Genomic DNA, 55,947 nt, shown 5'->3' with positions numbered 1-55,947 from the left:
GGATGATCGGCGGGATAGCCCAGCACGTCGTACATCATCACGGCGTTGGCCATGGCCGGGAAGATCGCGCCCAGACCGTCCTCGCCGTTCAGGCGCTCGTCGACGAACGCCACCGCGGCGTCGATCGCGCGCTGGCGCAGGTAGGTCGGAAAGAGCGGATCGGTCACGCGCAGCACGCCGTCCACGGCGCGGAAGAAACCGAACCAGCCCTTGCTCTGATGCGGGGAGCGGGCGTTCAGGCCCACGCTCACCGGCGCGCCGCGGAACAGCTCGTCGATGCGCACGCCACGCGGGTTGCGCGCCACCGGGCGCTTCGCGCCCAGCACGAGCAGCGGCACGATCACCGTGCGCGCCCAGTACGACACCTTCGACAGATGGAACGGGAACCACTGCGGCAGCAACGTGATCTCGACGGGCATCATCGGGACTGCGTACCACGTCACCACGCCAAACAGCGCGAGCAGGATGCGCGTGAACACGTTGACCTGCTCCGCGCCGCCCGCCGCGAGAATCGCCTCGCGCGCCCGCACCATGTGTTCGGCGTCTTCGGCGTCGCCGATCATCTTGAGTGCGAAGTAAGCCTTCACGCTTGCGCTCACGTCCATCGCGCCGTCGGTGAAGAGCGGCCAGCCGCCGTCCGGCAGCTGGATGCGGCGCAAGTAGCGCGCGATCTTCTGTTCGAGTTCGAGGTTCGCGGTTTCGCCCAGGTAATGCACGAGCAGCACGTATTCGGCCGGGATCGTGGCGTCCGCTTCGAGTTCGTAGACCCAATGGCCATCGGCGCGCTGGTCGGCGAGGATCGCATCGGTCGCGCGCACGACGGCGGCGTCGAGCATGGCGAGCGGTGCGGCCGTCTCTTCGGCAAACGTGGGGGTGGGCATCGCCACGCCCGGCGTGGCGACGCCGAGCGTGTCCTGGGATAAATCGTTCATCTACGTTCCAAATTTTCGGTCAGGAGCAGCTCGGCGGCCTTGCGGCCCGAGCGGATCGCTCCTTCGATCGTCGCGGGCAGACCGGTAGCCGTCCAGTCGCCTGCAAGCATCAGATTGTTCCAGCGCGTGCGCGTCGCGGGCCGGCGCCATTCCTCGTCGGGCACCGCGGCGAAGGTCGCGCGCGCGTCGGCGCACACGCGCCAGGCAGGCATCGGCTCGAGCGGCAGCGAGGCCGCCTCGGCCACGTCGGTCCACACGCGGCGCGCGATCTCCTCGGGGTCGAGGTCGAGCACGCCGTGCGCGTCGTGGATCGTCGCCGACAGGCGCCCCTCGGCCGTGCACAGCCAGTGGGCCGTGCCGTTGACGAGCGCCATCGGCGTCACGAGGCCCGGCGGCGCCGGCACCGCGTAGTGCACGGTGACGATCGCATTGTGGCGCTGCGGCGCCTGCAGCGCCGGCACGAGCGCCGCGGCGGCCGCGCCGGGCACGGCCAGCACCACCGCCTCGTCGGCTGCGAGCGTGATGCGCCCGTCTGGAAAATCGAGTGCGGAGACGCGGCCCGCCGCGTCGTCGTACTCAATCTCCCTGAGCGGCGAGTCGAGGCGGATCGCCGCGCCGCCGTGCTGAAGCATGCGCAAGGCCGGATCGACGAATGCGCTGGAAAGGCCCCCGCGCGCCGCCAGTGGCCGGAACGACTCGCCACCCGCCGCGAGCGACTCGCGCAGCATCGCGCCCGCCAGCTCCGCGCTGCCCACGCGCGGCTCGACATTGAGCGCCGTGAGAAAGAACGGGTGCAGCAGCCGGTCCCACAGCACGCCTTCGCAGCGCATGGTCTGCGCCATCGTGCGGCCCGGCTTGGCGAACAGAAGCGGCAGCAGCCCCAGATAGTCCGCGGCGCGCGTACCCGGTACTCGCGAGCGCGAGTCGCCGATCCAGAACGGCATGCGCGAACGCGAGAAGCGCACCGTCCAGCGCGAGCCCGCGGCGATATCCATGAACGCGAAGCCCGGCTCGGTGGGACCGGAGAGCGCGTCGCCGGCGCCGATCGTGCGCACGTACTCCAGCGTGCGCGCATGTCCCGCCAGCACCAGATGATTGCCCGTGTCGAGCGTCGCCGAAAGCGTGCGGTCGTAGTACGAGCGGCAGCGTCCACCTGCCTGGCTGGCGGCCTCGTAGAGCGCCACCTGCACGCCGCGCCGCTGAAGCCGCACGGCCGTCGCGAGGCCCGCAAGCCCAGCGCCGATGACGTGGACTAGCCGAGGCATCAGAACAGCGCGTAACGCGCGACGATCCACATGAGCCGTGCGCGCGGCTTGCTGACTTTCGTGCGCGGCAGGTCGAAGCCGCGATCCACGGTGCGCTCGAGCAGCACGCGGTAGACGCCCGACATGATGCGCGGCGCTTTCACCTGCGCGCGCGGCGCGGCGTCCATGATCGCGTCGGCCTGCGCGAAGTGCGCGCGGGCGCGCTGCACGAGCGTCTCGCACACACGCGGCAGCGACGGGTCGGCGGCGATCGTGTGCGGATTGCCCGCCGCGATCCCTTCGCGCGCGAGCAGTTCGCGCGGCAGATAGCAGCGGTTGATGTCCGCGTCTTCGTCGATGTCGCGCAGAATGTTGGTGAGCTGCAGCGCGCGCCCCAGATGGTGCGACAGCAAGCGGCCCGGCTCCTCCTGCATCCCGAAAATTCTCACCGACAGCCGGCCTGCGGCGCTCGCCACGCGGTCGCAATACAGGTCGAGCGTGTCCTCGTCGGGGGCGCAGATGTCCTCGGCGGCGTCCATGGCCATGCCGTCGATCATCGCGTGAAAATCTGCGCGCTGCAGCCCGAACGTATGGATATGGCGCGTGAGCGCCGCGAGCGAGGCGCGCGGCGTGCCCGCATAGCACGCGTCGATGTCGGCGCGCCATTGGTCGAGCCCCGCAGCGCGCTCGGCGCGCGGCAGGTCGCTGTCCGCGATGTCGTCGACAGCGCGGCAGAAGGCGTAGACCTGATACATGGCGTCGCGCTGCGCGGGGGGCAGGATCCGCATCGCCAGATAAAACGAGCTGCCCGACGAAGCGGCGGCAGCGTCGGTTTGTTGTGTATCGTCCACGACGAGATTGGAAACAGCCAAGACGATCTCCGCTGGGGGCGCCCTCACCGGGCGTTCGACTCTATTCGGGCCCGCATTGCCGCGGGTCGCCCGCGCGCGCGGACACGCGCGAGGCACCCGACCCTTAAATTGCTTGCCGGGAGGCGTGCAAGGCCGGAAACGGGCAAAAGTATATCAACCTTTGGGCGACCCGCGCAGGGCCGTCAGCGCCTGGGGACCGCAGTGGAGGCATGGCCGCGCAGCCCCGGAGCATGGGGTGATGAGCCGGATTGAGGCGGGAGCCGTTTGCGCCCGACTCGGATCAGGCGAGCGCGACCGAGCGGTTGCGCCCCTGGCGCTTCGCCGTGTAGAGGGCGGCGTCCGCCTCGTTGATCATGCCTTCGTAGTCGGGCGCACCCGTGCGCGCCGTCGCGGCGCCGACGCTGGCCGTCACGGGCACGATCACGCCTTGCACCTCGATCGGCTCGTCGGCGATCGTGCGGCGGATCTTCTCCGCGACGTAGAGCGCGTCGTCGAGCGGCGTGCACGGCAGGAGCAGCGCGAATTCCTCGCCGCCGAAGCGGCCGAACACATCCTGCTTGCGCACCACGCCCGACACGCGCTGCGCCATCGAGCGCAGCACCGTGTCGCCGGCCACATGGCCGAATTCGTCGTTGATGCGCTTGAAGTGGTCGAGGTCGAACAGCAGCATCGACAGCTCGCCGCCGTAACGCTGCCAGCGCAGGAATTCGTCGGCGAGGCGCGTTTCGAAAAAACGCCGGTTCGCGATGCCGGTGAGACCGTCGCGGTCGGCGTATTCGCGCAGCTTCGCCACGGCGTCCTCGCGCTCGCGCTGCATGACGCTCACGTGGGTGACATCGGAGATGGTCACGCACACGGCTACTACGTCGCGCCCGCGCATGAGCGGCATGAAGGTGCAGTCTTGCTGCATGTAGTCCACACCGCCCGTGATCGGCCGGTCATGGTCGAACTGGAACAGATACGGGCGCTGCTCCCACGAGCTGAACGCAAAGCTCCCCAGCTGGAACACGCTTTCCACCTTGCGCGTGAGCCACGCGCGCGGCAGGTCCGGGAAGCGTTCGAAGATGGAGCGGCCGATCACGTCCTCGGCGGTCACGCCGCTGTGATCCTGCATGAAGCGGTTCCAGCTCAGCACGTTCATGTCGCGATCGACCACGAATATGCCGAAGCCCACCCGTTCGACAACGAGGTCCGCTAGTGTTGGCAACCCGGCTGGCTCGTTCATAGGCTATGTAACAACGCGTCGATGGCCCGGCTCACGACATGGATCGACTCCTCGGCCATCAGCATGACGAGGTGGGCGCGAAAGCGCTGGTCTTCCAGCGCGAAATTGACTTCGACGAGCAGCGCGACGTCCCAGGCGAGCAGGCCCGGCTGGAACACCTCGTCGAGCATGATCGCCTCGCCGAGCAGGCCCGGCTGCGAAAACACCGGCATGCGCCCGAGCTGGTCGAGCATCGACGACACGCACGCGCCCGTGAGCGCGTTGGCGACGTCGAACATCAGCTCTTCCTCGGTGAGGGCATCGTCGCCGATCGTCGCGTAAGGTCCGCCGACCAGGCTGCCAAGTTCGGCGATCTCGCCGCTTCGGCAGATCACCAGCGCCTCGCCCTTGATTTCCGAGCGAAAGCCCTGGCGCACGGCCGCAACCGGGCCGTCGATACCGGTCATCTCGCGCAGCGCCGCCGCGGCCTCGGAGACGGCGACCACGCGCACGCGCGGCACCGACAACTCGATGAAGGCGTTGAGCAGCGCCGACAGACGCGTCGCGGCCTGCCCCATGCCGAGATTGGCGATCTCCTGCAGCGCGTCGCGCTGGAGTTCCGTGAACACTCGATCAGGCATACAACCCGTACTCCTTCAGGATGGGCAGCAGCGCCTCCTGGGTTACCGGCTTTGCGACGAACGCCGCCGCACCGAGTGCCTGCACGCGCTCGCGGGCACGAGGCTGGACGTCCGCGGAAACGACGATCACGAACGTGTTCAGGTCTTCGTGCTGCAACGCTTCGAGGACCTGGAAGCCCGTCAGGTCGGGCATCGTGAGGTCGAGGAACATCACAGCCGCACGACCGGCGCGGTAATGGGCAAGCGCTTCGTGTCCGTTCGACGCGTACGAAATCGCCACGTCCCAGTCCTCGGGCAGCGCCTTCGTGAGCACCTTGCGGGCTAACAGCGAGTCATCGGCGATCACGATGGGCAAGGACATGGATATGCTGAATGAGTGTGCGTTGGACGGAGTGCGTTTCGACGGATTAACGGCGGCGCGGGCAATTACTTTAGGGAGACTTCGAAGAAAAATGCAAACCGGGCCGAATAATTCGTAACGCATAAACGGACCCGCGCGCTGGCGCGACGACGCAACGCGCATGGCTGCGCCGTTGCCCAATGGCTACCGGCAACCCGCGCGCCGGTCGTGAAGGCCCTCGTCTGCATGCCTGCAGCCACCCCGTAGCATGGCCATGCGCCGTAATGGCGAACATGGCGTTCATGCGAATGCGTTATTTATCGTGTCCGGGATTCTCGAATCAAATTGAATCAAATGCAACTCGCCGTTAATCATTCGACGAACAAAATCGACTCATTCTGGCTAATTTATGGAAATAAATTATCCATCCCTTAAATAAAGAACGTTGATTATCCCTTTGTGGTACGTTTGCGCTTCGCCGATTTTCGCGAATTCGGCATTCAGCGAGAGAAAACCCCTGGCGGCCTGCGTGACCGACGATGCTTGCGGCGCACCGGGTATGCGCTGGCCGTCGGGGCGTCATCGCGGTCGTTTATCATGTCGACTGCCCCGCCGCCTTTTCCCTGCTTTTCCGTACGATGATTGCTGACCGGCCCGAGCGGCCAGACGAACGCATACCCCAGCCACCCCCTGCCGACGACGCGCCGTTTCCGGCCGCGCCGGGCCACGACTTCACGGTACGCCGGCGCACGCTGCTCGCGCTGCTCGTCGCGGCGATCGTGCTGCCGTGCCTCTACGTCGCCGCCATGGCGTACAACGACTTGCGCGCGCGCGAAGCCGACGCCACCGACACCACGCTGCGCACCGTGCGCGTGGCCGAAGAGCACGCGCTCAAGGTGTTCGACATGAACGAGGCGCTCGATGCTCGCGTAGTCGACCTCGTGCGCGATCTGAACGACGACGGCATCCGCGCCAGCGAGCCGCAGATCCACGAGAAACTCGATGCCATCGGCGGCGGTTATCCGCAAGTGGCCGCGGTGTCGATTTTCGGCACTAACGGCGACCTGCTCGCGAGCAGCCGCTATTCGCCGCCGCCGACCATCTCGATCGCCTCGCGCGACGACTTCGCCGGCATCCGCGACGGCCGCGTGCTCGACCACGTCTCGCGCGTGATGCAGGGCCAGGTGAGCGGCGAGACCGTGTTCAACATGGGCGTGGCGCGCCTCGACGAAGCCGGCGGATTCGCGGGTCTCGTCTCGGTCGCCTTGCGCCCCGGCTATTTCAGCTCGTTCTACCGCGACCTGCTCGGCTCCGGCTCGCCGATGTCGCTCGGCCTCGTGCGCAGCGACGGCACGATCCTCGCCTTCGATCCGCCGCCGCGCGTGGACGGGCCCACGATCACGCCGCACTCGCCGCTGGGCGCCGCGCTCCAGCGCGGCACGGAGTCCGGTGTCGTGCGCATGCATTCCGCGCTGCTCGGCAGCAACGTGATCCTCGCGTTCCGGCGCGTGGGCGCGTACCCCGTCTATGTGACCTGCGCGTATCGCACGCCCGCGATCTGGGCGGCGTGGTACCGGCACCTGAGCGTGCTCATCATCTCGATGTTCGTCCCGTCGATTGCCCTCTGGTGCGTGATCTGGCTGTCGCTGCGGCGCCTCGCCGCCGAAGAGGAGGCGTGGGAGCGCTGGCAGGCCGAAGCCTCGATGCGCCGCTCGATCGAATCCGCCTACCGGCAGTCGCGCAAGATGGAAGCGCTCGGCAACCTCGTGGGCAGCGTCGCGCACGACTTCAACAACCTGCTGATGATCGTCTCGGCCAACGTGCAGATCGCGCGGCGGCGCGGCGCGGCGGGTTTGGAGCGCGAACTCTCGGCGGTCGAGCGCGCGCTCAAGAGCGGCCAGTCGCTCACGCGCCAACTGCTCGGCGTGGCGCGCAAGCAGCCGCTGCGCAACGAGACGATCCACGTCGGGCGCTGGCTGCCGGCGGCCCGCGAACTGCTGCGCGCGTCGCTGGGCGCGAAAGTGTCGCTCATCGTCGAAGTCGACGACGACGTGTGGCCCGTGCTCGTCGATGTGGCCGAATTCGAGCTCGCGCTCATCAATCTCGCGGTGAACGCGCGCGACGCGATGCCCAACGGCGGCCGCTTCACGGTGCGCGCGCGCAACATCAGCTTCCGGCCCGACGAAGGCTTCCCGCTCGACGGCGACTTCGTGCACGTCACCCTCGAAGACACCGGCACCGGCATGCCGCCGGACGTGCTCGCGCGCGCGTTCGAGCCGCTCTACACGACCAAGTCGAAGGGCACGGGCACCGGCCTCGGGCTGCCGCAGGTGTTCGCGTTCTGCGAGCGCACCGGCGGACTCGCCGCGATCGACAGTGCGATCGGCGCGGGCACGACGGTGCATCTGTATCTGCCGCGCTCGCTCGCCGAGCCGCCCGCGCCGCGTCCGAGCGAGCCGCGCGAGGAGAGCGCCGAGGTGCAGCATGGGCTGAACGTGCTGCTCGTGGAGGACAACGACGAAGTCGCGGCCGGCACCGAGGCGCTCCTGCAGATGATGGGCCATCGCGTGACCTGCGCGAGCGACGCGGCGAGCGCGCTGGAACGGGTCGAAGCGCCGCCTGCCGAGGGCGAGCCCACGCCGCGCTTCGACCTCGTGCTTTCCGACATCCACATGCCGGGGACGATGAACGGCATCGATCTGGCCGAGGCGCTGCAGGGGCTCGAGCCGGACCTGCCCGTGATCCTCGTGACAGGCTATGCGGAGGAGCTCGAGCGCACGCGCAATGCCGATGTGCGTGTGCTATCGAAGCCCTTCGACATCGCGCTGCTGGAGAAGATGCTCGAGGCGATTCGCGAGGACCGCCAGGCGCGCGCGAAGCGCGAACACGATGCGACGCTCCCGAGCCCGCGAGCATGACTAGTCGCAGGAACACGCTTCGCGGCACGAGGCTTGCGACAGCCAGCACGACCCGCAGAATCAGGCGGTTAGACGTCGCGCGCAGCATGCGCCAACCGATGCACGAGCAAAGCACAATGGGCGCATGATGTAAGCAGGCGTCGCCATCTGGCGAAGGAGGCTGCCATGAAACAGACCGTGACCGGCGTTTTCCAAACCTACGAGGAAGCACGCCACGCGCAGGACGCGCTGCTGCAGCGCGGCTTCGCGGCGGGCGACATCGACCTGCCGGCGCGCACCGAGGGTGTGCTGGCCGGCATCGAGCGGCTCGTGGGAAGTTTTTTCTCGTCGACGGGCGATGCGCGTCGCACCACCGAGGCCCAGACGGGCATGACGCCGCCGCCGGGCGAAGCGGTGCGCATCGGCGTGCATGTGAGCGACGAGGCACACGCCAACCTCGCGTACGAGACGCTGCGCGAAGAGCATGCGACGGAAGTCGCGCTACGCGGCACGCCGTGGGCATGGCCCGCGACGGACCGTCCGGTCGCGCGCGAGCACTCGGCGCTCGACGAACTGGGTCTCTCCGAATTCGCCGATGCCATGCGCCGCCGTGCCGCGCAGACCGATGCCGCGCGCGAACAATCCTCCGTTGACCCGACCGTCGAACCCACTGTCGAACCGATGCGGCCGACGAGCGAGGCCGAAGCGACCGTGCTCACATCGGCCAGTGCACCGGGCGCTGGTGCGGTGATGGGCGCGCATCATGTGGACGTTCCTGGCGCACCCGAAGCGACGCGACCCGCAGCAGGCGTCGCGCCGCAAATTCCGGACGAATTCCTCGAATACGAGGAAGATACGCCCGAGCACCACAAGGACATGCCGGGGCAGCGCCGAACGTTGCACTGAAGCCCCTCGCGCAAATGCCGCGTGGGTTGCGTTTCAGGCGTCAGCGGCCGAGCTGGCGCTTGACCCAGGCCACGTACGTATCGACGAAGCCCTGCAGGAACTTGCGGGTGTCCTCGTTGACGATCTCGCCTTTCTCGTTAACGCGGCTCGGGTCGTGCTTGATGAACATCTCGGGCTGACCGAGCAGCGGGACGTCGAGATAGGCGAGCACGTTACGCAGATGTTGCTGCGAGAGCGCTGTGCCCGTTGCCCCCACCGACGTGCCGAGCACCGCGCCCGGCTTGCCGCGCCACGAATTCGTGCCCCACGGCCGCGAACCCCAGTCGAGTGCGTTTTTCAACCCGCCCGGAATCGAGCGGTTGTATTCGGGCGTGACGAACAGCAGGGCGTCGACCGCTTCGATCTGTTGCTTGAAGCGGCGCGCCACCTCGGGATAGTCGGCGTCGTAATCCTGGCTGTAGAGCGGCAGCACGCCGATGTCGAGATACTCGAAAGTAAAATCGGCGGGTGCGAGCGAAGTCACCGCGTGTGCGAGTTGCCGGTTGAATGAATCCTTGCGCAGACTGCCGACTACCACTGCGATCTTGTAGGCCATTTCGGTTTCCTCGGAAGCGCGCGCGAAGCGCAATGGAAGGAAACGTCATCATAGACGTATGCGCCTTCCGGCGATGCGCAGACGCTCGCTCGGGTCAGCCCGATATCGGGATCGGCGAGGCGTTGTGGATAACCGTGGGTAACGCGAATTTATCCACAGATTTTGGGCATAAGCTTGTGGACAACTTGCGCGAAGAGCCGATGAACACGGGCCTCGCGTCGGATTCGTCTGCAGGTTAGCAAAGATGCAATTTCCATGCGTGCATGGTAAGGATTGCACCTCGTCCATGCACGCGGGCGCCCGCGCTCGCGATTCGCTCGCTTTTGGCGCGTAAGTAACCCAACGCATGCATCCCGGCGATGTCAGCCAAACAGTGCGGCAATGTTTTCAGTCGGGCGCCCGATCACGGCGCGGCCATCGCGCACGACGATGGGTCGCTGCAGCAGAATCGGATGCCGCACAATTGCTTCGTAGAGCTGATCATCTGTAAAGCCAGGCGCATCGAGGCCGAGCTCTGTGTACTCGGTTTCGCCGGTGCGAATCATGTCGAGCAGCGGGCAGCCCAGCATCGCGTGCAGCGCTTTGAGTTGGTCGACGGTGAGCGGTTGTGTCAGGTATTCAATCACCTCGAGTGACTCGTTTGCCGTTGCAGTGGATACCTGTTCGTAAGCCGCACGGGACTTGGAGCAGCGGGGGTTGTGGTAGATCGTGATCATGACGTCGCAATTGCAAGAGAGGAGTGGTGGTGGGTGAGCCTCGGTGAGACTGGGGCCTCTCGCTGCGATTTTACCGGGGGGCGCGCTGGCACGCGTAGGCCGCTTCTGCGGACCATTCCTGACTCTTGGTGCCGAGGTTTGCTGCCATGGGGGCGCATGTGTATTCGCGGTGAGTTTTCCCGTCGCGCTTTGTGTGCGACGGGGAAGCGATGGAGTGAGGCGCGGACTTTATGCGCATAAAGCCGTGAGGTGCGCCGATGTCATCGTCCGGTGTGCCCGTTAGCAGATCGACGCCATGCATCGAAGGCATTGCCGAGGCAGATTTCAGTGCCGCGCGCGAACGCTAGCGACGTTCCCACGCCCCTGTCCGAGCTTTATGCGCATAAACCTTGTCCGAATGGCTAATTCGACTGCAAATTACGCCAAAAATCATTGAACTGAAAAACATTCCAGGTAAAATCCCAAGCTAATAGCAAAAAGGAGAATACCAATTGGCAGCAGAGATAATCGCAGTCACGCAGCAAAAGGGCGGGGTCGGCAAAAGCACGATCGCGATGCATCTCGGCGCGGCCTTTCACGAAAAGGGGAAGCGGGTTCTCGTCGTGGATGCCGACGGCCAAAACACGCTGGTCCATTGGGCCAGTGCGTCAGCCGATGGTGACACCGGCATCCCGTTCCCGGTCGTCAATCTTTCCGAAGCCGGTGGCCAGATCCATCGGGAGATCAAGAAGTTCGTCAACGACTACGACGTGATCGTGGTGGACTGCCCGCCGTCGATCACGGAAAAGGTCTCGGGTGTGGTGTTGCTCGCTGCGACCGTCGCCGTCATTCCGACTTCGTCTTCTCCGGCTGACTACTGGTCGAGTGTTGGTCTCGTGAAGCTCATCCAGCAGGCTCAGGTCATGAACGAAGATCTGCGCGCGGTATTCCTGCTGAACAAGACCGAGGAGAAGCGCATGCTCACCCGCGAGCTGAAGCGCGCCCTCGAAGAGCTTGGTTTCCCTCTGCTCAGAACGCAGATTCCCACACGTGAGGCGTACAAGCAGGCGATGGCCTTGGGCCAGACCGTTCTGCAAATGAACGATCGCGGCGCTCGCCTCGCCGCGGTGGAAGTGCGCGCATGCGCCGACGAGATCGCGGCCATGCTTCCCTGACTTTATGCGCATAAAGGACCCTGAATGAAACCCTCCCAATTCGCCAAAGGCTTTCAGGCTCGTCCGGATACGACGAGCAGCGAGAAGCGCACTGCGCTCGACCGTCTCAACGCCATCGACGGCCTCGTCCAGGACAAGCCAAAAACGCGCGAAGTTGCTGGGCGCTCGAGTCAGCCTGCGCTTGTGACCGGCCTTGAACCTGCCGTCGAGCCGATCCTCGACGATGCGCCTGGCCTCGAAAATGAATCGGTCGAATACCGCACCTGGCGCATCGCGCAAGGCTACCGTCCGGGGCAGATCATCGAGTTGCCGCTCAAGGACATCAAGCCGAGCCCCTTCAATCCGCGTCACTTCTATCTGAAGGCATCGATCGCTGAACTCGCTGTCAATCTTGCGAAGCAAGGGCAACAGCAGGCGATCCATGTCATTCCCGACTATGCGGCGCCGGGCAGCTACTACGTGAGCGATGGCGGCCGTCGCGTGCGGGCACTGAAAGAAGCGAACAAGGAAGTCGTCAAGGCAATCGTCGTCGACCTGCCGATCGGCATTCAGAGCTACAAACTCGGTTACGACCTGAACGTCCAGCGCGATTCGCAGACCGTTTTCGATAACGCGGTGGTGTGGAAGCGATTCATCGACGAAAAGCATTTTCTGAGTCAACGTGAACTTGCCGACCACCTCGGCCTCGACGAATCGACGGTGGCGGTTGCGCTATCGATCGGCAAGTTGCCGGAATCGGTCATGCAGGAAATGGTGGCACGCCCGGACCGCTTCGGCTCGAACATGGCCTATCAGGTCGGGCGCTATCACGGCGCGCGCGGCACCGATGCCACGCTGCGTCTCATCAACCGCATCGTGGCCGACGATCTCAGCACGCGTCAGGTAGCGGATATCGTGAAAGGCCGGGCGAGCGCGCAGGAAAGCCCGAAACCGGCTGGGCGGCAACGCTACGCACAACGGCTGGAGATCAAGCTGGACGGTGTCGCCGTGGGCGACTTGAAGTCTTATGGCGACGACCGGCTCGAGTTGCGCCTGAAGGGACTCACCAAAGATCGACGGGACGCGATTCTTCAGCAGATCGAACAGATCCTGAAAACGAAATAACCTTGGAAAATGTGTCGACGGCTGCCACGCACTGGCGGACCGTCGACGATTGAGGCACGATCGTTTCATGCCTCACAATCGCCCGAACGGTCACACCCTCACCGCCCCGCATTGCACGGGCCGGCCATAACTGATGCTCAGGCAGCGCGCGTTTGGCTCAGCGTGAACGCGAGCAGATCGCCGTCGGTCGGTTCGCCCCAGGTCTTGCGCGCGAGCCAGTCGAAGAACGCCGTATCGGCCAGTTTCGATTCCAGCCCGCGACGACGCCAGTCGTCGCGCAAATGCGATCCCAGTCCCGGCAGTTCATCCGTCTCAAACGACTGACGCGCCAGTTCACGCTCCATGTCGCCCTGCTCCTCATAGAGCGAGCGCGCTTCCTTGCGCCGATACGCCGCGTACTCATCGAGCAGCCGCGCCTTCGGATCGTCGGCTGAGACCGCTGCCGCCGCACCGCGGCCAACGGCCGGTGTGGCGCCTGCCGCGGTCTCGACCGGCGGCGCATAGCCCTTCTTCAACGCGTCCTTGAACAGCGCCGCGGCGCTGCGCACCGGCGGCAAGCTCGTACTGCGCATGCGCTGTTCGGTCAGCTGCAACGCTGCGCGAATGCGGTTTTCCTCGCTGTCGGCGTAAAGCGACTGCGCTTCCTTGAGCGGAATCCCGATCTTGACCATGCGGTCGACGAGCGTGCTGTCGAACACATTCGGATGCTCGTCGAGCGCGAGCATCGGCTGTTTGCGCTCGGTCACGCGAAACTGGATCTCGGCGACACGGCGCCCTTCGCGATGCTCGATCAACTCGACGAAGATGTTCGTCACCGCGTTGACTTCGGCAATTGCGGGCCGCAGATAATCGCGCTTGAAATACTTGTACTCGCGTTTGGCTTCGTCCCCCGCTTCGGTGTCCGGGGTACCGGAAAGGATTGGGCGCCACCACTCCCAGGTCTCGCGCATCGTCAGATGGCTGGGGTTGGTCAGATAGCGCACGCAGATCTCATAGAGCGCCAGCCCCGCGCTGCTGCGCAACTGACTCTGGAACTGCAGGCTCAGGCGGGCGTACTGGACCGGATCCAGCAGCTTCTTTTTGATCTTCGGCGCGAACGAGAACTCCACCCAGACGCGACGGGTTTGCGGATCCTCGAGAATTTCCGCGTCCGCAATCAGCGTGGAGATGCCCCACTTGCGGCCGGGCTTCTGGCTCGACGTGCCCTGGCTCCATTCGACCTGCACCGACACCATGCGGCGCAGGTGCTCCTTTACGAGCGCCGTATCGTTCGAATCGAACGCCGAGTTGGCGACGATGTCGGACAGTAGCGCACGGTAGGTATCACCTGACTCGTCGGCCTGCTGGGCGACGGCCAACAGGACATTGAACAGCTTGCGGGTCAGCAGGGTGATCTTGCCGCTCTTCGGCTGGATCGCGATCGCCTCGACGGCCTTGCGCAATTCCGCCGAGCTGGGGCTTACCACATCGGTCTTTTTCACGCGCTTCGTGGCCATGCGTCGGGTCGAGAAGAGAATTTCGCGAAAGGATACCGTCTGTGGTGATAGGCGTCTATAGGGCCTCCCTCACCATTGCCGGTGATGCGCATCTCGCGCGCGCCGCTCACCGCGGCACCCTCCCGTATCGCCTCACCTTTGGTCAGATGCCCATCCAGTGGGGCGCTTTGCGTCATGCACGCTCCGGCCGGATCCCGCATTTCTGCCTGAGTACCAAAGGTTGCCATCGGCTCCCGTATTCGCTCACCTTAAATATTTTCGTGCTGACGGTGAAAAAAGTCCGTCGATGGTCGCGAAATCCTGGCAACCAACCGGTTGCCAGCTAAAAAATCCACAACGGTGCGATCGCACTGCAACAAAGCATGGCCCGCCGCACGGACAAAACGATCGGAAAGTCCCACTTGTGGCGGCAAAAGCTGTCCGACACGGCAATCGAAGCGCCAAATCATCAGCGCGTTACGAGGGAGTGCCCCAGATATCCCGAAAATCCTCACCTGTCGTCGTGCAGGTCAAAGTTATTGGCGCGCTCCCGAAAGCCGACGCTGCGGCTGTTACGCCGGAATTGCTCCCGAAAAACCTCACCTTTTGCATCCGGTCCGGTTGCGCTGCACCGTCGTGGCGCCTCCCGGAAATCCTCACCGCTCATTGCGCCGCAAAGAAAAAATCAATGGATTCCGTAACTTATCCACATGTGTGGCAGGCGGGGGAAGGCGATATCGGTTCCCGCATTCCCTCACCTCAGATCGAGACACGAGATTCAGGCATATGCGAGTTTGCCGAGAAAAACCTCCTGAATATTCTCACCCATGCCGGATGACAACCGGGAGTAACACCCTCCGCGAGCCCGTATTCTCGGCGTCTGCAGCGCAGTGAACGCCAACTTTCTCCCGAAACTGCTCACCTTCGGCAGGAAATATGCCAAAAAATGCTCCCGAAAAACCTCACCTTAGCTAAAGAGCGTCGGCGGATCCTGAGACTTTCGCGGCACTGCGGCAATCTCCCGAAAATCCTCACCCTATGTCGCGTAAAGTCTTCGGGAACGTCCTTCGCGCAGCCGGAAGATCCGTGCGGCTCGATGGCAAGCCCCCGAAAAAGCTCACCTCTGGGCCCCGAAAGCGCCCATTTCGCCCGATTTCGGGCGTTGGCTCCCGAAAAACTTCACCTTCGAACTGCATTTTTTCCCGATCCTTCTCACCGCACGCATTTCAGCCTCTCGATTTAGCCAAAAAATGGCGCCAATCGCCGCTCCCGAATCCCCTCACCGTTGCATTTCCCGTAACATCGGAGCCGGGCCCGGCCGTGCGTGATATGCCCGGCCGTGGCCTCCCGTATCGCCTCACCCTTGCCGGAAAGTCAAGAATCCCCCCGCTCCTGAACCCGCTCACGTCCTCTCCTGCAGTGGCTCACCGGCGTTCCCGAAGCCCGCCACCGAACTGTCCCGCAGGCGCTCACCCAAGGTCCCGTAAAGCTTCACCTGATCGGCCGGAAACCCCCGCCAGGCAAGGATTTGCCGTGGCGTTAACGTTTTTAACCGGTATCAAGGGTGTTTACTTTTATATCTCTCAAGCAAGAATCCTCCCGCGAGCTACTCGAGATATCCACATTCCTAACCCACCACCGCGCCACCTCCCCGAGGCGGCTCGCGTGAAACAACGGATCGCAGTAGAATCAGGCGAGAAATTCACGTGTTTACAAGGGCTTATGAAACAAAGTTCGATTTGTTTCACGGAAAACCCGCGCTGATCTCTTCTCGTGACGAGATAGATGACCCCTTGACGGCCATCATCCTATCGCTGGCAAGCTCAGGACTCAAAAACGTAGCAAATAGAACGTAATTTGTTATTATTCGTCCACTCCACTGCCGAGAAGACGAATATGCGAGACCAGGACCGCCAGGCAATCCGCGAAGAAATCGAGGATTTGCGAAAAAACGGAGCACGCAGGCAGGAACTGTCCTTACACGCCTGCAAACGCTTGTTCTTCGATTTCGAGATCAAGCCCTCGATGGCTGCCGTCCGCGAGCTGACCCAAACCGGAAGCGCCAGCGACATCCCCAAGGATATAGAGCTTTTCTGGCAGCGCATTCGCGCGACCTCCAAAGTGCGTGTCGGCGCCGGGGCAATTCCGCCCGCACTGGAAGAGCGCGCCGGCGAGCTGCTGGGCGCGCTTTTCGAGGAAGCGCTCGCGCTCGCGGGCGAAGCCCTGCAGGCGGAACGTACGGAATTCGAAGCCGGCCGCCTCGATGCCGAGCAGGCGACCCGGGAGGCCGAGGCCCGTCGTTCAGCCGCCGATGAGATGCTGCAGCGCAGCGAAGCGCGCGTGGAAGCGGCCTATGAGCGGGTGCGCGAACTCGAAAGCCAGCTCGCCGCGGCGTCCGCGCAGGGCGTCGCAGCGCATGGCAATCGGGAAGTGCTGGTACAGCGTCTGGAGATGGAAAACGACGCCCTGCGCAAGCGGATCGAGGCGGAGCAGACCACCAACGCGGGGCTGCGCGACCGCATCGACGGCTTGCACGAGGAAATGCGCAAGAGCACCGAGCACTACGCGCAGCAGATCAAGGACGCGCTCGCCGAGGCCGAACGGCGCGTGAAGCCCATGCTGGTCGAACTCGATTCGCTGCGCACCATGTCGTCGACGTGGCAGGCGGCCCAGCGCGATGCCAGCAAGAAGGAATTCGATTTCATCCAGCAGTTGGCGACGGCGAAGGCCCGCGCCGACCGGCTCGACGCCGTGCTGCGCGAACGGTCCGACGAAGTGGACGTGCTTACCCGGCAGGTCACCGCATTACGCGGGCAGCAGGGACTCGATACCTCGGTCGCGTCGTTGCTGTGTGCACTCGCTGCCGCGGGCCGGCTGGGCGCAGCCGAACTGGCGAGTCTCGGCACCGTGGTCGACGGTCAAGTCGCCTTGCCGGCGCGTTGTCCTAACTGTCACGAAGGGGAACCGGAGTTGTCCGAAGTGGACGATGGTTTCGAATTCACTTGCCCGGAGTGCGAGCACACCTCGGGCACGGGCGCGACGAAGCTTGCGGCGTACGCGCGCTTCATGGCCGGCAAGCATTCACACGAACAGGCTTGACGTGAGCTTTTACGGGAGGCGCGCACACGCCTCTCAAACGTTCAATCGCCGGCCGACGCGACGTTTCATGCCTCGTCGTTTTGCGCCGATACGTGCTGCGGCGCCTCGCGTTCCGCCCACGTCTTCCATGCACGATGGAGCCTCCCCGCAGAGATCGGCTGCAGAAAGCCGAGCCACTGCCCTACCTGATCGATATCCACGCCGCGCTCGAACAGGTCTGCCGCGAACGTGTTACGCAAGGTCTGCGGACTCGCGCGTTCGGCGCGCGTTTTCGCCACGCCCGCCGCTTCCATCAATGCGTCGATGGCGCGCAGCACTGTGGCCTTGTGCATGGGGCGCCCTGAGGGCGAACCCGGAAACACCAACTGCCCGGGCAGTCCGGCCAGGCGGCGCGCTTCGAGCCAGGCGCCGAGCACGTCGACGGCAAATGGCGTCAGTCGCGTGACGCGCGTAAACGCCGGATTGGCGGCTTCAATCGTGACCCACTCCGAGCCGATCGCCACACAATCGAGCGTGAGCGCGATGGCGTCTCCCGTTTTCAATCCGCCGCCCAGGAAGATGGCAACGAGCGCACGGTCGCGGCGCTCGCGCCATCGTTTCGCAGCCGATGGCTCGACGAGCGGCGAGAACAATTGGCCGATGATCGCGGCGCGCTCGGCGGGCGTCAGGAAGCCGGTTGGCTCGTTTTCGCGCGCGTTGCGCCATGCGGCTTCGCCGTCCTGGGCGATGAAGCGCGCCGGATTCGTGGAGGCGAGTTCGATTTCGCGCACGTGATCGAGCACGCGCTCGATGAGCCGCAGGTAGCGAAGCCGCTGCGGTTTTTTTATATCGAGGCTAGCGACGAATTCGGCGATCGTGCCCGTATCGACGGTCATGATCGTCTTGCGCTTGAGCGCGAGCCATTCGAGGAAGCGCCCCCATTGCACGCGATAGACCTCGGCGGACGAACTGCGCAAGTCCTGCGAGGCGAGCCAGGCGTCGAACGCCGCGACGGGGTCGCGCTGCCAGTCCTGGCGTTGCTGGTCGAAGAGGTCGCGTGAGGAAGTCGAAGACGCCATCTCTATCATTCCGTTAGTTGCGTTACACGAACATTATAGCGATAGCTCGATGATCAGCCACCCCAAGCCCTCGCACGCCGTACCGCGTCGTGGCGTCTTGCCTGCCGGCGCGACTCTTCCGCGCCTTGTGCGGCGCGTTCGTAGGCCGACACCGCGAATGCAAATACCGCCGGCAACGCGTTGGAGTGTCCGAAGTCGACGGCCTCGTCGGTTTCCGGCCAGGCGAGGTCGCCCGGCCGCTGAAAGAGGCCAAGCATCAAGGCGTCGTGGCGGCTGGCAAAGCCGAGATCCGCGAGGGCTTCGGCCTCGATGGCATGCAGCAGGCGCCACGTTAGCGGCACCTGCCGCGCGATATAACGCTGCGCGATGTTGCGAACGATGTGTTCGAGGTCGCGTGCGGCGGCCTGAAAGCGCAAGGCCGCCAGAGCGGGCTCACGCGGTAGTTCGGTTGGGAGGGACATCGACGGCTCCAGTCGGACTTTCACTGTATAAATATACAGTAGTCGGACCGATCGCGCAGCCTCGTCCGTTCGGCCAGCGCCAGCAGTGCGGCGGGCCGTCAGCCGTGAATCACCACCAGCAGCGCGCGTGCTTCACCCTTGCCGGCGTTGCGGATCGCATGCGCCTGATCGGCGATGTAGCGCGCCGTGTCCGCGGCCTTCAGACGCTGCGTCGCGCCGGCCGCCTCCACCTCGATGCTTCCCTGCAGCACAGTGAGATGCTCGCGCGTGCCGGGTTCGTGCGCGGCCGAAACCAGCGCCCCGCCGGGCTTGAGCGTCAGCTCATACCATTCGAAGTGGCCGGCCAGCTCAATGGGTCCCCACACGCGCAACTGGTAACCCGCGTCGTGGCCGTGCAGCGTTGGGATGTCGTGCGGCCCGGCCACCGCGATCGCCTCGGGCGCCTTCGGGGCGGCGAACAGCGAATCGAGTTTGACGCCCAGCGCGTTCGTGAGCCGCCATGCCACGGCAATGGTCGGGTTCGCCTTGTCGCGCTCGATTTCCGATAGCATGGATTTTGAGACGCCCGCGGCGCGCGAGAGGTCGTCGAGCGTCATCTTGCGCTCGGTGCGCAGCCGCTGGATCTGCTCGCCCACGCGCGGCGGCGCGATGGCCGGCATGGCGGAAGCAGGTAGTACGTGAGTTGCGGCCGACGCAGGGGCGTCAGGAACGGCGCCCGCCGGGGCGGATCGCGGTTTGCGGGTGCTTGCCATTCACGGCCTCATCGATTAGAGTGCGTTCGACATATCGAACTCAGGTTCGAAATAAAGGAAATTTTCGCCAACGGTTGACGGCGACTATAGCAAACTGCAGACAAACCGCAGGCCTGTCGCAGCAAAACTGCGGCAGGCCGCAGCGATGTGAGGAGCACGATTCATGCGTACCCCGTATCTCGACCACTTGCGCGCGACGCTCGACCAGATTCGCGCCGATGGCTTCTACAAGAACGAGCGCGTGATCGCCACGCCGCAGTCGGCCGACATCCGGCTCGCAGACGGCAGCGACGTGCTCAACTTCTGCGCAAACAACTACCTCGGCCTCGCCAACGACGCGCGTCTCATCGCCGCCGCAAAGGACGGGCTCGAGCGCGATGGTTTCGGCATGGCGTCGGTGCGTTTCATCTGCGGCACGCAAAGCGTGCACAAGCAGCTCGAAAGCGTGCTCGCCACGTTTTTGCAAACCGAAGACTGCATTCTCTATTCCAGCTGTTTCGACGCGAACGGCGGTCTCTTCGAAACGCTGCTCGGCGAGGAAGACGCCATCATCAGCGACGAACTCAATCACGCAAGCATCATCGACGGCGTGCGCCTTTCGAAGGCGCGCCGCTATCGCTACAAGAACAACGATCTTTCGGATCTCGAAGCAAAGCTGAAAGAAGCGGACGAAGCCGGCGCGCGCTACAAGCTCATCGCCACCGACGGCGTGTTTTCGATGGACGGCATCATCGCCGACCTCAAGGGCATCTGCGTTCTCGCGGACCGCTACGACGCGCTCGTGATGGTCGACGACTCGCACGCGGTCGGCTTCATCGGCGAGCACGGGCGCGGCACGCCGGAGCACTGCGGGGTCCTGCAGCGCGTGGACATCATCACCGGCACACTCGGCAAGGCGCTGGGTGGCGCGTCGGGTGGCTATATCGCGGCGAAGCAGGAAGTCGTCGACTTGCTGCGCCAGCGCTCGCGCCCCTATCTTTTCTCGAACACGCTGACGCCGAGCATCGCGGCCGCCACGCTTGCGGTGCTCGAGTTGATTGAGAGCGACGAGGGCGCACAACTGCGCCGCCAGGTACGCAAGAACGGCGCACAGTTCCGTCGCGAAATGAGCGCGCTCGGCTTCACGCTCGTGCCCGGCGAGCACCCGATCATTCCGGTGATGCTCGGCGACGCCCAGGTCGCCTCGAAAATGGCCGACGCGCTGCTGCACGAGGGCGTCTACGTCATCGGCTTTTCGTATCCCGTCGTGCCCAAGGGCCGCGCGCGCATTCGCACGCAGATGAGCGCCGCGCACACGTCCGCACAGATCGGCCGCGCCGTCGAGGCGTTTGCGCGGGTCGGGCGGCAGCTCGGCGTGATTTAACAAGGATTGCGAATCAAATGAAAGCACTCGCCAAACTCGAACGCGCGCCCGGACTCACGCTCACGCGCGTGAAGAAGCCCGAAGTCGGCCACAACGACGTGATGATCAAGATCCGCAAGACCGCGATCTGTGGCACGGACATCCACATCTGGAAATGGGACGACTGGGCGCAGAAGACCATTCCGGTACCGATGCACGTGGGCCACGAATACGTGGGCGAGATCGTCGAAATGGGCCAGGAGGTGCGCGGCTTTCAGATCGGCGATCGCGTATCGGGCGAAGGGCACATCACCTGCGGCTTTTGCCGCAATTGCCGCGCGGGGCGGCGTCACCTGTGCCGCAATACCACGGGCGTCGGCGTGAACCGCGAAGGCGCGTTCGCCGAATACCTCGTGATTCCGGCCTTCAACGCGTTCAAGATTCCGCCCGAGATCTCCGACGATCTCGCCGCGATCTTCGATCCGTTCGGCAATGCCACGCACACGGCGCTTTCGTTCAACCTCGTGGGCGAGGACGTGCTGATTACGGGCGCGGGGCCGATCGGCATCATGGCGGTGGCGATCGCGAAGCACGTGGGGGCGCGCAACGTCGTCATCACGGACGTCAACGACTACCGGCTCGAGCTTGCGCGCAGGATGGGCGCAACGCGCGCCGTGAACGTTTCGCGCGAGTCGCTGCGCGACGTGATGAACGAACTGCACATGGCCGAAGGCTTCGACGTGGGCCTCGAAATGTCGGGTGTGCCGAGCGCGTTTACGGCGTTGCTCGAGTCGATGAACCACGGCGGCAAGGTGGCGCTGCTCGGCATCCCGCCCGCGCAAACCGCCATCGACTGGAATCAGGTCATCTTCAAGGGGCTGGAAATCAAGGGTATTTACGGCCGCGAGATGTTCGAGACCTGGTACAAGATGGTCGCGATGCTGCAGAGCGGGCTCGATCTCTCGCCCATCATCACGCACCGCTTCGGGGTGGACGACTACGAGAAGGGCTTTGCGGCCATGCTCTCGGGCGAGAGCGGCAAGGTGATTCTCGACTGGACCACGGCCTGAATGCGAATCGATTTGGTGAAGCTGTTACGGCGCTGCGCCCGGCGCCGGCTGTTCGAATTCGGCCTCGATGCGCACGTCGATCTCGTCGCCCACGGCGGGATACCAGCTCGTCAACCCGAACGCCGAGCGCTTGAAACGGCCCGATGCGGTGAAGCCTAACGTAGGCTGCTTGGTGAGCGGATTCGGCGCGTAGCCATTCAAGGTGACGTCGAGCGTCACCGGTTGCGCCACGCCGCGTATCGTGAGATTACCGGTGAGCGTGCCGCGCCCTTCGCCCGTGCGCTCGAAGTGCGTGCTCGTGAAGCGGATCTGCGCATAGCGTTCTACATCGAGCATCTGCGGTCCTTTGACCATGGTGTCGAGCGCACTGACATTGGTGTCGAGGCTCGTGGCGTCGATGGTCGCGTCGACCGCGGCCGCTTCGAGGCCGCCTGCCTGCCAGTCGAGCGTCGCCTGCGCGCGGTCGAAGCGCATGACGAAGCGCGTGTAGTGGAAGTGATCGACGTCGAACACGACGCTCCAGTGATGCGCATCCATCACGTAGTGTCCCGCCGGCACGTCGGCTTCCGTGCGGCTCACGCTGTGCGTGACCACGCGCAGCGGCGTACACGCGGCGAGGCTCGCTGCGCACAGCGCCACGCAGAAGGCGCGGCGCGAGCCGCGAACGAGGGGCGCAAGCGATACCAGCGGCCGGTCTTTCATCTCATCTCCCTTTGACTCGTCGACACCCGTAAGGACGTTTGGCGACGTGCGTTTCTTCCATCCGGTTCGCGAAGCATAACGCGACGGGGCCGGATCGCGGCGACCCGCGCAGTTTCTCGTCCAGGTCACGCGCACATTGCGCGCCGCGCGAAACTCGGGTCTCATACGCCGATTGGAGCCCGAACGAGCGGAGAGCCGACCATGCCAGCCACGAACCACGCCGTGCGTTTTCACGCCACGCTCGTGCGCGACGTCGACGCGATGACGGCCGCCACGGCGCGCGCGTTCGGGCGTCACACGCACGACCAGTACGGCATTGGCGTGATCGATCGCGGCGGCCATGTCTCGCTCAGCGATGCGGGCCAGGTCGAGGCCGTGCCGGGCGACCTCATCCTCGTCAATCCGGGCGAGGTGCACGACGGCCGCCCGCTCGACGCTGCCGGGCGCACGTGGCGCATGTTGTATTTCGAGCCGCGCTGGGTCGACGCGCTGCAAGCCGACATCACGCAAGGTGACGACGCCACTTTTGCGCTCCACGCGCCGGTGATCAGTGAACCGCGTTTGCGCGCGCTGTTCGATGCGGCTTTCACTCATATCACCGACCCACACCATGACCTCTCGCAGATGGCCTTCGACGCCGCCGCGCTCGAGATGATGACCCGGCTCGTCGAGGCGCTCGGCCACCGGCGCGTGCTCGCGCAGTGCTCACCGGCGTCGCTCGCGCGCGTGCGCGACATGATCGACACCGACCCGGCCCAACCGTTCTTACTCGCCGAACTCGCGCAGGCGGCGGGGCTGAGCCGCTTCCAGCTCCATCGCGGCTTTTTGCGTGCGTTCGGTGTCGCGCCGCACGGCTACATCCTGCATCGCCGCGTGGCGCTCGCGCGGCGCCTGCTCAAGGCGGGCCATGCCCCGGCGCAGACCGCGCTGGCCGCCGGTTTTTGCGACCAGAGCCACTTGAACCGCGCGTTCGCGCGGCAGTTCGGCGTATCGCCGGGGCGTTACCGGCTTGCGCGCGGCATGAGTCGCACGCGCATCATCCGCTGACGCACAACGATCCAAGACGGCGCGCCGTCGTGAGCCTATACAGGCGTATCACCACGAGGAGCGCTCCATGTCGAACCGATTGCCGTCGCGCGAAAACGCGCGGCGCTTGACCCTCTCCCCCCGATCCGTCGCGCAGGCGCAATTGACGGCGGCCATGCTCACCGTGGGCAGCACGGTCATTGCGAGCAAGGCCATCGGCGCCGGGCTCGATCCGCTGCCGGCCACCGCGCTGCGCTTCGGGATGGCGTTGCCGGTCTTTCTGCTGCTCATGCGTCTGACCGGTACGGCGTTTCCGCGTCCCGGCCTGCGCGACGCGCTATTGCTCGTCTCACAGGCTGCGATCGGCAGCGTCGGGTATACGGTCTTGCTGATCGCGGGCACGCAGCGTACTTCGGCGAGCGATGCCGGCATCATCCTCGGCACGCTACCGGCGGTCTGCGCGTTGACGGCGGCGCTGGTGCTCGGAGAGCGGCTGCGCGCAAGGACGCTCGTTTCGGTGACGATCGCGAGCCTCGGCGTGGCGATGATCACACTCGCGCCCGGCGAGCATCGCGATGGCGCTCGCTCGCTCACGGGCGACGCGATGATCCTTGGCGCCGTCGTGTGCGAAAGCCTGTTCGTCCTGCTGAACAAACGGCTTTCGCAACCGTGGCCGCCGCTTGCGCAGGCGAGCGCGATGACGGGCATCGGCTTCGTCGTAGCGGGCTTGTGCGCGCTGCCCGGCTGGTTTGGCGCGGCTCACATCGTGCAGTTGAACGCCTTGCTCGGCGTGGCGTACTACGCGCTCGTGCCGACGGTGGCCGGATTCTGGCTCTGGTATGCGGGCGCGGCGCGCGTGCCGGGCGGCGAGGCCGCAGTCTTTACCGCGGTGGCGCCGGTGTCGAGCGTGGCGCTGGCCACGGTGCTGCTCGGCGAGCCGCTTACGCTCACGCGCGTGCTCGGCCTCACGCTGGTCGTGGTCGCCGTTTTCGCGGTCTCAGGACGCGGGCTGTGGGATCGCGTTAGGGCGCAGCGCAGCGCGCGCGACAGCAAAGTGTCTTGACTTGGGAGAATGATCGTTCTACATTGCGGACTGGGAGAACGATCATTCTCCCGCTGACCTTCGCAATCCCGCCGCAATCGCGCCCAACGAGACTAGCTATGAGCCCGCCCGCCGTAACGAACACCGAAGCGAACGCAGACGCGCCGCAGGCCGATGCGCGCGAGCGCCTGCTCGAAGCCGCTGAGGCGCTGATCTACGCGGGCGGCATTCACGCAACGGGCGTCGATGCGATCGTTCGCGCGGCGGGGGCGGCGCGCAAGAGCTTCTACACGTATTTCGAATCGAAGGACGCGCTCGTCGCGGCTGCGCTTTCGCGGCGCGACGAGCGCTGGATTCGCTGGTTCGTCGCCGGCACGCTCGCGCGTGGACGCACGCCGCAGGCACGTCTTGTCGGCATGTTCGACGTATTGCGCGAGTGGTTCACGTCCGAAGGCTTTCACGGTTGCGCGTTTCTCAACGCCGCCGGCGAGATCGCGTCGCCTGCCGACCCCGTGCGCGTGGTCGCGCGCGAACACAAGGAGCGTCTGCTCGACTTCGTGCGCGAACAGAGCGATGCGTGGGCCGCGATCGTCGGCGTCGATCGCCGGATCGCCGCCCGTCTCGCGCGGCAATGGCTGATCCTGATCGATGGCGCGATCGGCGTCGCGCTCGTCAGCGGCGACGCCGATGCGGCGCTCGACGCACGCGCGGCAGGCCGATCGTTGCTCGACGCCCTCGCACCGAAAAGCGGTTCCGATTCCCCAAGCCAATCCCAAAACCGATCCCCATCGCGCGCACCGCTACGGCGCGCCGCCCAACGCAAGGAGCAAGACCATGAGTGATTCGCCCGAAGTGCGTCCGCCGCTGCCGCCGTTCACGCGCGAGAGCGCCATACAGAAAGTGCGCGCAGCGGAAGACGGCTGGAACACGCGCGACCCGCAACGCGTTTCGCTTGCATACACGCCGCAAAGCGTGTGGCGCAATCGCGCCGAGTTCGTGACGGGCCGCGGGGCCATCGTCGAACTTCTCACGCGCAAGTGGGCGCGCGAACTCGACTATCGCCTGATCAAGGAGCTATGGGCGTACACGGACAATCGCATCGCGGTGCGATTCGCCTATGAGTGGCACGACGATTCGGGCAGCTGGTTCCGCTCGTATGGCAACGAAAACTGGGAATTCGACGCGAACGGCCTGATGGCGCGCCGTCACGCATCGATCAACGACCTGCCGATCCGCGAGGCGGATCGTCTCTATCACTGGCCGCTCGGGCGCCGTCCCGACGATCATCCGGGCCTCTCCGACCTCGGCCTCTGACGCTTCGCTTTCATCGGGACGACTCGCTACGCTGGCACCATGCCGGCGGCGAGCGAGTTGCCCGATCCGAGCCTCGACTCCATTGCGCACGCTTCGGGTTGCGGTACAGTTGGTCATTCACCGCGAACCAGCAATCAGAAAACTGACGATCCTCAAGCGGATCGGCGCAAGAAAGGACGGAGAGCCCATGCGGTTTTGGCAGAAGCAAGGTGGCGCAGCAAGCATAACGACAACGACGTCGACAACGCAGGCGATGAGAACGAAACGCGGCGCGGCGGCTGCCCTGCTGCTCTTGCCGCTGCTGCTGTTCGGCGCAGCGCAGTCGGCGCACGCGGCGAACTGGTGTAGTTCGGGCCTGTGGGTCGATGCAATGGTGGGCTCGTACCACATCCATCCCGACAAGGACTTCGAACAATTCAATCCGGGCCTCGGCATCGAATGCTGGCCTGGCGACACGTGGGCGCTCACGGCAGGCGGTTTTCGCAACTCGTTGCGCCGGCCCTCTTATTATGGCGGCGCAGTGTGGGCGCCCGAGTTTCTGCACTGGGGCTTCGTGCGGCTCGCGGCGATGGGCGGCATCATCTCCGGCTACAACTATGGCAATTGGGGCCTCGGCCACGACCATACGATCGGGCCCGTGGTCGCGCCTATCGTGATGGTCGCGTACAAGCGCGTGGGCGTGAACTTCATCGTCATTCCGCCGATACCGTCTGACGATCTGCCGTTTACCATCGGGTTTCAGTTGCGGTTCAAGTTCTAGGGTCCAACGTCCTCCCGCAAACTCTCACCTTTGCTGCGCACCTGACGCCTTTGCCATATTGGCGTCAGTGACGTGCCACGGCGTGCCCCTAAGATACGAGCCTTCGCCTTACAGGCGCGAGACGCAACGCGCTATCCAAGTCAGAGGAAAGAATGAAGAAGTTCACACGCATGCTGATCGCCGCAGGCGCACTGGCAATGAGCGCTGGTGCTACGGCCGCCGCGGCCGCTGAGCCCACCTGGTTGCCGGCAACGGCGGCTGCAAGCTTGCAGAATGCTAGTGCGATCGTCGAAGGCGCGAATGGGCCGAACGTGAAGTCGACGCTTTATGTCTTTATGGACCCAAACTGTATTTACTGTCACTTAGTGTGGAAAGCGCTGCAACCGTATGAAGCGGTCGGCCTGCAGGTGCATTGGATTCCTATGGGCTTTCTGAAGCCCGATTCGGCGGGCAAGGCGGCTGCGCTGCTGGAGGCGAAAGACGGCGCCGCGCTGCTCAAAGAACTGGAAACGCATTACTCGGAGAAGGACGAATCGGGCGGCATCGCCCCGCTCGCGCACATTTCCGCCGCCGACAAGAACAAGCTCGACGATAACATCAAGCTCTTTCAGGACCTCGGTTTCGACGGTACGCCTACGCTTATTTATCAGGGCTCGGGTGGACGCTGGGCCAATGTCAGCGGCTTGCCGAAGCTGAACGACTTGCCAGGCATGCTGAATCTGCCGGCGCAACCGATCACCGATGCCGAGTTGCAGAAGTATCGTTGAGCGCGCGCGGCGGTGAGTCATTCACCGCATCGTGAGTTCACCGATACAACGATAGGTGAGGAGTTCCAGGAGTCGAATGTCGTGCGCTCCTCCCGAAAAGCCTCACCTTTGTTCTCGCAGCCCAGGTTTCAGAACTTGTAATCGGGATTCTTCGGATCGAATGCTTCGTCGTCGAAGGACTTCGGCGTGATGCTGTCGATGACGATTTTCTCGAACATCTGTCCGTCGTCGCCGTAGGCTTCGACGGTGCGGAAATACGGATGCCGCAGGTCCAGCCCCAGCGTCTGCTTCTTCGCGTAGAACTGCGGCTTGCCGCTCGGCGAAACGTAGGTCAGCGCCACCACACGCACGCCGTCTATCGTTTTCACCTCGACTTGCGGCTTGTAGGACGCGCCCACTTCGACGTACTTCTTCGCGTCGGTCATGAACTGGCTCACGATGAATTCGGTGCCGAGATCCGTGATCTTGTGATTCGATTGCGAGCGCGCGAGCGTGCCGTCGAGTGCGGTCCACATCGGCATCACGCCGAGCAGGCCGCCCAGGTGTCCGTACATTTCGTCGCTGCGCTTCGAGGCGTCGTAGATCACCTCCTCGCCCGAATGATCGCCGTCAGGCAGCCATTTCGCGTAGATGCGCAGCGGCTCGTGCTCGAGCTTCACTAGCATGTGCGCGGGCTTCGCGGGCCACTTGCCGTTCAGGCGCTCCCAGCGCGACAGCACGAATTCATATGAGGGATAACCCGCCGGGCCGAGCTTGATGAGCGTGGGCACGACGAGCGGATCGAACGCCTCGAAGAGCGCGGTCAGTTGCGCATCGTCCATCTTCGTGAGCGTGTCGTTCTTCTGCGCGCGCTGCAGCCAGCGCACCTGTTGATCGACGCTCAGTTTCGCGACTTCGGCGGCGGACGTTGCGCTTTGCGATGCGTCGCTTGTTTGCGCGCCGTTGCCTTGCGCGAATGCCGTGCTGCTGGCGAGCGCAAGCGCCGCACACGCGATGAACGTCCGCGCTTTCTGGATTTTCATTTCCTGTCTCCCTTGATGAATGCTTGCGGCCCGCGCGTTCGCACGCGGGCCGACGCATTTTTCGGCTTCGCGATTTCCTCTTCACGCAGCGCACGCCGTGTGGCGAGGCCGGCTAAGTCACAGACGGATTGCCCAACACGCCCGGTGCCGGCGAACCGATGTCCGTGCGCGACTCATCCGCCTCGATCGCGCGCGCGTGGCTCGCGTGCACTGTGCCCGAGAGCGCGGAGAGCAGCCAGTCGTAGGTCGTGGACGGCGCGGTGACGGGCAGCATATGGCCGCCGCTCACCACCTTGAGCGTCACCTGGCTCGTGAGGCGGCTGAGCGCCTCGCCGTGTCGGGTCCAGTCGAGCACGACGTCGTCACGGCCAAACAGAACATCAACGGGAACGATCAGTTCTGCGTAGCGTTGTTCCATCTGCACGAGATCATCGGCGTCTTCAATCGCGATGAGATCGGCGGAGGCGTTGTAGAAGCCGCTGGGCCGCAAGCTCAGGAGTCCGCCGCCGCGTGTGCGGAAATCGCCCGGTACGGCCTCGGGCGCGAACACCTGCTTGAGGACCGCGGAACTGGTCGCGAGGCCGATGGGCGTAGCGAACGTGCACGCCACGAAGCGGCGCACGGCGTTCGAGCGCAGCACGAGCGCGCGGAAGGCCTTGGGCACCTCGGTCTGCACGTGCGTGAGCGGCGCGATCAGCGCGAGCCGCGAAACGGCGTGCGGATGATCGAGCGCTACGGCCAGCGCGATCGCGCCGCCGAGCGAATGCCCGGCGAGCACCGGCGATTCGAGACCCAGCGCTTCGATGAAGCGCGCGACCGTGCGCGCCTGCGCGCGGATGGTCGCCGATGCGTGCGGCCCGCGTGTGGAGTAGCCGGAACCCGGGCGATCGATGAGTATCACGCGATGTTCGCGCGCGAGCGCCTGCATGGGCAGCCACGCGAAGTTGCGCATTTGTCCGCTCAGGCCGTGAATGAACACGATGGGCGGCCCACTGCCGAACTCGACGTAATGAATCCGGTCGCCGTCGATGTCGACCAATTGACCGTCCATCGGCACGGCGGCTTCGATGCGGCGCGTGGCGCGTCGCGTGAATGCGGCGAGCGCGGCGAGTGCAGCGCCGGCTGCAACGACCGCGGCAGGCAGGGCAAGTGGGTTCACTGGCGGTCCTCTGGGGGCAGGTTGGGTTCGAAGCCTTGTGCGCGTGACGAAGCGCAAGTGGCAAAACGCGTGAAGCGCGCCGCGATCTGCCGCGCCTCGCTCACCACCGCCCAATGCGGCGCGGCGATAATCTCGCGCTGATGTTGTCCAAGCCAGCGCTCGATGCCTTCGGACATGGCCGGCGTCACATAGCGGTCGAAACGCGGCACGATGAACTGTACCGGAATACGCGTGCTGCGCTCGCGCGGGCGCCGCGCACACGCAAGAAAATTCGCGCGATAGAGTTGCAGCCCGTTGAGCGCGTTGCGCAACTGCCGGGGATCAGGCTCGACGCGCACGCGCTCGGTCTTGCGCAGCCACCACGGCCACAACGCCGCGCCGCCAAGCCGCCAGGCGAGTTCGGGCACGAACGGCAGATGAAAGAACGCGATGTACCACGACTTCAGCAACTGCGCCGGGACGCGCGGCTTGAGAAAAACATGGTCGAGACACGGGCCGGATATCGAGGTGTACGAAGCAATGCGCGAAGCGTTCGCCGGATCGGTCACGGCCTCCCAGCACTGGATCGATCCCCAGTCGTGCGCCAGCAGATGAAACGGCTGCGCGCCGCAGGTGGCATTGGCGACCGCAAACAGATCGCGCGCGAGTTGCGCGAGCGCGTAGCCAGACTGCGCACGCGGCGCTTCGGAGGCCCCCATGCCGCGCACGTCGTAGGCGATCACGCGAAAGCGCGTCTCCAGTTCGCTGCGCATCGCGCTCCAGATGCGCGCCGAGTCCGGGTAGCCGTGCACGAGCACGACGGGCGGCGCATCGTTGGGCCCGCTGACGTAGACCGCGAGGCGCACGTCGTCGGACTGGACGAACACGGGTTCGGGCGCGCCGCGCATGACGTGGCTCACACCGCGCGCGGCGTCACCGCCGGATGCAGCGGCACACGGCGCGGGGCGGCGCGCGAGGCGTACTGCGCGTTGGTTTCGTCGATCTGCGCAACGAGGCCGTCGATGCGCGCGAGATGCTGCCGATTGTCGTGATCCCACGGATGAAAGCCGGGCTTGAAAAAGCGCAGCCATTCGAGCGCGATGCCGGGAAACACGCCGTGACGCGGCCCGTAGAGAAACTTCACGAGCTTCCATGTGCCGCGCACCTTGCCCTGGCGTCGGCGGTGCGCGCGCAAAAGCGCCAGATGATAGTCGAGCACGATGAGCCAGAAGAGAACCGTGGTGGCGAGCATCGTACCGGTTCGCATGAAATAGCGCTTGACGCCTGGCTCGATCACGAGATTCCAGACATCGAACGAGACCGACTTGTGCTCGGTTTCCTCCAGCGCGTGCCAGAGCCACATCTGCTTGTAGCCCGCCACCGAGCCTTCGATGCGCGTGCCCGTATCGGCGAGCAGCAGGTCGGCGAGCATGGCCGTGTAGTGTTCGAGCGCCACGGTTTGCGCGAGTTGCAGCGAAGGCGGCAACACCTTGCGCGCGAAGTTGAGGATGGACCACAACCGCTTGTCGAGCTTGTGCGCAGGCAAGCCCGCCGCCTGCAGCAAGTCGTTGTATTCGACATGTTCGCGCGTGTGCATCGCCTCCTGCCCGATGAAGCCCATGACCTGCTTCTTGAGTTCGGGGTCCTCGATGCGGTCGCGATAGTGCCGCACCGAATCCATGAAGAAGCGCTCGCCCGCGGGAAAGAGCAGCGAAAGCGCGTTGAAGAAGTGGGTGACCGGCACGCCCTGGACGTGCCAGTCACAGGCCCTTTCGGGCGGTAATGCGAAGCGGATGTCGCGCCGTATCGGCATCATGTTATGGCTCCCTGTTGTGTGCCTGCTGTTATTCATTGCGTGGCGGCGGACCCGCGCGCGGCGCGGCGGCGCGCCTTCGCGGCTTCGCGCCGCGCGCTCATCACGACCAGCGCCTGGTACGCGGCGGGCAGCGTGCGCGCGAGCCAGTCGGCTGCGCGCGCGTCGCGGCCAATCAGTACGCGCCGCGCGTTGCGCCTCACGCCGTTCAGGATGATGCGGGCAGCGTCGTCGGCGGTGGTGATGAAGAACTTCTCGAAGTCGTCTTTGCCTTGCTGCTCGCTCGCCACCATAAAGCCGACCATGTTGTGCGCCACGCGGCTCGATTGCGCGATGTTCGTGCGAATGCCGCCCGGATGCACGCAGGTCGCGGACACGCCGCAGCGCATCATGTCGAGTTCCTGGCGCAGCGCTTCGGTAAAGCCGCGCACGGCATATTTGGTCGCGTTGTAGCCGCTCATGCCTGGTTGTGCGAAAAGACCGAACACGCTCGACGTATTGACGATGTGTCCGTCGCCGCTCGCCTTCAGATGCGGCAGAAATGCCTTCGTGCCATGCACGACGCCCCAGAAGTTGATATTCACGATCCACTCGAGGTCGCTGTACGCCATGCCTTCGATGGTGCTCGACAGCGCGACGCCCGCGTTGTTGAAGACCAGGTTGATGCCGCCGTGCGTGGCGACTGTTTCGTCGGCCCACGCGAATACGGCGTCGCGCTCGCTCACGTCGAGCACGCGCGTGCTCACGCGTACTGAAGGGGCAAGCGCGCCCACGATGCGAGCGGTCTCCTCGAGCGCCGGGGCGTTCCGGTCGGCGAGCGCGAGATGGCAGCCGGCACCGGCAAGCTGGAGCGCGAGCGCGCGGCCCATGCCCGAACCGGCTCCGGTAATGGCGGCGACCTTGTTGTCAAAGCGTTTCATGGGCGGGCTCCGGGTGGGGCGATTGCGCCTGTTCAGGCGGCCTCGGTGGGTTGCGTGGCCACGGCGAGCGGCGCTTCGTGCTGTGCGGCATGCGGCGCGCGATAGACCTGGTAATCGGCGAGGGAGAAGTGCGCGGTGGCGCGGCGAAAGCGCCAGGTGAAACCGGGCCACAGTGTCGTGTTCCTGCCGTTGCGCGGGTCGAGGTACCAGCTCTTGCAGCCGCCCACCGACCAGATCGCGCGGCCAAGCTTGTTCTGGATGCGCTCGTTGTAGCGCGCTTCCACATAGGGCCGCACGTCGATCGAATCGGCGCCGTCGCGCTTCATGGCGGCGAGCGCGCCAAGCACATACTCGATCTGCGATTCGATCATGAACACCATCGAGTTGTGGCCGAGGCCGGTGTTCGGGCCGACCAGCATGAAAAAGTTCGGATAACCAGGCAGACTCGTGCCGAGGTAGGCATGTGCGCCGTTGCGCCAGGTCTTGACGATATCGATGCCGCCGCGGCCCATGATCGTGCCCGGCGGGAATGGATCGGCCACCTGAAAGCCGGTGCCGTAGATCAGGCAATCGACCTCGTGATGCACGCCGTCGGCGGTCACGACGCCGGTGCGGTCCACGCGCTCGATCGCGTTCGTCACCACCTGCACGTTCTTGCGTGAGAGCGCCGGATAGTAGTCGTTCGATATGAGCACGCGCTTGCAGCCGATCGTGTAGTCGGGCGTCACGGCCGCGCGCAGTTCAGGATCGGGCACCTGGTGGCGGATATGGCGCAACGCCAGCTTCTGCACGTTCTTCATGAGCGCGGGATGCACCGCGAAGCCGAGCACGCGCGTTTCGAGCATCCAGTAAAGGCCCGCGCGAGCGAGCGCCTGCGTGATGGGCAGCGTGCGGAACAGCCATTGTTCGAAGCCCGAAATGGCGCGGTCGGGCTTGGGCATGATCCACGGCGGCGTGCGCTGGAAGAGCGAGAGTTGCGTCACGCGCGGCGCGATCTGCGGCACGAACTGAATAGCGCTTGCCCCCGTGCCGATCACGGCGACGCGCTTGCCTTCGAGCGCATAGTCGTGGTCCCAGTGCTGCGAGTGGAAGGCCTTGCCTTCGAAGGTGTCGAGTCCCGCAATCGCCGGCAACGCGGGGCGCGAAAGGCCGCCCATGCCCGAAATCAGCACGCGCGCGGTGAGGCGCCGGCCATTGGCGAACGCAAGGCGCCAGCAGTGCGCGGCTTCGTCCCATGTCGCGTTCGTGAGTTCGTGCCCGAAGTTGAGCCACGGGAAAAGCCGGAAGCGCTCGACGCAGCGATTCAAATAGGCGCGAATCTCGGGCTGCGGCGCGAACATGCGGGTCCAGCGCGGATTGGGTGCGAACGAAAACGAGTACACGTGCGATTGCACGTCGCAGGCGCAACCGGGGTAATGGTTGTCGCGCCAGGTGCCGCCCACGGAGTCAGCCTTCTCGAACACCGCGAAGTCCTGGTTGCCGCTTTGCAGCAGGCGCATCGCCATGCCCAGGCCGGCGAAACCAGTGCCGATGATGGCGATGCCGATCGCGTCGCCGGTACGGGCGGGTGCGTTCATCCGGAGCGTCTCCCTGTTGTCGATCCATCTATGACTGTGACATTGATGGATGTAAACATAGTGCGATCGACGCCAATGCGCAAGGGGCTAGATTCAGCGCTCTAACACATCAACAACAGTAGGGGCGCAAGGGGACGCCAGCGCGCGAAAGGCCGCCTGGCGGGGCCTTTCACGCGCTCGGGGAAGCAGAAACGAGGAGAGACGACGCGCGCGTTTAACGCTTCTTGAGCGCGGTTTTCTTCGCGGGGCGAGCCGGTTTTGCGGCAGCCGGCGCGCGCGCGGCGCTCTTGCGAGGCGCGGCTTTGGGCGCGCGCTGCTTCGCGGCGCTGGCAGGCGCGGAAGCGGGCGAAGGCGCGGCCTCGCTTGCACGCTCGCGGCCGAGCGTCTTGTCGAGGATCGTCGCGACCCGGCCGCCGAGGTAGTCGCTCGACTGCGCTTCGAGCGCGCGCAGGATCTCGTGCTCGACGAACACCGTGGAAAGCGGGCGCAGCCGCCAGATCGCGTCGACGAGCGCGGGCATGTCCGTGGCGGGCGGCAGCGCGCCCTGATCGTAGCGATCCAGATGGCGCACGACCATTTCCACCAGCACGCGCGCGATGGCGTCGAAATGCGGACGCGTTTCTTCGAGCACGTCGAGCAGCTCGCGTGCGGGAATGCCTTCGCGCACGGTGGCGGCCGCCGCGTCGAGCATACCCGGATTGCGCGAGACGAACGACAGTCCCTGGCGTTCGAGCAGCCCGAGGTCCGCGAGACGCGAAAGGCTGCTCGGCGCTTGCGGCCCGAACAGCTTGATGAGCTGCGGCAGCGAATACGTTTTTGGCCGCGCGTGCGACCACGGACCGCCGATCGCATTCTCCAGGCCGAGGATCGAGCGCAGGTCGCCGCCGTCGTCGATCGCCAGGATGAGATCCTGAATGTTGGCGAGCGTGTAGCCGCGCGCCAGCAGGTGGTTGATGAGCTTGAGCCGCGCGACGTGCGAATCGTTGTAAATGCCGACACGCCCGCGCTTCTCGGGCGGCATGAGCAGGTCGCGGTCCTGATAGGCGCGCACGTTGCGCACCGTCGTGCCCGCCACGCGAGCGAGTTCGTCGACGGTGTATTCGCTGTCGGTAACACGCTCGGGCGCGGAATCGGTCACGGGGGCTTTGGGCGTTTTCGGCATGCCGCGATTTTAGCGCGAGCGGCCCCGCCCACGCGAGCGCACGGGAGGGTGCATGCTCTGGCGCGGGCGTTCTCGCCCTTACGCGCATGCGCCTCCTCGCCGTTGCGCCGGCACGACGCGCCCTTAGAAGCGGTAAGAAAGCGCGAGGAACGAGATGATCGGATCGGCCTTGAGGTCGGCCCGGCTCACGCCGAGCTCGCTGCCGTCCGCTGCCTTGACGATCACCGAGGACGTCGTCTTCAGCGGAATATAGGTGACCGACGCAACGATCCCCAGATGCTTCGTGACGTTGTAGGTGGCCCCGAGATTGAAAACCGGCGACCACGACGACGACGCCTTCGCGCTGATCTGCGTTTGCCCCGACTTGCCGGCGCCGGCCGCGAGCACGGAGCCGAGATCGTCCTGGGTGGCCTTCACGAAGTTCGGGTTGAGCTGGATGTCCGAGAACCAGTTGTACGACACGCCGATGCCGAGGAACGGGCGGAATTTTGCATCGGCGTCGCGAAAGTAATACTGGAAGATCAGCGCCGGGCTCCATTGGCGCACGCTGCCGACAATGGGGTTCGTCGCCGGATCGCTGAGATTCTGGCTACCGAGCGCGCCCGCCGGGCCTGGCGGCTTGATCGTGCCGTGACCATAGAGCTTGAACGTGGGCGGCACGCCCGCCACCGAGGTAAGCGCGATATGGTCCGTGAAGAAGTGGCTGATGACGAGGCCGACCGTATCCGCATTCGATGCCGAAAGCCCCGTGCCCGCCGAAGTGAACGAACTGGGCAGCCGCAGCGGCGTGTTGATCGGCACGGGCGCGACGTCCGTGGTGAGCGGCGTGCTCGAATGCTGCGTCGTGACGTGAAACCAGCCGAGTGCGACGACGTTGTCGCCGGCGTGCTGTGCATACGCACTCGCCGTCAGCCCGGCGGTCAGCGCCGCCACTGCAATGCGTTTCATCATGTCCCTCCCAGGAACGGGTGCGCCTTACCCGCGCGCGGGACGGCTCGATGCATGCTTCGGGATGTCCGGCATGCGTCGTCCGCCTTTGCTGCGCGCGCCTTTGTGGCCCGGCCGCCGCCGCATTGCGCGACGGCCGGGAGTGGCCACCTCGTGAATGGCGCGGTTTGCCGCGCCGGTTATTGTTCGATACGTTACTTCGTCATCCTTACTGAACGAACGCGCCAGCCGTGAAGTACGGGTCCGACGGCGTCGTCATGTCGAGGTAGCCGAACACGCCGCCCGTGAAGATCATCTTGCCGGTGGGTGTCGAGCCGGTGGAGGCGCCCACATGCGTGGTCGTCACCGTGCCCGGTACGGTCTGGGTGAAGTTCAGATCGAGGGCAGTGGCGAGCGCGGCCTGCGAGGCGTTGAACGGATCGAGCAGCGTGGCCTGCGTGCCTTCCAGCGCGAGCGTGCGATAGTCGAACTGGCTGTCCACGCCGATGTATTCGCCGTTCTGCGAGCCCTGCGCGATAGCCGTTTGCGGCGCGAGCACGGAGATGCCCGATTCGTCGTCGGCCACCGGGCCCGTGGCGCCGCTTTGCGGATCGACGCCAACCTGCGGATACGCCACGCCGGTGCGGACGAGCACGGGCACGAGCTGGCCGCGCAACTTGCCAACGATCATGAAGCCCTTGCCGGCCGGCTCCGTGGTGACGAGCGTCGGCTTCACCTGCCCCTGGAAGTGATCGGTTTCGAACGCGCCGCTGCCATCGGCCGACTGCGCGAAATTCGTGCCGGGCTGCTGGCATTTGCCGGCGTTCACGCCCGTGTTGTCGCATTCGGTCCAGGTGCCGTTGGCGTTGATCGTGATCTTTGCGTCAACCGCTGCGGGCTGGAAATTCTGCGAAGGCACCTGGTGATAGCCGAGCTGGCTGTACGTGCCGGCGACATTCGCGAGATTCGTTTCGATCGCGGAGAAGCCGATGAACGGGTAGTACGGGAACGTCGTGTCCGGCACGACGCCAATACCGCCGGAGCCCTTGTACGCGATCTCGGCGCCCGGAATCGTGCCGCCGGCCACGCCTTCGCCGATGAAGACGCGCGCCGGGCGGTTGGGGTCGAGACTCGCGCCATTCAGGCGGAACGCGCACTGGTTGAGCTTCGCCGTGGGGAGCCCGGTTTCCGCCGTCAGCGTGCCGGTGGCGACCTGGCCTTTGCGCGTGGGCGTCACGGTGCCGGTGGTCTGCGGGATCGGCGACTCGACATAAGTGATCTGCCACGTCATTTTGGCCGTGTCGAGCTGCAGCTTGACGAGTTCGCCGTCGCCGCCGCCACCGGTATATACCGTGTTGTAGTCGAGCGAGGTGGGGCAAAGCGCTGCTTCCACGAGCGGAGGGCTACTGCTGCTGCCGTTGCCGCCACCGCATGCGCTGAGCGCTGCGATCATCGGTGCGGCAATCGAGAGCGCCGCAAAAAGTTTCCATTTCATACCGCGTCTCCAGAGTCTTGTTGTTGGCGAGAGCGACTGACAGTCATTCGTAGTGCGAAATTAAGGCGGTCGTCAACGATCAGGATGCCGCGACCGCCTGATGAACTACTGTGGCTGGATCAGTGCACCGACACCGAAGTAAGGCTGATTGGGCGTGGCGCTGTTCGCCGAACTGGCCGTGACGCCGCCGTTCTCTTCGCCGTTGATGAAGATGCCGTAAAGACCGCCCACCGCAATCAGATTGCCCGCTTTGCCCTGGGTATCGGTTACGCCGATCAGGCCGGGGTGCGTCTGCGTGTAGTCGAGCGTGAACTGGCTCTGCGTCGTCATCGTCGAGGGCTTGAGGAAGCCGGCTTGCTGGCCGTTGATGAGCGTTGCCGTGTAGGCGAAATTCGAGTCCGCGCCAATGTAGCTGCCGTCGAACGCGCCCGACGTGAGCGTCGTCGCGGGCGCGAGCAGGGCGATGCCGGACTCGTCGTCCACGGCGATCTGATTGCTCAGGCTGATGGTTTCGTTCACGTAGCCGGTGCGTACGACCACGGGCACGATGGCCCCATTGAGCTTGCCGAGGATGAGGTGCCCGGCGCCGCCCTGGCGGCTGACGATGACGTTGTTGCCGAGGTTCAAGGGGAACGGCAACGGTGTGGGCGTCTCGATCTGCGGTGCGTCGGTACTGTCGAAATAGCTGCCGCTCGTGCTCGCCGTCCATGCGTTCGCAGCGGTTGCGCAACTCGTGTTGGTCGCGCCAGCCGGCACGCTGCAATTGCCGCTTGCGTCGTACTGCTCCTGCGTCACCTTCGCCGCCGGCGCGAAACTGCTGGAAGGCAGGATGTGATACAGCAGCGCGTTATACGAGCCTTTGAGATCGGCGAGGCTCGTGCTGACCGACGAAAAGCCGATGAACGGATAGAAGTCGAACGTGCGCGGCGCCACCCCGCTGAAGAGCAGATTTGCAGTGGTGTCGCCGTCGATGTTCACGGTCGCGCCCGGAATGCCGCCGCCCGCCACGCCAAAGCCAACATAGATCGTGGGCGGATTGTTGGCGTTGTACGCCGTCGTGTAGGTGCTGCCGTTGATCGTGCCCGTGCCCGCCTGAAGCTGGAACGCACACGTGATCTGCGCGGCGGTCGGCAGCGAGCCCGCGGGCGGATGCTGCACGGCGCCCGTGATGGTGAGACCCGCACGCGTGTTCTGCACCGAACTCGCGGCCACGGGAATGGGCGAGGCGAGGAACGTGAGCTTGTACGTCATCTTCGTCGGGTCGATGTTCAGGCTCACGACCTCGCCACTGCCTGCACCGCCCAGATACGTGTTCGCCGCGATGTCCGCCGCGGCGGGACACAACGCCGTGGCGGTCGGTGCGCTGCTGGGCGGACCCTGGTTCGCGCATGACGAACCCGAGCATTGCGCCGGGGTGATGGGTGCCGGATTGCTGGCGGTACCTCCGCCGCAGGCGACCAGCAAAGGGGTCGCGGCCGCGGCCAGCATCAAGCTGCTGCGGACAATGCTCTCCATGATTTGTCTGCCTCCCTGTGTCGTATTTATGCGCAGAAGATTGGATCATGACATTGGCCACTGTCAATTGAACGAACCGTCTAAAACGCGTGACGAGGTCGCTCTTGCTTGATGCTTCGCGGTTTGCGCACCCAGCAAGCGGGGTTTTTCCCGAGGCCGTAGTGCACGCGCCGTGCGCCCCTGCGCAATTGGCGTGCCTGAAACGCCTCGTTGACATGTCATCGCGATTCGTTGCGTCCGCGACGGTCCCTGAAAGGCAGAGGAAAGCTGAGGATGGGATCACGTTAGCGAGGCAATTGATTCGGATTGCAGATCAAGACAGCGCGTGCTGTCTGATGGTGAGGATATTCGGGAGCCGTCATCGCGCCGCCATGCTCGACGGTGAGTGCATACGGGAACGGCCGGGATGAAGCACTGCACAAACCTGCGTAGCAAGGTGGGCGCTCCAAAGAAAACCAAAGGTGAGCGTGTGCGGGAGCGCAAGTTCACTGCGGTGTGCGCCGCACGGGTTTTCGTTGCACCGTTGCGCATATCGGCGGCCCGGTTCAGGTCTATGTGGTGCACGTCACGCAACTCAAAGGTGAGTGTTTCCGGGAACATGAACGCAACGTGAGGCGTTGCTGCGTTGCGGCAGTATCGCCGCGGCCGGGTCGTGATTCGCGGTATAGTCATTCGCGACAAGAGGCCTCGTTGTGCGCCCTGCGCTTCACCGCCGCCGCGGCCGAGCGGTCTGCAACGGAGTTATCGATGGGTATCCTGGAAAGGCTTTGGCCGCGCGCCCGCGCGAAGCAGGCGCCGCAATCGCCGCAAATCCAGACGCTGATCGAGCGTCTGCTCGTGCTCAGCCCTACGCTCAAGCTCGTGCCCGAGTGGCGCGAGCGGCTCGCCCCCGCGCTCGCGCAATCGGTCGCGTACGTGCGCGAGGTGGTGGACCGCATGCCACCCGCGCGCGAAGCGAGCGCCGCCACCTGGTCGAGCGACCCCTATATCCACGCGTTTTTCGCTGCGCCCGACGAGGTCGGCCATGTGCTGAGCCGCTCGCCTGAACTGCATGCCTGGTTCGAGGCTCATCCACTTGCGCGCGAGACTTACGCGGTGCTCGGCATGGCCCTGAACGAGCGGCATGCCTTCGGTGCCGAGCAGCATGGCGACGAGGTGCACACCGATGTCATGCAGACGACGCTGAGCTTCGACGACCATCAGGTGCGTGTATGCGGCGAAACCGAGAGCGACCTTCGCGAGCAGATCGTGCAGCGCGTGGTCGAGCAGATCGCCCTGGAAGGCCTCGAGCAGATCGGCGCCGACGAGTCGCGCCGCGACGTGCTGGAACAGGAGCGTGCGCTGCTCAGGACGCGCCTGCAACTGCTCACGCGCCACGGCGCGGGGACGCAACGCATGCTCGGCGAGCACGCCGTGCCAAACGTCGCCGAAGTGGCGAAGGTCGAGGCGCAGATTGCGCAGAACGAGAGCGAGATTGCCGCACTCGGCCTCAAGAGCGAAGCGCTCGAACACCAGCTCACGGTGATCTGCAGGGTGCTCGCGAATCCCGCGCAATACACGAACGTCGAAATGCGCGAGATCTGCCTGAGTCCGATGAATGTCCTGCTCGCAAACGGCGGCCCGGGCAACAGCGCCTCGATCACGTTCCCGCTCGCGCGGCTGCCGTCGAGCCCGCAAGGTCTGCGCGCCTTCTCTCTGGTGCGCTTCGCGCGCACCGACCTGCAACCGTTGCCGCGTGTGCTCGTGGAAGACAGCCGCTTCATGATCTGAGCACGGCGCCACGGTCATAGGTGAGAAGATCCGGGAGCCGCGCGCATAGCGTTTCGACGGTTCGTGAACGAAGCGTGCCGAAATCACCGTCGCGCGTGATCGGCTGCAGAAGTTTCGTGATCCCGATGGACAGGAGAACCTGGTTCCGGCGCGCAAGATTTTCCTGGTAGTCCCAGGTTAAGGGATGCGAATATTGCCGACTACCAGGTGTTGGCAGTCGAAACCTTGCGTGTCCGAGCGCGAGACGCCGAAAGGTGAGCGTTTTCGGGAACCGTGAGCAACGGTGCGAAATGGCGCATCGGATCGCTAACCGCTTATGCAAAAAGCCCCTTTAACAGGGGCTATTTTGTCATCAGCGGCGACACCGCTGCTGGTATGTCGCCGCGAAAGGTGAGCGTTTTCAGGAGTGGTGAATCAGGCGCCCTGCGACGCCGGCCAGGCGAGCACGCCGTTCGCGTCGATCGAGAAGCGCAGCTCGCCGGCATGCGATGCCGGCGCATCTTCTGCGGCGATATCGAAGGTTTCTCCGGCGATCTCGACGGTAACGTAGCGGTCTCCGTGACGCAGCGACGTGCCGGCAATACGCCCTTGCCACGCGCCTTCCTGCGTCGCGACGAGCGCGCGCGGCGAGACCCGCCACATCACGCGCGTGCCCACCGCAAGCGATGGATCGGCGCAGGGCAGGCGCAGTCCCGCCGGCGTTTCGATCGTGCCACCGGCACGCACGATCCCCTCGCCGACGTTGTGCAGGCCGAGCAGTTCGGCCACGCGCAGCGTGGCGGGCAGCCGGAACACGTCGGCCACGGCGCCCGCCTGCAGCACGCAGCCCTGTTCGATCACGAGCACTTCGTCGGCGAGCAGCGCCGCCTCGTCGGGGTCGTGCGTGACGATCACCGTCACTGCGCCTACTTCGCGTTGCAGCGCCCGCAACGACTGCTGTAGACGGCGGCGGCGCGGCGTGTCGAGCGCGGCGAACGGTTCGTCGAACAGCAGCAGTTGCGTGTGCCGCGTGAGCGCGCGCGCGAGCGCCACGCGCTGGCGCTGGCCGAACGAGAGCTGCCGAGGCAGGCGTTCGGTGAGCGTGTCGAGGCCGAGGTGCGCGAGCCAGTAGCGGGCGCTGGCCGCGTCGGCATCGACAGGAAACGCGAGTTGCTGCGCCACTGTCATGTGCGGGAAGAGCCCGTAATCCTGCGGCATGTAGCCGATCTGGCGGCGCTCGGGCGGCAGCGCGCCGAGGTCGGTTGCCCCGAGCGTGACAGAGCCCGCGTCGTTGCGCTCGAGCCCGGCGATGATGCGCAGCGCGAGCGACTTGCCCGAGCCCGAAGGGCCGATGATCGCGAGCCGGCGCGTTTGCGGCTGCCACGCCACATCGAGCGTGAACGCGCCGAGATGCCGGCGCGCCGCGAAGGCAAGACGCAGGCCGGCGTTTTCGGCCGCGGTGGCGGCCGGCGTGATACTGGTGAGTTCGTCGCCGTTGTCCAGGCTCACCGCCGGCGTCGGGCGTGCGCCGCGGCTATAGACGGAGAGCACCGCGCAGATGATCGCAATGCCGAGCGTGGGCAGCAGGAGCGGCATCATCGCGGGCAAGCCCTGGCCGCCGAACACGACGTAGGTATACACAGGCAGCGAATACGGGTGATACGCGACCATCACGGTCGCGCCGAATTCGCCGAACGCGCGCAGCCAGGCGAGCGCGAGCCCCGCGCGGATAGCGGGCCACGCAATGGGCAGCGTGACACGAAAGAAACGGCTGGCGGCGTGATGGCCGAGCGTGGCGGCAACGTCGTCGTAGACGGGATCGACGGCGCTAAACGCCGAGCGTGCCGCGACGATCAGGAAGGGCGCCGCCACGAAGGTCTCGGCGAGCACGATGCCCGTGAAAGAGTCGGTGAGCGAGCCGCCGAAGAGCTGGCCAATGCCGCTATACGGCCCGATGAGAAACAGCAGCAGCACACCGCTCGTGAGCGGCGGCAACGCGAGCGGCAACTGCACGACGAAGCCGAGCAGGGCAATGCCGCGCGCGCGCGAACGCGCGAGCCAATAGCCGAGCGGCACGCCGCCCACCAGGATGACGAGTGCGGCCACGCTCGCGCTCGCGACCGACACGCCGACCGCCGACCAGGTGGCGTGCCAGTCGACGCCGGCCCAGTCCGCCTGCCCGATCTGCGGAATGCTCGCAACGAACGGCGCGCACAGGTAGACCGCGAGCAGCGCGCCGAGCCACCAGAGCGGCTGGGAGCGTTTCACGGCAACCTGTTCGGCACGTTGCGCGGCTTGTGTCATTGCTGTGCAGCGTCGATTACGGCTTGCACCGACGGCGGGATCGCCTGGATCTGACCGTTGACGGCAGGCCTGGTCACATCCACGCCGTGCTCGGCGAGCAGCTTGCGGCCTTCCGCCGAAAGCAGAAAGTTCACGAAGCGCGCGGCGCCGGCGCTGTTGGGGGCGTCGTTGAGAATCGTGAGCGTGTAGTTCGCCTTGATCTTCAGTTCGGGCGCGGGGTGGATCGCCGGAATCTTCAGGTCGGACGTTTCGGTCGAGTAGAAGAAGCCAGCGTCGAGCTGACCCGATTGCAGACGGCCAACGAGCGTTTCTTCCGGCAGCACCTGCTCGGGATTCTCCGGCGTGCCAAGTGTTTTCTGCACGAGATCAGGCTGGTTGTACGCCTGCGCGGCCTTCGTCATGAGTTCGACGGTGAACGCGCCCTTCGGGTCGAGCTTCGGATCAGTGCGGCCGAGGCGGATGCCCGGTTCCTGCAGGACCTGATCCCACTGCTTCGTCTTGAAGTCGGCGGCGAAACGGCTCTTTGGGTTGTAGCCGATCAGGAGCGGCGATTCGGCGAAATTCACGTACCACGTGACGTGATTGCCGCTGGCCTCGCCCATGAGGCTCGTATTGACCTTCGGGCTCGCGCTGATGAACACATCGCCGCGGCGCAGCTTGCCCTTGATCTCATTGGCGATCTTGTTCGAGCCGGCTGCGTAGCCCTTGAAATGCAGGCCCGTTTCCTTTTCGAACGCGGGGCCCACGCTCTTTTCCATGAGGTTCACGAGCGAGCCTGCATAGAGCACGTTGACATCGGATTCGTCGGCGAATGCGTTGGCGCTCGCACCCATCGCGCCCATCACACCGCTCATCACGACGACTGAGGCCGCCAGCTTGCGGATAAACATGTTCGACACCCCGTTCGTTATAAAGGCCCATATATTACGATGGACTGCTGTATTCATGTGCTTGCGACATTCGCTATTTTGGCGATCCATGCCTGTGCGCGTCACAGTGACACGGCTAAACTGAGGCTCCGGTTCTTTGCCGTTTCATTGTTCTGTTCAATTGTGGAGGTCCTTATGCGTACCAGCGCCCGCAACCATTTCTCCGGCCAGATCAGCGCGGTCAAGGCCGGCGCTGTCAACGACGAAGTCACGCTGCGCGCCGACGGCGGCCTCGAGATCGTCGCGATCATTACGCATGGCAGCGCCGCTTCGCTGGGTCTCGCCGCTGGCAAGCCGGCCTTCGCGCTTGTGAAGGCATCGTCGGTGATCCTCATGGTCGACGGCGATGCGAGCAAGGTGTCCACGCGCAATGTGGTGGCGGGCACGGTTTCGTCGGTCACGAAGGGCGCGGTGAACGCGGAAGTCGTGCTCGCAGCCCCGGGCGGTGCGCAGATCGCGGCCATCGTAACGAACGACAGCGTCGATCGTCTCGGCCTCGCGGCGGGCAAGCAGGCCGCGGCGCTTTTCAAGGCATCGAGCGTGATCGTCGGCGTAGACGGTTGATGCGCTCCAAACTCGCGTGAATGCCATGACACACGGTAGACAGGACTCCGGCGCGCCGCCGCGCGATGTCGATGCGCTGGCCGTCGCGCGCTGCGACACTCTGACGGGGGCGCCGGAGGCGCCGCGCACGCCCGACGCCTGGCTCTTCGCGCGGCTCGTTGCGGCGCGCGAGGTGCGCGGCGAATTGCCGTTGCTCGGTCTAACGCGCGCGCAGTTCGACGCGCTCGGTGCGCGGCACTTCGTGTGTGCGGTGACGAGTGAAGCTCTGCACACGCACGTGATGGCCGATGCGTCGCATGCTGCATTCGCCACCGCAATGCATGACTTTCTCGTTGCGCTTGCCGCGCCGCAAGCCGACCCCGACGACGTGCGTTGCCTCGCCGCGATCGTTGCCCACGCGTGCCTGCGTCCCGATCATCTGTGGCGCGATCTCGGCCTGCGTGGCCGCGATGACGTGACAGGCATGCTGGAGCGCTTCTTTCCCGAGGTCGTGGCGCGCAACGTGGAAGGCTTGCGCTGGAAGAAGCTGCTGGCGCGTGAACTCGCGCTGGCGTTGGGCGCCACGCCAGGCCCTGCGCCCGGTTGCCCCGGCTGCGAGGACTTCGGCTTCTGCTTTCCCGCCGGGCGTTAGCCATGCAGAGGGGAACGGCGCGTAGCACGCATCGTGTATGCTTGCGCGCATGACCAAGTCCCCCAACGATCAACCGCGCGCAGACGCTCCCGCGCCCGCCCAGGCGCAGAAACCGGGCCGACCCGAGGTGCGTTTTCGCATGCGCATCCTTCAGGATGGCACGATCGCGCTCGGTCCAGGCAAGGTGTCGCTGCTCGAAGCCGTCCGCGAACATGGCTCGATCTCGGCTGCGGCGCGCAGCATGAACATGTCGTACCGCCGCGCGTGGCTGCTGATGGATGAACTCAACCGCGCGCTGGAGTCGCCGGCCACGGTTTCGGAGCATGGCGGGCAGAGCGGCGGCGGTAGCATGCTGACGCCGGTGGGCGAAGAGATCGTGCGCCTGTATCGCAGCATCGAGGCGCGTGCGGCGGCGGTCTGCGAGGCCGAGATCGAAGCCCTCGTCAAACTCGTGAAATCCTGACGCGATGTGACGTGATGTGCCGCGGCGGCGCACTGCCGCCAACGCCAGGCGCCTAGCCGTGGCGCAGGCAGAAAGGCGAGACGGGTACCGCCGCGAGCGTGGGCGGCGCGTTCGCATGGAGCCGCATCATCAACTCGACGAAGCTGGCGAGACTCGCCGTTCGCAATGGGTGCCACGTGACCTGGTGCCGTTCGCACACGCGCCTGAGCGTGCTCATCGAATCGTGGTCGATGCAGTCGACGGGAAACACCGCGAGATCCGCGTTGGCGAGGGCTGCGGCGAGCAGGCCCTTGCGATCTTCCACACCGCCGTCGTGCACGGTCAGCTCGCCTCCCGCCGACTCCACCCAGCGCCTGAGCGCGTGATTCGAACCCGGCCTGCCACCCACGTAGACGATCCGGCGGCCCTTTAACGCATCCTCGGGAAGCGTGCGTTGGGCTTGCGGGTCTTCGTGTGCTTGCGTGGTCTGCTCCATCGCGTGAACTTCGGCGCGCAAGGCGTCGATCAGCGCGTGGGCTTCGTCGAGCTGCGCGCGTAGCGTGTGGAGTGCGGCGGCATCGGCATTCGCGCGCTGCTCCGCGATCTCGCGGCGGCTCGTGTGCAGCGCGACCCGCGCGTCGCGTGCCGCGAGCGCTTCCTGCAGCGCCTCGAGCTGCGCGTGCTGCGGGGTGTTTTCGCGCTGCGCCGTCAGCTGTGCGGTTTGCGCATCGAGGGCGTTGCGCGCGGCGTCGCGCTCACGGCTCATCTCGTGCAGGCGCGCCTGCTGACGCTCGATCTTGGCCCGGAGTTCGGCGTTTTCCGCTTCCAGCGCCACGAGGCGGCGCAAGTCCGCGCGATTGGCCGCGCCAACCAGGTGCGAGAGCATGTGCAGCTCGCCGAACGCGGCCTGGCGCACTTCCATCGTCGTGGCCGGATGTGTCATCACCGCCCAGTACGCGGGCGGGATGTCGCCGTTCGCGAGCGCGTCGTTCCAGAGCGCGAGCACGGCCTGCGTGTCGCGCGCACTGGCGAATCGGCGCACCGCGCCTGCATAGCGGGTGTCGAGAGCCTTTTGCAATGCCTTGCCGCCTGCGCCGCCTTCGATCGCCAGTTCGACCGCGGCGTGATGGATCTCGAGATCGCTCGCGCGCTGGGCGTCGAGCCGGGTGAATTTAGGGACGAGCTTGCGCAGCTCGTGCGTGCTCAGGCAGGTGCCGATGATGGAGCAATGCAGATGGGCGTCGAGTTCGACGAGGCGCGTGCGCTGACGCGCGCGGGCGAGTTCGGCTTGCGAAGGGCCGCAGCAGTCTGCGCTCGTCATCGCGCGCAGCGTGGTCTCTTCGGCAGATGTGCCGCCCGGCGTGCGGGCGAGGCGGAACGGCGGTGCGTGCATGGTGACCTCTGATCCACTGCGGAACGCGGGGCTGTGCATGGCGTGAGCGGCGACTGCGCCTCGACCCGGCTGGGCGCCCCCGGCTGGCTGCGCGTCGAGAGCGAAATATACCATGGAATATAACGAAGGCCGGATGACGGCCAGGAACGCAGTTCAGGTTGCGGTTTCGCGCACGAGCGTCGTTGCGACGCCGGTGACGGCGACGGCATTGGCCACTGACCAGCCTGCGGCCGCCCCGGACGATTGCGCTTCGCAGCGCGCGTCGAATTGCGCTTCGGCCGCGTTCGCGTGCTGCGCGAGCACATGTTCGACGCCGAGCCCGACGAAGGCCGCATCGAGCCGCTCCAGTTCGGCCACGGTGCGGCGCAGCGCTTCGGTGTCGAGACAGAACGCGTCGCTGAAAAGCGCATCGCGCGTCTTGTCGAGGCGGCGCGCGTCGCGAATCGCGCGCTTGAGTTCGCGCTGACGGGCGAAGCGGGCCAGATCGATGCGTCGCGAGAGCGCGACGAGGAGCGGCTGCAGCGACACCCCGGCTGGCGATGCGTGCGCGTCAGCCATGCCGCCACTGCCAGCGCCGTCCCCACGCGCGAGCATGCGCTCGAAGCGCTCGATGCTGTTGCGCAGCCGCCGGAACGCGTCGATCAGGTCGCGGATCAGCTCCGCGCGCTCGTGCCCCGACGCGGAGCGCAGCGTGGTGATCGTGGCCGCGAAGCCGTTCGCACCGGCCGGCGCGGGTACGCGACGCACCTGCGGTATCGATATTGCCGTTGTTGCGCTTACGAGGCGCCGACTACTCGCCAATTCCTGCCTCCGTCTGCTGGATGGTCGTTCGATGTATTTTATAGGATACATCGATTCGGAGACGGAGCGCATGAATCGCGCGGCGCCCGTGTTCCTGTGGCGCCACGCCGCATGAACTAAAATTACCGCTTTGCGCCTCGCTTATTGCCTCGTTGCGCGCGCACCCGATTTTTCGCTTTTTCCCGCTGTTCAATGACCACACCTTCTCCGGAGGCGGCGTCCGACGACCCGCCCAGCCTTTCGCGCAATCGCGGTTTCCAGCGCTTCTATGGCGCGCGCGTGCTGTCGTCGCTCGCGTTCCAGATGCTCGCCGTCGCCATGGGCTGGCACATCTACGCGCTCACGCATAGTGCGTTCGCGCTCGGTCTCGTCGGCCTCGCGCAGTTCCTGCCGATGTTCTGCCTCACGCTCGTCGTCGGCCACGTGGCGGACCGCTACGACCGCAGACGCATCGCCTCCGTCTGCCAGCTCATCGAATGCGCCGCCGCCCTGACCTTCGCGGCCGGCACGGTCGGCGGCTGGCTGAGTGCGCCGCTCATCTATGCGCTTGCCGCGTGCGTAGGCGCAGCGCGCGCGTTCGAGTCGCCCGCCATTTCGTCCTTGCTGCCGGGTGTCGTGCCGCGCTCGCAGCTGCCGAACGCGACCGCGTGGTCGACCTCGGCGAACCAGACCGCGAACATCGTCGGCCCGGCGCTGGGCGGCCTGCTGTACGGCATCGGCGCGACGCCGGCCTACGCGGCCTGCTCGCTCGCGTTCGCGGCGGCCGCTACGCTCTCGGGCACGATCCCGCTGCGCGCCAAACCGCCCGCGCGAGCCCCCGTCACGCTCGAATCGGTGTTCTCGGGCATCGCGTTCATCCGTTCGCAGCCCGTCATTCTCGGCGCGCTGTCGCTCGATCTGTTCGCGGTGCTGTTCGGCGGCGCGACGGCACTCTTGCCCGTGTTCGCCCGCGACATCCTGCACGCCGGGCCCATCGCGCTCGGTCTGTTGCGCTCGGCGACGGCCGCGGGCGCGCTGGCGGGCTCGATCTGGCTCGCGCATTTTCCGCTTCGGCGCCGGCCGGGTCTCGCGATGTTCGGCGGCGTGATCGTGTTCGGCTGCGCGACGATCGCGTTCGGGCTGTCGCATGACATCGTCGTGTCGCTGATGGCGCTGGCGGTGCTGGGCGCTTCCGACGTCGTGAGCGTGGTCGTGCGCACGTCGCTCGTGCAGCTGCGCACGCCCGACGAAAAACTCGGCCGCGTGAGCGCGGTCAATTCGCTGTTCATTGGCACGTCGAACCAGCTTGGCGAGTTCGAGTCGGGCCTCACCGCTGGCTGGTGGGGCGCGCAGCGCGCCGTGCTGGTGGGCGGCGTGGCGACGATCTGCGTCGCGCTGCTGTGGATGCGGCTCTTTCCGGCCCTGCGCGACACGCGCTCGCTCGAGCGCGAAGAGGCGCACGCCACCGCCAGCGCGAACTGATCGCGCATGCGGCAACCCGCGGCGCCCCGTTTCGCCGCTGCCGTGCGCCGGGGTTTGCCGTTATCCTTTCGCGAGGGCCCGCTCGCAGCAGCGGAAGTAGCGGACCCTGTATTTCTCATCCACCCATCAAGTCATGCATCCATCGACCATCGTCCCGAGGAGCGCCGCATGCGCGTAGGCCGCCCCGTCAAGGCGCTGCCGCAGCCGCTGTGCGATTACTGCGGCGCGAAAGCGGTGCTCGCGCGCTTCGCCGACGAGGCCTACCCGTATCGCGACGATCACGGCCCGCTATGGGTCTGCACGCCCTGCGAGGCCTGGATCGGCGTGCCCGCGCGCAGCACGCGCAACGTGCCGCTCGGCCGGCTTGCCAACGCCGCCCTGCGCGACGCCAAGAGCCGCCTGCACGACGCGCTCGAACCGCTGGTGGCCGCGAAGATGCGGCGCGACAAGGTCAACGCCTTCGAGGCACGGGGCAAGGCCATCCGCTGGCTCGGGGACGAACTGGGCTTCGACCTGCCCAATCCGTCGATCCACCTTCTGAGCCTCGAGCAGTGCGAGCGGGCCATCGCGCACATCGAGGCGTTCATGGCCGCGCGACGCGCCGACGGCGGGGGCGAGCGCGAACCGCGCTGAGCCGGCCGCCGCCAGCCGCTTGCCCGCCTGTCAGGCGATGCGCGGCGCATGTCTGTCACTGATAGTTACATTCGATTTGAGGGTCGGCGCTTAACCTTCGGCGCGCCGTGCCGTTATTGCACGGAACAGACTCTTACTTGCCCTTCCATGGCCAGGACCATCCCTTTCCCGCAGCGCTCGCAAGCCGGTCGCCCCCGACGCAGCAAGTCGATGCTGCTGCCGATCCCGCGCGCGGTCGCCAACGAACTCGCGCTGCAGGTGCATCTCGCGCTCGCCGCGCTGCGCCGCGGCGGCACCGGCGACGACGCACGCGCGTTGCTCCATGCTCACGTGCTCGCGCAATCGATTGCGGAGGCCGGATATGGCACGCTCGAGCCGGAACAGGTGCGAGCGGCGGATGCCGCGCTGATCGCCTGTTTCGAGAGCGGCAACACGGGCGGCGGCTGGCAGCTGGACGATGCGGGATTCGAGGCTGTTGCGCAACTCGTGAATGTGTATGACCGCCAGTTGCAAGGCGCGCCGCTGTGGGCGCTGACCGAGGCAAGCGAGCGGCTCGAGCGCATGGGCGCAGGCGATGCCAGCCAGCACGCATTGCGCAAGAGCGCGTGACGCGCGCGACGCCGGGTACGCACATTGCGGCCGGCTTGGATGACGGTCGCCGCACAGACCCAGTACTTAGCAGGCAGTATGGTGAAGTGAACGATCCTCTTTGAAAGACGATCGAGGCGAGAGACGGAAGGCCGCCGGCGGGCGATGCATCCCCAAAAAATGCATGGCCGCGCCGATCGAGCCAGGGATGCGCTGTGGCGAACCGGGCGCGTGCCCGAGCGGGCCGCCGGTGCGCGCTGTGGCGACATTGGCACGAGATTTGACGCGGGATGCGAATCGTGTTGACTTCGGACAGGTGGCGCGCCTAAAATTCGCCCGTCTTAACAAAAGGGGCTGACGCCTTGGACAGTAGCAGTTGTCGATCTTCGAACAGTTTCGCTGCCTGACCGGCAGGACGTCCGCGCTCCTTTTCTTCCAGCCGCCGTCTTGCCAGCCAGGCAGATGGTGCGCGTCCAGCAGTAAATCCTCGTGCACTCTTGAATAGCGTCGACCGACGCCGCAGCGCCTTGACCGTATCGAGCGCCGCGGATGGCCGACATCGCGCCGTAAGCCCGCCCTGATCGATGCGCGCTTGCGGCACGGTTCGTTCGTTGCGCCCTGAGCGCGACGCGCGGATCGACACATGCGCGCTTTGAAGCCCTTGAAGCCGCTTCGCGTTCGAGCTACCGACTCGATGCAAGCCCTGGGCTCAGCCGCCGTGACGATAAGGAGTTCCGATGTCTGACAGTGACAGTTATCCGTTATGCCGCTTCCTTTTGAATTGCACTGAGGAAAGCGGGCAGACGCGAGCCGCCGCGCGCTGAAAGATTGCGCCCTGCCGGGTCTGCTGGCTTTCCTCCCCCACGCGTCCCCCACGACGCCAGGAGAACCAGTATGAACTTCGGCCTTCTTTTGCCGCATCTGTCGCAACTGCAGCAAACGCAGCACACCTTCCATCCCGATCTGCTCGGCGCGCGTGAGCGCGCGAGCGCCCCGCCGCCCTGCCGGGAATCGCGACTCGCCGCGCGCTGGCGAGACCTGCGAGCGCGCGTGTTTCGGGTCTGAATCAGACAAGCAGTAACGGATCCCCGCGCGTATGCCCAGCCGGCCTGGCCGGCCCTACGCGCCGCGCGAGGGATTCGCGCAATAACCCATCGCCGGTGCTTCGACATGAACCAGTTCAACCACACATTGCGAACGACCCGCTGCGCAGCGCGCGCCTGCGCCGGCGTGCTCGTGCCCACGCCAGTACTCGCTAACGGAGGCCGCTAATGGAGTTCAGCTTCAACCTGAACCGCACGGCCAACGCCTCGGCGTGGCGCGTGCTGCCGAACCGCTGGGACTTCGTGGCGTTCCCGCTGATGATCGGCCTGATCGCAATGGCGGCCGTGGGCTTTCACGAAACGATGGCGCCCATTGCCACGTTGAAGGCGCAGCCCATCTCGCTCGATCCCGCGAACCTGCCCGAGTACGCCATGCGCACCACGCTGCGCATGCTTGCGGCGATGGTGGCCTCGCTGATCTTCACGCTCGTGTACGGCACGCTCGCGGCGAAGAGCCGCCGCGCGGGCCAGGTGCTCGTGCCGATTCTCGACATCCTGCAGTCGGTGCCGGTGCTCGGCTACATCTCGTTTACGGTCACGTTCTTTCTCGCGCTCTTTCCCTCGCGCGTGCTGGGGGCCGAGCTCGCGGCGATCTTCGCGATCTTCACGAGCCAGGCGTGGAACATGACGTTCAGCTTCTACCAGTCGCTGCGCACGGTGCCGCGCGATCTGGATGAAGTCTCGCGAGGTTTCCATCTCACGGGCTGGCAGCGCTTCTGGAAGCTCGAGGTGCCGTTCTCGATGCCGGGCCTCATCTGGAACATGATGATGTCGATGTCGGGCGGCTGGTTCTTCGTGGTGGCCTCCGAAGCGATCACGGTGGGCAACAACACGATCACGCTGCCGGGTGTCGGCGCGTATCTGGCCCAGGCGATCGCGGAAAAGAACCTGCACGCCGTGGGCTGGGTGATCCTCGCGATGGTCGTCGTGATTCTCGCGTACGACCAGTTCCTGTTCCGCCCGCTCGTCGCGTGGGCCGACAAGTTCCGCATGGAGAACACGAGCTCGGGCGACGCGCCCGAATCGTGGCTGCTCGACCTGATTCGGCGCACGCGTCTCATTCACCGTCTGCTCGTGCCGATGGGCTTCCTGCTCGCCACGCTCGCGCGCATTCCGTTGCGCGTGCAACTGCCGAAGTCGCTGCCCGTCGTCACCACGATCAGCAAGCGCTCGCGTATCGGCGACATCGTCTGGGCCGCGTTCGTGATCGCGCTGACTGTGTTCGTGGTGTGGCGCGTCGTGGCCTATGTGCGCACGGGCGTCACGCTCGATGAAGTCTGGCACGTGTTCGTGCTCGGCCTCATCACGCTCTTTCGCGTGCTGCTCTTGATCGCTATCGCTTCGGTGATCTGGGTGCCGCTCGGCGTGCTGATCGGCCTGCGTCCGGCGATTGCCGAGAAGGTTCAGCCGCTCGCGCAGTTCCTCGCCGCGTTCCCGGCCAACCTGCTGTTCCCCGTGTTCGTGATCGTGATCGTGCGCTTTCACCTGAACCCGGACATCTGGCTCTCGCCGCTCATCGTGCTCGGCACGCAGTGGTACATCCTCTTCAACGTGATCGCGGGTGCCAGCGCCTATCCGAACGACTACAAGGAAGCGGCCACGAACTTCCGCATTCGCGGCTGGCAATGGTGGAAGAAGGCCATGCTGCCGGGCATTTTCCCGTACTACATCACGGGCGCGATCACGGCTTCCGGCGGCGCATGGAACGCGAGCATCGTCTCCGAGTTCGTGCAGTGGGGCGACACGAAAGTCGTCGCGCATGGCCTCGGCTCGTACATCGCCCAAACGACCGCCGCCGGCGACTTCCCGAAGATCATTCTGGGCATCGCGATGATGTCCCTGTTCGTTACGTTGTTCAATCGCGTGCTCTGGCGTCCGCTGTACACCTACGCCGAGTCCCGGCTGCGCCTCGATTGAGATGGAGTGACATCATGCTGAATCCGAAAATCGTCTCTTCCGACCTGCTGCCGATGCGGCCCGCTCCCGGCCAGGAAGTGCTCGCCGTCAAGCATGTTTCGCGCGGCTTCGCGAAGAAAGAGGACGAGCGCCTCGTGCTCGACGACGTGAACCTCACGCTGCGCGAGGGCGAGATCGTCGGCTTGCTGGGCCGTTCCGGCTCGGGCAAGTCCACGCTGCTGCGCATCATCTCCGGGCTCATCGAGCCGACCGAAGGCGAGGTGAACTGGCTCGGCAAGCCGCTCGAAGGGCCGGCCGAAGGCGTGTCGATGGTGTTCCAGACCTTCGCGCTGTTCCCGTGGCTCACGGTGCTGCAGAACGTGGAAGCGGGCCTCGAAGCGCAGGGCGTGGGCGCGCGCGAGCGCCGCGAGCGGGCGCTGGCGGCCATCGACCTGATCGGTCTGGACGGCTTCGAAAACGCCTATCCGCGTGAGCTTTCGGGCGGCATGCGCCAGCGCGTGGGCTTCGCGCGCGCGCTCGTGGTCGACCCGACGCTCCTGCTCATGGACGAGCCGTTCTCCGCGCTCGACGTGCTGACCGCCGAAACACTGCGTACCGATTTGCTCGACCTGTGGACGCAAGGCCGCTTGCCGATCAAGTCCGTGCTGATCGTCACGCACAACATCGAGGAAGCGGTGTTCATGTGCGACCGCATTCTCGTGTTGTCGTCGAACCCTGGGCGCGTGTCGGCAGAGATCAAGGTGCCGTTCAAGCATCCGCGCAATCGTCTCGATCCGGCGTTCCGCAAGCTCGTCGACGACATCTACGCGAAGATGACGGCGCGCGAAGCCGCCGAGGCCACGACTCGCCGTCTCGAAGTGGGCAGCCGCCTGCCGGACGTGTCGACCAACATCATGGCCGGTCTGATCGAAACGCTGGCGGCCGCACCGTATCACGGCCGCGCCGACATGCCGGAAATCGCGCGCTCGCTGCATCTGGAAGTCGACGACCTGTTCCCGATCGTGGAAATGCTGCAGCAGCTCGGCTTCGCCGACGTGCGCGAAGGCGATGTGCTGCTCACGCCGCCCGCCCGCGTGTTTGCGGAGATGGGCACGCAGGCGCGCAAGCTCATGTTCGCCGATCACCTGCTGCGCAACGTGCCGCTCGCGGCGCGCATCAAGAAGGTGCTCGACGAGCGCCCGGGCCATCGCGCGCCGCGCGTGCGCTTCGAGCAGGAGCTGGAGGACGTGCTTTCCGATGTCGACGCCGAAGAAACGCTCGATACCGTGATCGAGTGGGCGCGTTACGGCGAGGTCTTTTCGTACAACGACCAGTCGGAAATCTTCAGTTTCGAGGACGTCGAGGCGTAAGGCCTGCGTCCCTGCAAAAACAAGAACGGGCGGCGAGGGTGACACCTCAACCGCCCGTTTTTTGCCTGCAGAATCTGCTGGCCTTATTGGCCGATCCCGATCAGCTCGATTTCGAACGTGAGATCGCTGTTCGGCGGAATCGGGCCGACCGCGCGATCGCCATAAGCGGTCGCCGCCGGGCAGGTCAGCTTCGCCTTGCCGCCGACCTTCATCTTCTGCACGCCTTGCGTCCAGCACGGAATCACGCGATTGAGCGGGAAGGTCGCCGGGCCGCCGTGCTTGTCGGAGCTGTCGAATTCGGTGCCGTTCGCGAGCGTGCCGCGATAGTTCACGCGCACGACGTCGGTGGCCGTGGGCTGCGGACCGGTGCCTTGCTTGATGTGTTCGACGACGACGCCCGACGGCAACTTGTCGATGGGGTTGGCGGCGAACGCGGTCGTTGCAACGGTGGCAGCGGCGACCAGGGCAATCAGTGATTTCATGAGATGTCCTCGTTGAATGGCAAATCGATTATATCGGGCGCGCCGCGCAAGCAGAGGAAAGGTGAGCTTCTTCGGGACGCACCGCGCCGCGCGTGCAGCGCCTCATGCCACCGCTCGCAGACCTTTGATTAGACGGAGAACTTTACCCTGCCAGCGTTGCGCCGCGACGTTGCTCGCCCCGTATCGGTGAGACTTTTCGGGAGATCGATCGGGCGAAGCGACGGGTGAGGCCGGCGCGCGCGAGCCGCGCACCGGCCATGATGTCCACGCATCAATTCGGCTTGCCGCTCGACGACCCGTTACCGTCGCCCGACGCACCGGCGCGGCCGGCGCGCGGCTTGCCGCCTTGCGCGCCCGTCTTCGAAGCGCCGTGCGCCTGCGCCCGCGCGCGATCGTTGTCGGTGGCGTCGTCATCGTCGTGATCGTCGCCGTGCGTATGCCCTTCGACATCGTCACCGCGCGCCATGCCCACGAGGAAGTTGCGCTGCGGATTCGCCAGCTCGATGCCGCGCTCCGTGAAGCGCAGCAACACGCGCTTGTTGAACTCGCGCTGCACACC

The 55,947-nt window shown here is 65.4% G+C and carries 53 protein-coding genes (2 of these 53 cut by a window edge); 24 read left to right on the top strand and 29 right to left on the bottom strand.

Features of this window, described 5'->3' with window-relative positions; all coding sequences use genetic code 11:
* The 6 genes from shc to AB4Y36_RS04930 all read right to left on the bottom strand — a co-directional run.
* Nucleotides 1-881: the beginning of a squalene--hopene cyclase gene (gene shc, locus AB4Y36_RS04955; protein WP_368682590.1), read on the bottom strand. It extends 1,087 nt beyond the left edge of the window; only the first 881 of its 1,968 coding nucleotides appear in the window; its start codon is at nt 879-881; its stop codon lies beyond the left edge, outside the window.
* Between the two features lie 47 nt (nt 882-928).
* On the bottom strand, nt 929-2,197 hold the full coding sequence (gene hpnE, locus AB4Y36_RS04950) for a hydroxysqualene dehydroxylase HpnE (RefSeq protein WP_069261558.1): 1,269 nt from the start codon (nt 2,195-2,197) through the stop codon (nt 929-931).
* Nucleotides 2,197-3,048, bottom strand: a complete 852-nt coding sequence (gene hpnD / locus AB4Y36_RS04945; RefSeq protein WP_069261557.1) for a presqualene diphosphate synthase HpnD — start codon at nt 3,046-3,048, stop codon at nt 2,197-2,199. The genes hpnE and hpnD overlap by 1 nt, the downstream gene beginning before the upstream one ends.
* Before the next feature lie 280 nt (nt 3,049-3,328).
* Nucleotides 3,329-4,273: a diguanylate cyclase gene (locus tag AB4Y36_RS04940; RefSeq protein WP_069261556.1), complete on the bottom strand. Its 945-nt coding sequence runs from the start codon at nt 4,271-4,273 to the stop codon at nt 3,329-3,331.
* Complete coding sequence (locus AB4Y36_RS04935; RefSeq protein ID WP_069261555.1) at nt 4,270-4,893, bottom strand: chemotaxis protein CheC; 624 nt, start codon at nt 4,891-4,893, stop codon at nt 4,270-4,272. Before AB4Y36_RS04935 ends, AB4Y36_RS04940 begins: the two co-directional genes overlap by 4 nt.
* Nucleotides 4,886-5,254: a response regulator gene (locus AB4Y36_RS04930; protein WP_028202798.1), complete on the bottom strand. Its 369-nt coding sequence runs from the start codon at nt 5,252-5,254 to the stop codon at nt 4,886-4,888. The genes AB4Y36_RS04935 and AB4Y36_RS04930 overlap by 8 nt, the downstream gene beginning before the upstream one ends.
* Nucleotides 5,255-5,871: 617 nt before the next feature.
* Between AB4Y36_RS04930 and AB4Y36_RS04925 the strand changes: the two genes are divergently transcribed.
* Nucleotides 5,872-8,151 (top strand): ATP-binding protein, encoded by a 2,280-nt coding sequence (locus AB4Y36_RS04925; protein ID WP_368682448.1) that lies wholly within the window; start codon nt 5,872-5,874, stop codon nt 8,149-8,151.
* A 165-nt stretch (nt 8,152-8,316) separates the two neighbouring features.
* Entirely contained in the window at nt 8,317-9,036 is a 720-nt protein-coding gene (locus AB4Y36_RS04920; RefSeq protein WP_069261553.1) for a hypothetical protein, read from the top strand.
* A 40-nt stretch (nt 9,037-9,076) separates the two neighbouring features.
* Here AB4Y36_RS04920 and AB4Y36_RS04915 read toward each other — a convergent pair whose 3' ends face one another.
* The gene (locus tag AB4Y36_RS04915; protein ID WP_069261867.1) at nt 9,077-9,631 is read right to left on the bottom strand and encodes an NADPH-dependent FMN reductase; all 555 of its coding nucleotides are present in this window, start codon (nt 9,629-9,631) and stop codon (nt 9,077-9,079) included.
* A gap of 362 nt (nt 9,632-9,993) precedes the next feature.
* Entirely contained in the window at nt 9,994-10,347 is a 354-nt protein-coding gene (arsC, locus tag AB4Y36_RS04910; protein WP_368682447.1) for an arsenate reductase (glutaredoxin), read from the bottom strand.
* A 491-nt stretch (nt 10,348-10,838) separates the two neighbouring features.
* Here arsC and parA point away from each other — a divergent pair, with 491 nt between their 5' ends.
* Together parA and AB4Y36_RS04900 are read left to right on the top strand one after the other, a co-directional pair.
* A complete protein-coding gene (gene parA / locus AB4Y36_RS04905) occupies nt 10,839-11,501 on the top strand; it encodes a ParA family partition ATPase (RefSeq protein ID WP_042271984.1) in 663 nt (220 codons plus the stop codon).
* Between the two features lie 24 nt (nt 11,502-11,525).
* The gene (locus AB4Y36_RS04900) at nt 11,526-12,605 is read left to right on the top strand and encodes a ParB/RepB/Spo0J family partition protein (protein WP_069261551.1); all 1,080 of its coding nucleotides are present in this window, start codon (nt 11,526-11,528) and stop codon (nt 12,603-12,605) included.
* Between the two features lie 137 nt (nt 12,606-12,742).
* On the opposite strand, the gene AB4Y36_RS04895 is transcribed toward AB4Y36_RS04900, so the two are convergent.
* Nucleotides 12,743-14,101, bottom strand: coding sequence for a replication initiation protein (locus AB4Y36_RS04895; protein WP_069261550.1), 1,359 nt, complete (start codon nt 14,099-14,101; stop codon nt 12,743-12,745).
* Between the two features lie 286 nt (nt 14,102-14,387).
* Here AB4Y36_RS04895 and AB4Y36_RS04890 point away from each other — a divergent pair, with 286 nt between their 5' ends.
* Nucleotides 14,388-14,918 carry a hypothetical protein gene (locus AB4Y36_RS04890; protein WP_368682446.1) on the top strand — a complete coding sequence of 177 codons (531 nt, stop codon included), beginning with the start codon at nt 14,388-14,390 and terminating at the stop codon, nt 14,916-14,918.
* Nucleotides 14,919-15,976: 1,058 nt separating this feature from the next.
* Complete coding sequence (locus tag AB4Y36_RS04885; protein ID WP_368682445.1) at nt 15,977-17,179, top strand: DNA-binding protein; 1,203 nt, start codon at nt 15,977-15,979, stop codon at nt 17,177-17,179.
* Nucleotides 17,180-17,244: 65 nt separating this feature from the next.
* Here AB4Y36_RS04885 and AB4Y36_RS04880 read toward each other — a convergent pair whose 3' ends face one another.
* From AB4Y36_RS04880 to AB4Y36_RS04870, 3 genes are all read right to left on the bottom strand, one after another.
* Entirely contained in the window at nt 17,245-18,237 is a 993-nt protein-coding gene (locus AB4Y36_RS04880; RefSeq protein WP_368682444.1) for a tyrosine-type recombinase/integrase, read from the bottom strand.
* 53 nt (nt 18,238-18,290) lie between these two features.
* Nucleotides 18,291-18,698 carry a DUF2471 family protein gene (locus AB4Y36_RS04875; protein ID WP_069261548.1) on the bottom strand — a complete coding sequence of 136 codons (408 nt, stop codon included), beginning with the start codon at nt 18,696-18,698 and terminating at the stop codon, nt 18,291-18,293.
* Nucleotides 18,699-18,796: 98 nt separating this feature from the next.
* Entirely contained in the window at nt 18,797-19,357 is a 561-nt protein-coding gene (locus tag AB4Y36_RS04870; protein WP_368606541.1) for a helix-turn-helix domain-containing protein, read from the bottom strand.
* Between the two features lie 256 nt (nt 19,358-19,613).
* Here AB4Y36_RS04870 and AB4Y36_RS04865 point away from each other — a divergent pair, with 256 nt between their 5' ends.
* Nucleotides 19,614-20,813, top strand: a complete 1,200-nt coding sequence (locus AB4Y36_RS04865) for a glycine C-acetyltransferase (protein ID WP_368682443.1) — start codon at nt 19,614-19,616, stop codon at nt 20,811-20,813.
* A gap of 17 nt (nt 20,814-20,830) precedes the next feature.
* Nucleotides 20,831-21,862, top strand: a complete 1,032-nt coding sequence (gene tdh, locus AB4Y36_RS04860) for an L-threonine 3-dehydrogenase (protein WP_368606524.1) — start codon at nt 20,831-20,833, stop codon at nt 21,860-21,862.
* Between the two features lie 24 nt (nt 21,863-21,886).
* Here the strand turns inward: tdh and AB4Y36_RS04855 are convergent, their stop codons facing one another.
* A complete protein-coding gene (locus AB4Y36_RS04855; RefSeq protein ID WP_368682442.1) occupies nt 21,887-22,564 on the bottom strand; it encodes a YceI family protein in 678 nt (225 codons plus the stop codon).
* Nucleotides 22,565-22,765: 201 nt separating this feature from the next.
* Between AB4Y36_RS04855 and AB4Y36_RS04850 the strand changes: the two genes are divergently transcribed.
* The 6 genes from AB4Y36_RS04850 to AB4Y36_RS04825 all read left to right on the top strand — a co-directional run bounded on the left by AB4Y36_RS04850 (nt 22,766) and on the right by AB4Y36_RS04825 (nt 27,473).
* The gene (locus AB4Y36_RS04850) at nt 22,766-23,611 is read left to right on the top strand and encodes an AraC family transcriptional regulator (protein WP_368616569.1); all 846 of its coding nucleotides are present in this window, start codon (nt 22,766-22,768) and stop codon (nt 23,609-23,611) included.
* A gap of 67 nt (nt 23,612-23,678) precedes the next feature.
* The gene (locus AB4Y36_RS04845) at nt 23,679-24,653 is read left to right on the top strand and encodes a DMT family transporter (protein ID WP_368682441.1); all 975 of its coding nucleotides are present in this window, start codon (nt 23,679-23,681) and stop codon (nt 24,651-24,653) included.
* A 98-nt stretch (nt 24,654-24,751) separates the two neighbouring features.
* Nucleotides 24,752-25,474, top strand: a complete 723-nt coding sequence (locus AB4Y36_RS04840; RefSeq protein WP_368682440.1) for a TetR/AcrR family transcriptional regulator — start codon at nt 24,752-24,754, stop codon at nt 25,472-25,474.
* Nucleotides 25,467-25,946 (top strand): nuclear transport factor 2 family protein, encoded by a 480-nt coding sequence (locus AB4Y36_RS04835; RefSeq protein WP_069261541.1) that lies wholly within the window; start codon nt 25,467-25,469, stop codon nt 25,944-25,946. The genes AB4Y36_RS04840 and AB4Y36_RS04835 overlap by 8 nt, the downstream gene beginning before the upstream one ends.
* A gap of 253 nt (nt 25,947-26,199) precedes the next feature.
* Nucleotides 26,200-26,706, top strand: coding sequence for a hypothetical protein (locus tag AB4Y36_RS04830; protein ID WP_368682439.1), 507 nt, complete (start codon nt 26,200-26,202; stop codon nt 26,704-26,706).
* A gap of 170 nt (nt 26,707-26,876) precedes the next feature.
* A complete protein-coding gene (locus AB4Y36_RS04825; protein WP_368682438.1) occupies nt 26,877-27,473 on the top strand; it encodes a thioredoxin fold domain-containing protein in 597 nt (198 codons plus the stop codon).
* Nucleotides 27,474-27,601: 128 nt separating this feature from the next.
* Here AB4Y36_RS04825 and AB4Y36_RS04820 read toward each other — a convergent pair whose 3' ends face one another.
* From AB4Y36_RS04820 to AB4Y36_RS04775, 10 genes are all read right to left on the bottom strand, one after another.
* Nucleotides 27,602-28,495: a DUF1571 domain-containing protein gene (locus AB4Y36_RS04820; RefSeq protein ID WP_069261539.1), complete on the bottom strand. Its 894-nt coding sequence runs from the start codon at nt 28,493-28,495 to the stop codon at nt 27,602-27,604.
* A 112-nt stretch (nt 28,496-28,607) separates the two neighbouring features.
* Entirely contained in the window at nt 28,608-29,654 is a 1,047-nt protein-coding gene (locus tag AB4Y36_RS04815) for an alpha/beta fold hydrolase (protein WP_368682437.1), read from the bottom strand.
* Complete coding sequence (locus tag AB4Y36_RS04810) at nt 29,651-30,541, bottom strand: alpha/beta fold hydrolase (protein ID WP_368682589.1); 891 nt, start codon at nt 30,539-30,541, stop codon at nt 29,651-29,653. The genes AB4Y36_RS04815 and AB4Y36_RS04810 overlap by 4 nt, the downstream gene beginning before the upstream one ends.
* Nucleotides 30,542-30,549: 8 nt before the next feature.
* The gene (locus AB4Y36_RS04805; protein ID WP_368682436.1) at nt 30,550-31,449 is read right to left on the bottom strand and encodes a metal-dependent hydrolase; all 900 of its coding nucleotides are present in this window, start codon (nt 31,447-31,449) and stop codon (nt 30,550-30,552) included.
* 32 nt (nt 31,450-31,481) lie between these two features.
* Nucleotides 31,482-32,366 carry an SDR family NAD(P)-dependent oxidoreductase gene (locus AB4Y36_RS04800; protein WP_368606532.1) on the bottom strand — a complete coding sequence of 295 codons (885 nt, stop codon included), beginning with the start codon at nt 32,364-32,366 and terminating at the stop codon, nt 31,482-31,484.
* Nucleotides 32,367-32,398: 32 nt separating this feature from the next.
* Nucleotides 32,399-33,943 (bottom strand): flavin-containing monooxygenase, encoded by a 1,545-nt coding sequence (locus AB4Y36_RS04795; RefSeq protein WP_368682435.1) that lies wholly within the window; start codon nt 33,941-33,943, stop codon nt 32,399-32,401.
* Nucleotides 33,944-34,157: 214 nt separating this feature from the next.
* On the bottom strand, nt 34,158-35,105 hold the full coding sequence (locus tag AB4Y36_RS04790; protein WP_083244991.1) for a MerR family transcriptional regulator: 948 nt from the start codon (nt 35,103-35,105) through the stop codon (nt 34,158-34,160).
* A gap of 123 nt (nt 35,106-35,228) precedes the next feature.
* Nucleotides 35,229-36,053 (bottom strand): OmpW family protein, encoded by an 825-nt coding sequence (locus tag AB4Y36_RS04785; protein ID WP_141710540.1) that lies wholly within the window; start codon nt 36,051-36,053, stop codon nt 35,229-35,231.
* Nucleotides 36,054-36,261: 208 nt separating this feature from the next.
* Entirely contained in the window at nt 36,262-37,527 is a 1,266-nt protein-coding gene (locus tag AB4Y36_RS04780) for a DUF2957 domain-containing protein (RefSeq protein ID WP_342946856.1), read from the bottom strand.
* 105 nt (nt 37,528-37,632) lie between these two features.
* The gene (locus AB4Y36_RS04775) at nt 37,633-39,042 is read right to left on the bottom strand and encodes a DUF2957 domain-containing protein (RefSeq protein WP_069261532.1); all 1,410 of its coding nucleotides are present in this window, start codon (nt 39,040-39,042) and stop codon (nt 37,633-37,635) included.
* A gap of 747 nt (nt 39,043-39,789) precedes the next feature.
* Here AB4Y36_RS04775 and AB4Y36_RS04770 point away from each other — a divergent pair.
* Complete coding sequence (locus AB4Y36_RS04770) at nt 39,790-40,812, top strand: hypothetical protein (protein ID WP_069261531.1); 1,023 nt, start codon at nt 39,790-39,792, stop codon at nt 40,810-40,812.
* Nucleotides 40,813-41,226: 414 nt separating this feature from the next.
* On the opposite strand, the gene AB4Y36_RS04765 is transcribed toward AB4Y36_RS04770, so the two are convergent.
* Both AB4Y36_RS04765 and AB4Y36_RS04760 read right to left on the bottom strand, forming a co-directional pair.
* A complete protein-coding gene (locus AB4Y36_RS04765) occupies nt 41,227-43,059 on the bottom strand; it encodes an ATP-binding cassette domain-containing protein (protein ID WP_368682434.1) in 1,833 nt (610 codons plus the stop codon).
* A gap of 32 nt (nt 43,060-43,091) precedes the next feature.
* Entirely contained in the window at nt 43,092-43,937 is an 846-nt protein-coding gene (locus AB4Y36_RS04760; protein ID WP_256094471.1) for an extracellular solute-binding protein, read from the bottom strand.
* Between the two features lie 222 nt (nt 43,938-44,159).
* Here AB4Y36_RS04760 and AB4Y36_RS04755 point away from each other — a divergent pair, with 222 nt between their 5' ends.
* From AB4Y36_RS04755 to AB4Y36_RS04745, 3 genes are all read left to right on the top strand, one after another.
* On the top strand, nt 44,160-44,588 hold the full coding sequence (locus AB4Y36_RS04755; RefSeq protein WP_069261529.1) for a molybdopterin-binding protein: 429 nt from the start codon (nt 44,160-44,162) through the stop codon (nt 44,586-44,588).
* 25 nt (nt 44,589-44,613) lie between these two features.
* Nucleotides 44,614-45,219 carry a nitrogen fixation protein NifQ gene (locus AB4Y36_RS04750; protein WP_368682433.1) on the top strand — a complete coding sequence of 202 codons (606 nt, stop codon included), beginning with the start codon at nt 44,614-44,616 and terminating at the stop codon, nt 45,217-45,219.
* A 139-nt stretch (nt 45,220-45,358) separates the two neighbouring features.
* Nucleotides 45,359-45,682 (top strand): winged helix-turn-helix domain-containing protein, encoded by a 324-nt coding sequence (locus AB4Y36_RS04745; RefSeq protein ID WP_069261862.1) that lies wholly within the window; start codon nt 45,359-45,361, stop codon nt 45,680-45,682.
* A 52-nt stretch (nt 45,683-45,734) separates the two neighbouring features.
* Here the strand turns inward: AB4Y36_RS04745 and AB4Y36_RS04740 are convergent, their stop codons facing one another.
* Together AB4Y36_RS04740 and AB4Y36_RS04735 are read right to left on the bottom strand one after the other, a co-directional pair.
* Nucleotides 45,735-47,054, bottom strand: a complete 1,320-nt coding sequence (locus AB4Y36_RS04740) for a DUF2325 domain-containing protein (RefSeq protein WP_368682432.1) — start codon at nt 47,052-47,054, stop codon at nt 45,735-45,737.
* 153 nt (nt 47,055-47,207) lie between these two features.
* The gene (locus AB4Y36_RS04735) at nt 47,208-47,801 is read right to left on the bottom strand and encodes a hypothetical protein (protein WP_368682431.1); all 594 of its coding nucleotides are present in this window, start codon (nt 47,799-47,801) and stop codon (nt 47,208-47,210) included.
* Nucleotides 47,802-48,047: 246 nt separating this feature from the next.
* On the opposite strand from AB4Y36_RS04735, the gene AB4Y36_RS04730 reads away from it, so the two are divergent.
* The 6 genes from AB4Y36_RS04730 (at nt 48,048) to AB4Y36_RS04705 (ending at nt 54,906) form a co-directional block, all read left to right on the top strand.
* On the top strand, nt 48,048-49,316 hold the full coding sequence (locus AB4Y36_RS04730; protein WP_342946862.1) for an MFS transporter: 1,269 nt from the start codon (nt 48,048-48,050) through the stop codon (nt 49,314-49,316).
* Nucleotides 49,317-49,484: 168 nt separating this feature from the next.
* A complete protein-coding gene (locus tag AB4Y36_RS04725) occupies nt 49,485-49,949 on the top strand; it encodes a zinc-finger-containing protein (RefSeq protein WP_069261524.1) in 465 nt (154 codons plus the stop codon).
* 210 nt (nt 49,950-50,159) lie between these two features.
* Complete coding sequence (locus AB4Y36_RS04720; protein ID WP_342946863.1) at nt 50,160-50,558, top strand: hypothetical protein; 399 nt, start codon at nt 50,160-50,162, stop codon at nt 50,556-50,558.
* An 873-nt stretch (nt 50,559-51,431) separates the two neighbouring features.
* A complete protein-coding gene (locus tag AB4Y36_RS04715) occupies nt 51,432-51,602 on the top strand; it encodes a hypothetical protein (protein ID WP_176732804.1) in 171 nt (56 codons plus the stop codon).
* Nucleotides 51,603-51,808: 206 nt separating this feature from the next.
* Nucleotides 51,809-53,557 carry an ABC transporter permease subunit gene (locus AB4Y36_RS04710; protein ID WP_069261522.1) on the top strand — a complete coding sequence of 583 codons (1,749 nt, stop codon included), beginning with the start codon at nt 51,809-51,811 and terminating at the stop codon, nt 53,555-53,557.
* A 14-nt stretch (nt 53,558-53,571) separates the two neighbouring features.
* Nucleotides 53,572-54,906 carry an AAA-associated domain-containing protein gene (locus AB4Y36_RS04705; RefSeq protein ID WP_069261521.1) on the top strand — a complete coding sequence of 445 codons (1,335 nt, stop codon included), beginning with the start codon at nt 53,572-53,574 and terminating at the stop codon, nt 54,904-54,906.
* Between the two features lie 83 nt (nt 54,907-54,989).
* On the opposite strand, the gene AB4Y36_RS04700 is transcribed toward AB4Y36_RS04705, so the two are convergent.
* Nucleotides 54,990-55,388 (bottom strand): FKBP-type peptidyl-prolyl cis-trans isomerase, encoded by a 399-nt coding sequence (locus AB4Y36_RS04700; protein ID WP_069261520.1) that lies wholly within the window; start codon nt 55,386-55,388, stop codon nt 54,990-54,992.
* Between the two features lie 271 nt (nt 55,389-55,659).
* Nucleotides 55,660-55,947, bottom strand: the final stretch of a protein-coding gene (locus AB4Y36_RS04695) for a mechanosensitive ion channel family protein (protein ID WP_368682430.1). The gene runs 2,619 nt beyond the window's last position; the window shows 288 of its 2,907 coding nt (coding positions 2,620-2,907); its start codon lies beyond the right edge, outside the window — the gene reads right to left on this strand; it ends in the stop codon at nt 55,660-55,662.

This window comes from Paraburkholderia sp. BR10936 (assembly GCF_040965735.1).
GTDB classification, from domain to species: domain Bacteria; phylum Pseudomonadota; class Gammaproteobacteria; order Burkholderiales; family Burkholderiaceae; genus Paraburkholderia; species Paraburkholderia nodosa_A.
This window is presented reverse-complemented; position numbering and strand designations above follow the sequence as displayed.

Bases quoted from the DNA above. Each gene is read 5' to 3' on its own strand.
- AB4Y36_RS04705 (WP_069261521.1), top strand. From the start codon at position 53,572: ATGCTGAATCCGAAAATCGTCTCTTCCGACCTGCTGCCGATGCGGCCC.
- AB4Y36_RS04700 (WP_069261520.1), bottom strand. From the start codon at position 55,388: ATGAAATCACTGATTGCCCTGGTCGCCGCTGCCACCGTTGCAACGACC.
- AB4Y36_RS04825 (WP_368682438.1), top strand. From the start codon at position 26,877: ATGCTGATCGCCGCAGGCGCACTGGCAATGAGCGCTGGTGCTACGGCC.
- AB4Y36_RS04895 (WP_069261550.1), bottom strand. From the start codon at position 14,101: ATGGCCACGAAGCGCGTGAAAAAGACCGATGTGGTAAGCCCCAGCTCG.
- AB4Y36_RS04915 (WP_069261867.1), bottom strand. From the start codon at position 9,631: ATGGCCTACAAGATCGCAGTGGTAGTCGGCAGTCTGCGCAAGGATTCA.
- AB4Y36_RS04755 (WP_069261529.1), top strand. From the start codon at position 44,160: ATGCGTACCAGCGCCCGCAACCATTTCTCCGGCCAGATCAGCGCGGTC.
- AB4Y36_RS04715 (WP_176732804.1), top strand. From the start codon at position 51,432: ATGAACTTCGGCCTTCTTTTGCCGCATCTGTCGCAACTGCAGCAAACG.
- AB4Y36_RS04710 (WP_069261522.1), top strand. From the start codon at position 51,809: ATGGAGTTCAGCTTCAACCTGAACCGCACGGCCAACGCCTCGGCGTGG.
- AB4Y36_RS04875 (WP_069261548.1), bottom strand. From the start codon at position 18,698: ATGTCCCTCCCAACCGAACTACCGCGTGAGCCCGCTCTGGCGGCCTTG.
- AB4Y36_RS04785 (WP_141710540.1), bottom strand. From the start codon at position 36,053: ATGAAACGCATTGCAGTGGCGGCGCTGACCGCCGGGCTGACGGCGAGT.
- AB4Y36_RS04830 (WP_368682439.1), top strand. From the start codon at position 26,200: ATGAGAACGAAACGCGGCGCGGCGGCTGCCCTGCTGCTCTTGCCGCTG.
- AB4Y36_RS04810 (WP_368682589.1), bottom strand. From the start codon at position 30,541: ATGCGCGGCGCGCCCGAACCCGTGTTCGTCCAGTCCGACGACGTGCGC.
- AB4Y36_RS04855 (WP_368682442.1), bottom strand. From the start codon at position 22,564: ATGAAAGACCGGCCGCTGGTATCGCTTGCGCCCCTCGTTCGCGGCTCG.
- AB4Y36_RS04920 (WP_069261553.1), top strand. From the start codon at position 8,317: ATGAAACAGACCGTGACCGGCGTTTTCCAAACCTACGAGGAAGCACGC.
- AB4Y36_RS04725 (WP_069261524.1), top strand. From the start codon at position 49,485: ATGCGCGTAGGCCGCCCCGTCAAGGCGCTGCCGCAGCCGCTGTGCGAT.
- AB4Y36_RS04820 (WP_069261539.1), bottom strand. From the start codon at position 28,495: ATGAAAATCCAGAAAGCGCGGACGTTCATCGCGTGTGCGGCGCTTGCG.
- AB4Y36_RS04870 (WP_368606541.1), bottom strand. From the start codon at position 19,357: ATGCCGGCCATCGCGCCGCCGCGCGTGGGCGAGCAGATCCAGCGGCTG.
- AB4Y36_RS04770 (WP_069261531.1), top strand. From the start codon at position 39,790: ATGGGTATCCTGGAAAGGCTTTGGCCGCGCGCCCGCGCGAAGCAGGCG.
- AB4Y36_RS04850 (WP_368616569.1), top strand. From the start codon at position 22,766: ATGCCAGCCACGAACCACGCCGTGCGTTTTCACGCCACGCTCGTGCGC.
- AB4Y36_RS04940 (WP_069261556.1), bottom strand. From the start codon at position 4,273: ATGAACGAGCCAGCCGGGTTGCCAACACTAGCGGACCTCGTTGTCGAA.
- AB4Y36_RS04900 (WP_069261551.1), top strand. From the start codon at position 11,526: ATGAAACCCTCCCAATTCGCCAAAGGCTTTCAGGCTCGTCCGGATACG.
- AB4Y36_RS04880 (WP_368682444.1), bottom strand. From the start codon at position 18,237: ATGGCGTCTTCGACTTCCTCACGCGACCTCTTCGACCAGCAACGCCAG.
- AB4Y36_RS04795 (WP_368682435.1), bottom strand. From the start codon at position 33,943: ATGAACGCACCCGCCCGTACCGGCGACGCGATCGGCATCGCCATCATC.
- AB4Y36_RS04845 (WP_368682441.1), top strand. From the start codon at position 23,679: ATGTCGAACCGATTGCCGTCGCGCGAAAACGCGCGGCGCTTGACCCTC.
- AB4Y36_RS04805 (WP_368682436.1), bottom strand. From the start codon at position 31,449: ATGATGCCGATACGGCGCGACATCCGCTTCGCATTACCGCCCGAAAGG.
- hpnE (WP_069261558.1), bottom strand. From the start codon at position 2,197: ATGCCTCGGCTAGTCCACGTCATCGGCGCTGGGCTTGCGGGCCTCGCG.
- AB4Y36_RS04930 (WP_028202798.1), bottom strand. From the start codon at position 5,254: ATGTCCTTGCCCATCGTGATCGCCGATGACTCGCTGTTAGCCCGCAAG.
- AB4Y36_RS04790 (WP_083244991.1), bottom strand. From the start codon at position 35,105: ATGCCGAAAACGCCCAAAGCCCCCGTGACCGATTCCGCGCCCGAGCGT.
- AB4Y36_RS04865 (WP_368682443.1), top strand. From the start codon at position 19,614: ATGCGTACCCCGTATCTCGACCACTTGCGCGCGACGCTCGACCAGATT.
- AB4Y36_RS04890 (WP_368682446.1), top strand. From the start codon at position 14,388: ATGGTCGCGAAATCCTGGCAACCAACCGGTTGCCAGCTAAAAAATCCA.
- AB4Y36_RS04750 (WP_368682433.1), top strand. From the start codon at position 44,614: ATGACACACGGTAGACAGGACTCCGGCGCGCCGCCGCGCGATGTCGAT.
- AB4Y36_RS04745 (WP_069261862.1), top strand. From the start codon at position 45,359: ATGCGCATCCTTCAGGATGGCACGATCGCGCTCGGTCCAGGCAAGGTG.
- AB4Y36_RS04720 (WP_342946863.1), top strand. From the start codon at position 50,160: ATGCTGCTGCCGATCCCGCGCGCGGTCGCCAACGAACTCGCGCTGCAG.
- AB4Y36_RS04925 (WP_368682448.1), top strand. From the start codon at position 5,872: ATGATTGCTGACCGGCCCGAGCGGCCAGACGAACGCATACCCCAGCCA.
- AB4Y36_RS04740 (WP_368682432.1), bottom strand. From the start codon at position 47,054: ATGCACGCACCGCCGTTCCGCCTCGCCCGCACGCCGGGCGGCACATCT.
- AB4Y36_RS04885 (WP_368682445.1), top strand. From the start codon at position 15,977: ATGCGAGACCAGGACCGCCAGGCAATCCGCGAAGAAATCGAGGATTTG.
- tdh (WP_368606524.1), top strand. From the start codon at position 20,831: ATGAAAGCACTCGCCAAACTCGAACGCGCGCCCGGACTCACGCTCACG.
- AB4Y36_RS04730 (WP_342946862.1), top strand. From the start codon at position 48,048: ATGACCACACCTTCTCCGGAGGCGGCGTCCGACGACCCGCCCAGCCTT.
- AB4Y36_RS04760 (WP_256094471.1), bottom strand. From the start codon at position 43,937: ATGGGCGCGATGGGTGCGAGCGCCAACGCATTCGCCGACGAATCCGAT.
- AB4Y36_RS04780 (WP_342946856.1), bottom strand. From the start codon at position 37,527: ATGAAATGGAAACTTTTTGCGGCGCTCTCGATTGCCGCACCGATGATC.
- AB4Y36_RS04800 (WP_368606532.1), bottom strand. From the start codon at position 32,366: ATGAAACGCTTTGACAACAAGGTCGCCGCCATTACCGGAGCCGGTTCG.
- arsC (WP_368682447.1), bottom strand. From the start codon at position 10,347: ATGATCACGATCTACCACAACCCCCGCTGCTCCAAGTCCCGTGCGGCT.
- AB4Y36_RS04775 (WP_069261532.1), bottom strand. From the start codon at position 39,042: ATGGAGAGCATTGTCCGCAGCAGCTTGATGCTGGCCGCGGCCGCGACC.
- AB4Y36_RS04935 (WP_069261555.1), bottom strand. From the start codon at position 4,893: ATGCCTGATCGAGTGTTCACGGAACTCCAGCGCGACGCGCTGCAGGAG.
- AB4Y36_RS04835 (WP_069261541.1), top strand. From the start codon at position 25,467: ATGAGTGATTCGCCCGAAGTGCGTCCGCCGCTGCCGCCGTTCACGCGC.
- AB4Y36_RS04840 (WP_368682440.1), top strand. From the start codon at position 24,752: ATGAGCCCGCCCGCCGTAACGAACACCGAAGCGAACGCAGACGCGCCG.